The organism is Streptomyces sp. NPDC048436, assembly GCF_043200355.1.
Classification (GTDB): domain Bacteria; phylum Actinomycetota; class Actinomycetes; order Streptomycetales; family Streptomycetaceae; genus Streptomyces.
In genome coordinates, this window is sequence record NZ_JBICXP010000011.1 from 1 (window position 1) to 57,502 (window position 57,502).

The 57,502-nt window shown below is 70.0% G+C and carries 45 protein-coding genes and 1 pseudogene; 21 read left to right on the forward strand and 25 right to left on the reverse strand.

From position 1 onward, the window contains the following. Window positions 1-170: 170 nt before the first annotated feature. Both ACGFX9_RS30395 and ACGFX9_RS30400 read left to right on the forward strand, forming a co-directional pair. Entirely contained in the window at window positions 171-377 is a 207-nt protein-coding gene (locus tag ACGFX9_RS30395; RefSeq protein WP_393479661.1) for a hypothetical protein, read from the forward strand. A gap of 22 nt (window positions 378-399) precedes the next feature. Next, window positions 400-1,593 (forward strand): class I SAM-dependent methyltransferase, encoded by a 1,194-nt coding sequence (locus ACGFX9_RS30400; protein ID WP_393480405.1) that lies wholly within the window; start codon window positions 400-402, stop codon window positions 1,591-1,593. On the opposite strand, the gene ACGFX9_RS30405 is transcribed toward ACGFX9_RS30400, so the two are convergent. Genes ACGFX9_RS30405 through ACGFX9_RS30445 form a run of 9 tightly spaced genes read right to left on the reverse strand, consistent with a single transcriptional unit; the run spans window position 1,566 to window position 12,527 of the window. After that, window positions 1,566-3,041, reverse strand: a complete 1,476-nt coding sequence (locus ACGFX9_RS30405; protein ID WP_393479664.1) for an alpha-amylase family glycosyl hydrolase — start codon at window positions 3,039-3,041, stop codon at window positions 1,566-1,568. The two genes, ACGFX9_RS30400 and ACGFX9_RS30405, sit on opposite strands and share 28 nt — an antisense overlap. A gap of 49 nt (window positions 3,042-3,090) precedes the next feature. Beyond that, window positions 3,091-4,746 carry an alpha-keto acid decarboxylase family protein gene (locus tag ACGFX9_RS30410; protein WP_393479667.1) on the reverse strand — a complete coding sequence of 552 codons (1,656 nt, stop codon included), beginning with the start codon at window positions 4,744-4,746 and terminating at the stop codon, window positions 3,091-3,093. A 40-nt stretch (window positions 4,747-4,786) separates the two neighbouring features. Further along, window positions 4,787-5,614 (reverse strand): MBL fold metallo-hydrolase, encoded by an 828-nt coding sequence (locus ACGFX9_RS30415; protein ID WP_393479670.1) that lies wholly within the window; start codon window positions 5,612-5,614, stop codon window positions 4,787-4,789. Window positions 5,615-5,665: 51 nt separating this feature from the next. Then, entirely contained in the window at window positions 5,666-6,697 is a 1,032-nt protein-coding gene (locus tag ACGFX9_RS30420; protein WP_393479674.1) for a sugar phosphate isomerase/epimerase family protein, read from the reverse strand. A 6-nt stretch (window positions 6,698-6,703) separates the two neighbouring features. Next, a complete protein-coding gene (iolE, locus tag ACGFX9_RS30425) occupies window positions 6,704-7,618 on the reverse strand; it encodes a myo-inosose-2 dehydratase (protein WP_393479679.1) in 915 nt (304 codons plus the stop codon). Beyond that, window positions 7,615-8,127 (reverse strand): hypothetical protein, encoded by a 513-nt coding sequence (locus tag ACGFX9_RS30430; protein ID WP_393479683.1) that lies wholly within the window; start codon window positions 8,125-8,127, stop codon window positions 7,615-7,617. Before ACGFX9_RS30430 ends, iolE begins: the two co-directional genes overlap by 4 nt. Next, on the reverse strand, window positions 8,124-9,182 hold the full coding sequence (locus ACGFX9_RS30435; protein ID WP_393479685.1) for a ferritin-like protein: 1,059 nt from the start codon (window positions 9,180-9,182) through the stop codon (window positions 8,124-8,126). The genes ACGFX9_RS30430 and ACGFX9_RS30435 overlap by 4 nt, the downstream gene beginning before the upstream one ends. Beyond that, window positions 9,179-11,095 carry a GMC family oxidoreductase gene (locus ACGFX9_RS30440; RefSeq protein ID WP_393479688.1) on the reverse strand — a complete coding sequence of 639 codons (1,917 nt, stop codon included), beginning with the start codon at window positions 11,093-11,095 and terminating at the stop codon, window positions 9,179-9,181. Before ACGFX9_RS30440 ends, ACGFX9_RS30435 begins: the two co-directional genes overlap by 4 nt. 7 nt (window positions 11,096-11,102) lie before the next feature. Beyond that, the gene (locus ACGFX9_RS30445; RefSeq protein WP_393479692.1) at window positions 11,103-12,527 is read right to left on the reverse strand and encodes a glycoside hydrolase family 15 protein; all 1,425 of its coding nucleotides are present in this window, start codon (window positions 12,525-12,527) and stop codon (window positions 11,103-11,105) included. Window positions 12,528-13,329: 802 nt separating this feature from the next. On the opposite strand from ACGFX9_RS30445, the gene ACGFX9_RS30450 reads away from it, so the two are divergent. The 5 genes from ACGFX9_RS30450 (at window position 13,330) to ACGFX9_RS30470 (ending at window position 18,377) form a co-directional block, all read left to right on the forward strand. Beyond that, complete coding sequence (locus tag ACGFX9_RS30450; RefSeq protein ID WP_393479694.1) at window positions 13,330-14,040, forward strand: tRNA-dependent cyclodipeptide synthase; 711 nt, start codon at window positions 13,330-13,332, stop codon at window positions 14,038-14,040. Further along, window positions 14,037-15,227, forward strand: coding sequence for a cytochrome P450 (locus ACGFX9_RS30455; protein ID WP_393479697.1), 1,191 nt, complete (start codon window positions 14,037-14,039; stop codon window positions 15,225-15,227). Before ACGFX9_RS30450 ends, ACGFX9_RS30455 begins: the two co-directional genes overlap by 4 nt. A gap of 242 nt (window positions 15,228-15,469) precedes the next feature. Continuing rightward, window positions 15,470-16,120, forward strand: a complete 651-nt coding sequence (locus ACGFX9_RS30460) for a DUF6226 family protein (RefSeq protein ID WP_393479701.1) — start codon at window positions 15,470-15,472, stop codon at window positions 16,118-16,120. Between the two features lie 661 nt (window positions 16,121-16,781). Then, window positions 16,782-17,465, forward strand: coding sequence for a glycoside hydrolase family 11 protein (locus ACGFX9_RS30465; RefSeq protein WP_393479706.1), 684 nt, complete (start codon window positions 16,782-16,784; stop codon window positions 17,463-17,465). A gap of 225 nt (window positions 17,466-17,690) precedes the next feature. Beyond that, complete coding sequence (locus ACGFX9_RS30470; protein ID WP_393480410.1) at window positions 17,691-18,377, forward strand: polysaccharide deacetylase family protein; 687 nt, start codon at window positions 17,691-17,693, stop codon at window positions 18,375-18,377. Between the two features lie 74 nt (window positions 18,378-18,451). Here the strand turns inward: ACGFX9_RS30470 and ACGFX9_RS30475 are convergent, their stop codons facing one another. Next, window positions 18,452-19,378 carry an alpha/beta fold hydrolase gene (locus ACGFX9_RS30475; protein WP_393479709.1) on the reverse strand — a complete coding sequence of 309 codons (927 nt, stop codon included), beginning with the start codon at window positions 19,376-19,378 and terminating at the stop codon, window positions 18,452-18,454. A gap of 316 nt (window positions 19,379-19,694) precedes the next feature. Between ACGFX9_RS30475 and ACGFX9_RS30480 the strand changes: the two genes are divergently transcribed. Then, a complete protein-coding gene (locus tag ACGFX9_RS30480) occupies window positions 19,695-20,285 on the forward strand; it encodes a TetR/AcrR family transcriptional regulator (RefSeq protein WP_393479713.1) in 591 nt (196 codons plus the stop codon). Between the two features lie 68 nt (window positions 20,286-20,353). Here the strand turns inward: ACGFX9_RS30480 and ACGFX9_RS30485 are convergent, their stop codons facing one another. The 4 genes from ACGFX9_RS30485 to ACGFX9_RS30500 are packed head-to-tail and all read right to left on the reverse strand — an operon-like array spanning window position 20,354 to window position 23,310. Then, on the reverse strand, window positions 20,354-21,250 hold the full coding sequence (locus ACGFX9_RS30485; RefSeq protein ID WP_393479717.1) for a M48 family metalloprotease: 897 nt from the start codon (window positions 21,248-21,250) through the stop codon (window positions 20,354-20,356). After that, window positions 21,247-21,630 carry a BlaI/MecI/CopY family transcriptional regulator gene (locus ACGFX9_RS30490; RefSeq protein ID WP_393479720.1) on the reverse strand — a complete coding sequence of 128 codons (384 nt, stop codon included), beginning with the start codon at window positions 21,628-21,630 and terminating at the stop codon, window positions 21,247-21,249. Before ACGFX9_RS30490 ends, ACGFX9_RS30485 begins: the two co-directional genes overlap by 4 nt. A 31-nt stretch (window positions 21,631-21,661) precedes the next feature. Next, window positions 21,662-22,843, reverse strand: coding sequence for a glycosyltransferase family 4 protein (locus ACGFX9_RS30495; RefSeq protein ID WP_393479722.1), 1,182 nt, complete (start codon window positions 22,841-22,843; stop codon window positions 21,662-21,664). Continuing rightward, window positions 22,840-23,310: a hypothetical protein gene (locus tag ACGFX9_RS30500; protein ID WP_393479725.1), complete on the reverse strand. Its 471-nt coding sequence runs from the start codon at window positions 23,308-23,310 to the stop codon at window positions 22,840-22,842. Before ACGFX9_RS30500 ends, ACGFX9_RS30495 begins: the two co-directional genes overlap by 4 nt. A gap of 119 nt (window positions 23,311-23,429) precedes the next feature. Between ACGFX9_RS30500 and ACGFX9_RS30505 the strand changes: the two genes are divergently transcribed. Further along, window positions 23,430-24,953 (forward strand): hypothetical protein, encoded by a 1,524-nt coding sequence (locus ACGFX9_RS30505; protein ID WP_393479728.1) that lies wholly within the window; start codon window positions 23,430-23,432, stop codon window positions 24,951-24,953. Here the strand turns inward: ACGFX9_RS30505 and ACGFX9_RS30510 are convergent. Next, window positions 24,939-26,006: a sodium-dependent transporter gene (locus ACGFX9_RS30510; protein WP_393479732.1), complete on the reverse strand. Its 1,068-nt coding sequence runs from the start codon at window positions 26,004-26,006 to the stop codon at window positions 24,939-24,941. The two genes, ACGFX9_RS30505 and ACGFX9_RS30510, sit on opposite strands and share 15 nt — an antisense overlap. 177 nt (window positions 26,007-26,183) lie before the next feature. Here ACGFX9_RS30510 and ACGFX9_RS30515 point away from each other — a divergent pair, with 177 nt between their 5' ends. Next, window positions 26,184-27,020: a hypothetical protein gene (locus ACGFX9_RS30515; protein WP_393479734.1), complete on the forward strand. Its 837-nt coding sequence runs from the start codon at window positions 26,184-26,186 to the stop codon at window positions 27,018-27,020. 38 nt (window positions 27,021-27,058) lie between these two features. On the opposite strand, the gene ACGFX9_RS30520 is transcribed toward ACGFX9_RS30515, so the two are convergent. From ACGFX9_RS30520 to ACGFX9_RS30540, 5 genes and pseudogenes are all read right to left on the reverse strand, one after another. After that, a complete protein-coding gene (locus ACGFX9_RS30520; protein WP_393479737.1) occupies window positions 27,059-28,411 on the reverse strand; it encodes a sensor histidine kinase in 1,353 nt (450 codons plus the stop codon). Beyond that, window positions 28,408-29,076 carry a response regulator transcription factor gene (locus ACGFX9_RS30525; RefSeq protein WP_393479741.1) on the reverse strand — a complete coding sequence of 223 codons (669 nt, stop codon included), beginning with the start codon at window positions 29,074-29,076 and terminating at the stop codon, window positions 28,408-28,410. The genes ACGFX9_RS30520 and ACGFX9_RS30525 overlap by 4 nt, the downstream gene beginning before the upstream one ends. Then, complete coding sequence (locus ACGFX9_RS30530) at window positions 29,030-29,776, reverse strand: phosphatase PAP2 family protein (RefSeq protein ID WP_393479746.1); 747 nt, start codon at window positions 29,774-29,776, stop codon at window positions 29,030-29,032. Before ACGFX9_RS30530 ends, ACGFX9_RS30525 begins: the two co-directional genes overlap by 47 nt. A 3-nt stretch (window positions 29,777-29,779) precedes the next feature. Continuing rightward, window positions 29,780-30,394, reverse strand: coding sequence for a phosphatase PAP2 family protein (locus tag ACGFX9_RS30535; protein ID WP_393479751.1), 615 nt, complete (start codon window positions 30,392-30,394; stop codon window positions 29,780-29,782). After that, a pseudogene (locus tag ACGFX9_RS30540) lies at window positions 30,391-31,064 on the reverse strand (DedA family protein). Before ACGFX9_RS30540 ends, ACGFX9_RS30535 begins: the two are co-directional and overlap by 4 nt. Window positions 31,065-31,575: 511 nt before the next feature. Between ACGFX9_RS30540 and ACGFX9_RS30545 the strand changes: the two are divergent. From ACGFX9_RS30545 to ACGFX9_RS30560, 4 genes are all read left to right on the forward strand, one after another. After that, window positions 31,576-33,093: a xanthine dehydrogenase small subunit gene (locus tag ACGFX9_RS30545; protein ID WP_393479756.1), complete on the forward strand. Its 1,518-nt coding sequence runs from the start codon at window positions 31,576-31,578 to the stop codon at window positions 33,091-33,093. Next, on the forward strand, window positions 33,090-35,534 hold the full coding sequence (xdhB, locus tag ACGFX9_RS30550; protein WP_393479761.1) for a xanthine dehydrogenase molybdopterin binding subunit: 2,445 nt from the start codon (window positions 33,090-33,092) through the stop codon (window positions 35,532-35,534). The genes ACGFX9_RS30545 and xdhB overlap by 4 nt, the downstream gene beginning before the upstream one ends. Window position 35,535: 1 nt before the next feature. Then, window positions 35,536-36,345, forward strand: coding sequence for a xanthine dehydrogenase accessory protein XdhC (gene xdhC, locus ACGFX9_RS30555; RefSeq protein ID WP_393480414.1), 810 nt, complete (start codon window positions 35,536-35,538; stop codon window positions 36,343-36,345). A 173-nt stretch (window positions 36,346-36,518) separates the two neighbouring features. After that, window positions 36,519-37,454 (forward strand): endo-beta-N-acetylglucosaminidase H, encoded by a 936-nt coding sequence (locus ACGFX9_RS30560; RefSeq protein ID WP_393479766.1) that lies wholly within the window; start codon window positions 36,519-36,521, stop codon window positions 37,452-37,454. 42 nt (window positions 37,455-37,496) lie between these two features. On the opposite strand, the gene ACGFX9_RS30565 is transcribed toward ACGFX9_RS30560, so the two are convergent. From ACGFX9_RS30565 to ACGFX9_RS30575, 3 genes are all read right to left on the reverse strand, one after another. Next, entirely contained in the window at window positions 37,497-38,453 is a 957-nt protein-coding gene (locus ACGFX9_RS30565; protein WP_393479770.1) for an MBL fold metallo-hydrolase, read from the reverse strand. A 53-nt stretch (window positions 38,454-38,506) separates the two neighbouring features. Further along, a complete protein-coding gene (locus ACGFX9_RS30570) occupies window positions 38,507-39,118 on the reverse strand; it encodes an NAD(P)-dependent oxidoreductase (protein ID WP_393480417.1) in 612 nt (203 codons plus the stop codon). A 211-nt stretch (window positions 39,119-39,329) separates the two neighbouring features. After that, a complete protein-coding gene (locus ACGFX9_RS30575) occupies window positions 39,330-40,700 on the reverse strand; it encodes an MFS transporter (RefSeq protein ID WP_393479774.1) in 1,371 nt (456 codons plus the stop codon). 210 nt (window positions 40,701-40,910) lie between these two features. Here ACGFX9_RS30575 and ACGFX9_RS30580 point away from each other — a divergent pair, with 210 nt between their 5' ends. After that, complete coding sequence (locus tag ACGFX9_RS30580; RefSeq protein WP_393479779.1) at window positions 40,911-41,513, forward strand: TetR/AcrR family transcriptional regulator; 603 nt, start codon at window positions 40,911-40,913, stop codon at window positions 41,511-41,513. A gap of 98 nt (window positions 41,514-41,611) precedes the next feature. Here the strand turns inward: ACGFX9_RS30580 and ACGFX9_RS30585 are convergent, their stop codons facing one another. Further along, the gene (locus tag ACGFX9_RS30585; RefSeq protein ID WP_393479784.1) at window positions 41,612-42,619 is read right to left on the reverse strand and encodes a mannose-binding protein; all 1,008 of its coding nucleotides are present in this window, start codon (window positions 42,617-42,619) and stop codon (window positions 41,612-41,614) included. A 521-nt stretch (window positions 42,620-43,140) separates the two neighbouring features. Here ACGFX9_RS30585 and ACGFX9_RS30590 point away from each other — a divergent pair. From ACGFX9_RS30590 to ACGFX9_RS30605, 4 genes are all read left to right on the forward strand, one after another. Beyond that, window positions 43,141-43,788: a type VII secretion system-associated protein gene (locus tag ACGFX9_RS30590; protein WP_393480422.1), complete on the forward strand. Its 648-nt coding sequence runs from the start codon at window positions 43,141-43,143 to the stop codon at window positions 43,786-43,788. After that, window positions 43,785-44,879, forward strand: a complete 1,095-nt coding sequence (locus tag ACGFX9_RS30595; protein WP_393479789.1) for a ricin-type beta-trefoil lectin domain protein — start codon at window positions 43,785-43,787, stop codon at window positions 44,877-44,879. The genes ACGFX9_RS30590 and ACGFX9_RS30595 overlap by 4 nt, the downstream gene beginning before the upstream one ends. A 201-nt stretch (window positions 44,880-45,080) precedes the next feature. Then, window positions 45,081-48,398 (forward strand): right-handed parallel beta-helix repeat-containing protein, encoded by a 3,318-nt coding sequence (locus ACGFX9_RS30600; RefSeq protein WP_393479794.1) that lies wholly within the window; start codon window positions 45,081-45,083, stop codon window positions 48,396-48,398. Then, window positions 48,395-49,621 (forward strand): S8 family serine peptidase, encoded by a 1,227-nt coding sequence (locus ACGFX9_RS30605; RefSeq protein WP_393479800.1) that lies wholly within the window; start codon window positions 48,395-48,397, stop codon window positions 49,619-49,621. Before ACGFX9_RS30600 ends, ACGFX9_RS30605 begins: the two co-directional genes overlap by 4 nt. A 64-nt stretch (window positions 49,622-49,685) precedes the next feature. Here ACGFX9_RS30605 and eccCa read toward each other — a convergent pair whose 3' ends face one another. Further along, entirely contained in the window at window positions 49,686-53,648 is a 3,963-nt protein-coding gene (eccCa, locus tag ACGFX9_RS30610) for a type VII secretion protein EccCa (protein ID WP_393479805.1), read from the reverse strand. 474 nt (window positions 53,649-54,122) lie between these two features. Here eccCa and eccD point away from each other — a divergent pair, with 474 nt between their 5' ends. Both eccD and eccB read left to right on the forward strand, forming a co-directional pair. Next, window positions 54,123-55,529 (forward strand): type VII secretion integral membrane protein EccD, encoded by a 1,407-nt coding sequence (gene eccD / locus ACGFX9_RS30615; protein ID WP_393479808.1) that lies wholly within the window; start codon window positions 54,123-54,125, stop codon window positions 55,527-55,529. Between the two features lie 82 nt (window positions 55,530-55,611). Continuing rightward, window positions 55,612-57,153, forward strand: coding sequence for a type VII secretion protein EccB (eccB, locus tag ACGFX9_RS30620; protein ID WP_393479814.1), 1,542 nt, complete (start codon window positions 55,612-55,614; stop codon window positions 57,151-57,153). Window positions 57,154-57,502 lie beyond the last annotated feature (349 nt).

The window sequence follows — 57,502 nt, forward strand, 5'->3', positions numbered from 1 at the left end:
GGCCCTGTCGCCCGCGAGGCTCTCATGGACGTGGATGGGGGCACCTGTCCTCCCGCCGTCGTCAACGAAATGACCCTGCTCGCGATGGCATCGGCCGCGCCGCTGCTGCTTGAGGCCGGGATCTGGCCCCTGCACCCCTTCGCCGATCCGGACATGATCCGCTTCGGCGAGTGGCCGCCCCGCTCCTGGCCACCCTGCCCGCACAGGTGCGACGCCTACTCGACCAGGGATCTCCCCTCATCGACGCCAAGCTCGTAGACGCCGACGCCCTCACCCAAGCCCTGACGCGCATCGAAGCAGGCGACATCCGCACCACAGACGACCGCCTCGCCGACGTCGTCGCCGCTGACCTCGCCCACCGCGCCGCCCACAACTGAGAGCCTCAACGACGTGTACGTGATGCGCCCCGCCACCGCCCACGACCGCGCCGCCTACGCCGAGCTGATCCGCGCCCGCGCCGCCTGGATGGTGCGCACGGGCAAGGCCGGAGGTGCGGACCTCCTCGAAGAGGATCGGGCCGCACAGATCGCCGCGCAGGCCGGGAACGGCCATACCTCTGTCTGGGCTTTGCTCTCTCCCGAGGCAGACCTCATCGGTTGCACCAGCCTCTACGACCAGACCGCCGAGCCGAGGAGCTCAACCACCTGCCCGTCATCACCGACCCCGCCGGCACCTTCACCTGACTCCCCGGGAGCCGCACGCATGCCCAGCACCGTCACCGAGCATGACGCCGCGTTCAACCGCAAAGCCTGGGACACTCTCGCCACCACCCGCACCGGTCAAGAACCAGTCCTGTACTGGCACTTTCGCGACGCCCCCGGGCCCGGCGTCGAACTCCTAGGACCCCTGGCGGGCGCGACCGTCGCGGAACTGGGGTGCGGCAGCGGCAGCCACCTCGCCCACATCGCCCGGCACGGGGTTGCTCGCGGGATCGGTAACGACGTCTCGCCCGTGCGCCTCCACCAGGCCGTCACTCAGTACGCCACGCACGAACGGCTGGAGTGGTGGCTCGGGGACGCCATCCGCATCACTCCCCACCTACCGCGGTTGGATGCCGCGTTCTCCGTGTTCGGTGGACTCTGGTTCGCCGACCCCCACCAACTCCTGCCCGCCCTCCGCCAACGCCTCAAGCCCAGCGGGCGGCTCGTCTTCTCCTGCATGACCCGAGCCCCCGGCACCCCCGAAGGCCGCCGCCAGATGATCGTCTACACCCCGGCCACCGGCCGCGTCCCCGTTGTGCGATGGATGTACTCGATCCAGGGCTGGCTACGGATCCTGGCCGAACACGGGTACCGCGTAACAGGGCGTCGCGTTCATCGGCGCCCGAGATGGAGCGGCTCTCATGCCTGCACTGGACCAGTTGCCCTTCCTACTCGGTGGGTGCCGTCGGCAGAGAGCCCCAAGAGTGCGCCGTACGCGAGCTGTGCAGGTAGGTCGGCGGCGCCGCTGCCGGATGAATCGGTCGTCATAGCCATTGCGCCGGAGTCGGAGAGCGCACGCACCGGGCCTCTTCGGAGCTTCGCGCGAAAATCCCGCCGCCCCCGCCGCCCCCGGCCCCACGCGGATCACCCCGCCGCGACGGAGAGCAGGTGATTCCCCCATGGCGGCAGGTCCACGTACAGGCCGCTCCCCAGCAGGTCGGCGCCCGAGCGCTCGTAGCGGATGTCGTCGATCAAGCCGGTCAACTCCCATGAACCCGTGCCGAGTTCGGGCCAGTTCAGCGGTATGCGGGCCTGTGCCTGGCGGCCGGAGAGGTTGACCACGGTCAGGAAGCGGCCGGCCGGGCCCGTCGAGCAGGAGGCGATGAGTCCGTCGGCGCTGTCGTTGTCGCTCCAGCCGTGCGCCGCAAGCAACTGCCAGCTGCCGGACCGCATGCCGCTGCCGTGGACGGCGGCGAGGAGCCGCTCGTGGAAGGTGCGGAGCGCCAGGTCCGGGGCCTCGTCGGGACGCCGGTCGAGGAAGACCGGCAGATGCACCCGGCGCCCGGTGAACTGGCCCTCGTGCCACAGGGTCGCGCCGGGCAGGGTGGCGACCAGTACGGCGGCGGCACGTTCCTTGTCGGGTGCGAGGGTGAGGGCGGCACGCGGTTCGTCGTGGTTCTCCAGGAAGCGGACGAGGCGGCGCTGGTAGTCCTCGTCGGCCCCCAGATGGGCGCGGACCGAGGCGGCGCTCTCGTGCAGGATCCGGTCGTAGAGGCGCTTGTCGTAGCAGAAGTCGAACCCCTGCCGCTGGAGGGCCGATTCGAGGTCCCAGTACGCCTCGGCCGCGAAGACCATGCGCGGGTGGGTGCGGTGCACCGCCTCGATGACCTCGGGCCAGAAGTCGGTGTCGGGGACCGGTCCCGCGCGGCTGCCCCAGGTGCGGGTGAAGACGTCGTTCATCAGCAGCATCGCCATGTCGCAGCGGACGCCGTCGCACTGCCGGCCGATCTCGGTGAGGGTGTCGATGGTGGCGCGGCGCAGCTCGGGAGCGAAGGCGTTGAGCTGGACGACGTCGGGCCAGGGCGCGAAGTACGGGTCGCGGCCGCGGGCCAGGACGGCCTTCCCGGTGTCCAGGAAGCCGGCCGGGTCGCGGCGCGCATCCTCGGCGTCGCCTTGTACGAAGTACTCGGGGTGCTCGGTCGCCCAGGGGCTGTCCGGGGCGACGTGGTTGGGCACGTAGTCGAGGAGCAGCCCCACCCCTCGCGCGGCCAGTTCGCTCCGGGCCACGGCAAGGCCCTCAGGACCGCCCAGTGCCTCGTCGACGGTGTAGTTCCGGATGCAGTACGCGGAGCCGGCGATGTCCTGCTCACTGACGCCCGGCAGCGCGCTCTCGAAGGCGGTGCGCAGGGACGGGTCGGCCAGGGCGATGGCGCGCCCCGCCGGGCTGCGCTCCCACACACCCATCAGCCAGACGGCGTCCGTGCCGGGCGGGGTGATCTCGTCCCACAGGTCGGCGGGGACGTCGGCGAGGGTCGCCGTCTTCACGGATTCGCGCAGCCATACACGGGTGTTGACCTCGTACACAACGGGTTGCGCGGGCAGTTCGGGTCGTCCGGTCATCGCCGGTTCCTCTCTCCGGGGCCGGGGCGGAAGCCGCCCGGCCCCCCTGCTACTCGGTCTTCCACAATGCGTTGTCCGGAATGGTCTTGTCGGGCACCCGGACCTGGATGATGGACGGGCTGCCCGCATTCTTCAGAGCGCCCGCCACCGCTTCCTTCAGCTCCCTGTACGTGCCGACCTCCCACCCCTTGCAGCCGAACACCTCGGACAGCCGGCTGTAGTTCCACCGGTGCAGGACGCACGGCTTGTAGAAGGCGGCGTCGGAGTGGAAGACCCCCGCATCGGCGAGCCACTGCTCCACGGCGTACACGCCGTTGTCGATGACGAAGATGATGGGATCGAGGTTGAACCTGGTCTGTGTCGAGAGGCATTGGGCGGTCATCTGGAAGCCGCCGTCGCCCTGGAACACCATCACCCTCTGGTTCGGCTTCTTCGCCAGGCAGATTCCCGTCGCGGCCGGTGCGCTGTAGCCGATCGAGGAGTACGACGACTGGACGATGAAGCTTCCCGCGGCGGGCACGTCGAGCAGCAGGCTCCCGAAGTAGTTCATGCTCGCGTCGGCAGTGATCACGGTGTTCCGGTCGATGTACCGCTGGACGTACTCGTAGAACCCCTGGTACGTGATGATCTCGGAGTCGCTCACGGCGGGCGCGCTGCGGGCGGGGCGCTCCGGGAGTTTCCGGGTCTTGGGAGTGATCTTCTCCGCGAGGATGCCGTCAAGCAGGTGTTCGAGGGCGACGTGGCCGCCGAAGAAGGTGCCGAGCTTGACCGCGTCGAACGAGGCGAAGGCGGTCCTGTCGTAATCCGGTTCCCAGCCGAGGGAGTTGATGTCCGTCAGCCACACGCCGAGGGCGAGGACGAAGTCCGAGGTGGCGGCGAGCTCCAGGACGGTCTCGGACGAGGCCTGGCCGTCGAGCACTCCGGCGAACAGCAGATCGTCCTCGGACAGGACGGCCTTGCTGAGGAGTTCCGTGACGAAGGGGATGTTCAGCTGCTGTATGAGGCGCGATGTCTTGTCCTGCAGCCCGAACCGGTCGACCTCGGGACCCACCCAGACGATCGGGTTCTCGGCGGCTTCGAGCCGGGCGCGGATCCGGTCGACCGACTGCTTCAGGCTGTCCCGGTCCGACAGGGGCCTGGCCGGTTTGAGTGTGCCCCTGGGGGGCTCGCACTCGAGGTCGATCATGTCCTGGAGCAGCTCGATGTAGACCGGTCGGCGTTCGCTGATGCAGGTGGTCAGGGCGTGGTCGATCAGGCCCGGTGCGAGGTCCGGGCTGTCGATGCGGATGCACACGGCCGTGATGTGTTCAAAGCACTGCATGTCCGTTGCGCGGCCGGAGATGAAGTGGTGTGCGCTGAAGCCGGTCTGCTCGAAGACGATGGTCTTCTTGACACTCGGCGTGCCGTTGATGAGTACCAGCGGCACCCTCTCGACATAGGCGCCTGCGACGGCATTGACGGCGCACAGCGCGCCGGCGGAGTAGGTGACGCACAGGGCGCCGATGCCCTTGAGCCGTGCGTAACCGTCCGCCGCATAGCCGGCGTTGACCTCGTTGACCTCCTCGATCAGCTCGACGCCGCTCGGCGCGACGTACCTGTTGAGCCATTCGATGGAGTAGTCGCCCGCGATGGCGAACAGGTGGTCAAGACCCAGCTGGTGGAGCCGGTCTATCAGGTACTGCCCGACGGTGGAGCGCTCTGGCATGGCGTAACTCCTCTGTGATCAGTGGCCAGTACTCGCGTGCTCAGTACTCGCGTGCACCGCCGAACAGCCGGGGCAGGTAGATGTCGAAGATGGCCGGGCACTTGCGCTCCGGATACCGCTGCAGCATGAAGTCCTTGAAGGCGGTGCCGGTGAGGCCGTCGCCGGCGGCCTGCCGGGCGGCCTCCAGGTACTCGACGTTGCGGGCGACCTCGTTCTTGTCGGCGGGCAGGCCGTGGCCCGGCAGGAAGAGCTCGTACTCCGAGACAAGGAGGCCCTGAAGCACCCGGATCCAGCGGCCGAGCTGCGAGGTCAGATACAGATGGGTGCCGCTGTAGAGGAGGTCCTGGGCGAAGTACACGCCCAGCTCCGGAAGTCCGAGGGTGAGGTGGAAGTCGGTCTCGGTGTCCGTCACCCGGTCCAGGACGTAAGCCACCCCGTCGATCGTCTCCTCTCCCGGACTGGCGACCTGCTTGGGGACGACTACGTGCTCCGGGAGGAGGCCGCCGAGCTTCCAGTGGTCGGCAAGGGAGTCCTCCCCGTGTTCATGGATGAAGGTCATGGTCTCGGAGAGGGCATAGACGGTGACGTCACGGAACGCGGCGCCGAGGCCGAGCCAGTGGTCGGGGTGCCGGTGGGAGAGGTAGAGCCGGTCGATCGGTTTGCGCAGGCTGTCCGCGTACGCCCGGAACTGCCGTGCGTACGGGGCGAGGAACTGTCCGTCGATGAGTACGAGGGAGTTCCTGGACTCGATGATGTGCGTCGCGTTCGCGATGTTGCCGTCGCCGAACGAGGAGACGAAGGTGTGCACGCGGACGTCGCCCGCCTGCTTCACGACCATGACGATGGGGTCCGACAGCTGAGCCGGCATCCAGGACCTCCCTGATACGGATACGGGGCGGGGCAGAAGACAGAGACGGGGTTACGCGGCGATCCGCGTGTGCACTTCCTCGAGCGCCGCCCTCGCGACGTCGTACGCGCTGTCCGCGCCCCGCACCGGGTCGTCCTCGCCGGGCCGCCAGAAGCGCCTGCGGGCCATCCGCATGGAGCTGACGAACGGCGGGATCGCGTTGAACACCTCGATCAGATACGGCCCGTGGTACACCGGCTCGATCTGGCTGCGTACGACGTCCCACGGGATCCAGCTGTCTTTCACCGCGCCCCGGTCCGGCGCCGAGATATGGACGTAGTGCAGCCGGTTCTGCCGCACGGCGCGCGCGATGTTGTTCCGGAAGACCGAGGGGCCCTGGCTCTCCATCAGGACCTGCGCGGTGTCGACCGTCACGCCGCCCTGCCGGTGGTCGAGCTTCTCGAGGAAGTCGAGGACCTCCGAGACCATGTTGGGCGGGGGAGTCTCCCAGCTCTTCACGGGCTCGACGGCGAGCTTCACCTCGCGGGCCGCGGCGTACTCGGACAGCTCCTCGAAGACTCCGCGGGCCGCCTGGAAGCGCGGCTTGATCCACTCCTGGAGGGCGTCGCTCCACAGTGGCTCGCCGTCGTCCGTGAGCGGGAAGACGCCGTAGGGGTAGAGGAACGGGCCCGACATGATCGTGTCGCCGCCGCCGCTCAGGGCACGGGTGATGTCGACGCGCGATTTCAGATACGAGAGGGCCTGTGCGCGTTGTTCCGCGTAGGGCGAGGTCGGGTCGAAGGTCCGTGTGGTTCCGACGTTGGTGGTGAACCTGGCCTCCCGCAGGCCCGCCTGGTCGAAGGCCTTGCGCAGGCCGATGTAGCTGTCGAGTTCGAGCTTGTGGTCGACGGTCTCGGGCCGGGCGGCGATGTGTACGTCGAAGCCGGCGTAGCCCATCTCGGTCAGGGCCTTCAGATGGTCGATCAGGGTCTGGGTGTAGCGGGCGTCCTGCGGGCGCAGATCGGCCGTGAACATGAAGAAGCTGAAGTACACGTCACGGTCGAGGCGCGGTGTGAGTCCCCGCGCCAGGGTCACGTCGTTCATCGTTCGTCACCAGCCCAGTACGTCGGCGAGGTAGGAGCGGGCCTTCTTGGCGTACTCGAGCGGGTTCGCCTTGTTGGGGTCCTGCTCGGCCTCCACCACCAGCCAGCCCTCGTACCCGGCGTCGGCCAGTACGCCGAGGATGGGCCGGAAGTCGATCGAGCCGTCGCCGGGCACGGTGAAGACGCCGAGCTCGACGGCCTCCTGGAAGGACAGTCCTTCCTCGCGCACCCGGCTGACGACCTCGGTCCTGATGTCCTTCATGTGGACGTGGCCGATGCGGTCGGCGTGCGCCCTGGCCAGGTCGAGAGGGTCGTCGCCTGCGAAGGCGAGGTGGGCGGTGTCCAGGAGGAGGTGGACCAGGGCGGGGTCCGTGGCGGCCAGGAGCCGGTCGATGTCGGCACGGGTCTGGACGCCGGTGCCCATGTGGTGGTGGTAGCTGAGCCGCATCCCGGCCGAGGTCGCGATCTTGCCGAGCTCGTCAAGGCCCGATGTCAGGGCGTCCCACTGGGCGTTGGTGAACTGCGGACGGTTGGCGAACACGTCGACCGGCAGCAGATGCGACGAGGCGCCGAACTCGGCCACGACCAGCTCGGACCCGCCCAGGGCTTTCAAATGCTCCAGCGTCTCCTCGAAGGCGGCGATCGTCCTGTGCCGCATCTTGGAGATCGTGAAGTACGTACTCGTCCACGGCTCGGAGATCTCCAGGCCGCGCAGGTCGAGGGCGGCCTTCAACTCGGCGGCGTCCGATGGGTACTTGTGGCCGATGCTGCAGCCCTGGAAGCCGGCGAGCGCCATCTCGCTCACCGCCTGTCCGAAGGGGATGCCTGCGTCGATGGTCGGGAAGTCGTCGTTCCACCACAGGGTGCAGCAGACGCCGAGCTTCACTTTGTCCGGACCGAGGCGATCGGTGAGATCCGTCATTTCGTGGCCCCCTTCAGATAGCGGTCCTCGATGCGGGGTGGCTGGGCCCAGGAGCCGTAGCCGGGTGCCTTGGCGCCGGGCGGGTTGGCGCCGATGGCCCGCCAGAGGAGTCCCTCCTGGTAGGAGGCGGCGGTGACCGTGGAGGTCTCGCCCGCCGCACGGGCCCCGTAGCGGTCGGTCCACTCGGGCGGCAGCGCGTACCACGTCCCGGCGAACCAGAGTTTGATCACATTGCGGGCGACCGGGCCGAGCCGGTCGTCGCTGAAGATCCGGTGGCGCAGGGCCCGGTCGAACATGTCACGGTCGAGAGCGGTGCCCTGCTGTCCTCCGGCGTCGCTCCGGGCGGATCGGTGCGCGTCCAGGAGAGCGGCGACGGCCTCGTCACCGCAGGCGGCCCGCACCTTCGCCAGGTATAGGTCGGCCATGCCGGTGCCGAGCAGCGCGGTCTCATCGAAGGCGGTGAGGTCGACCGACAGGGAGAGGAAGTCTTCGAGCGACGGGCCGGTCATGGCGTCACCGCCGGGATCTCGAAGGTGGGTCCCGCGTGCCTGCCGCCGCTGCCCGGCAGCGGGTTGCAGATCAGCCGGTTGAAGCCGTCGCGGAGGCGGAACATGGCACGGACGGCCTCCTCCAACTGCTTGGGCTTCCCGTTGAACGCCTGGGTGAGCAGGGCGAGGAAGCCGCCGTAATCGGCGTTGAACTCCTGTGCCGCGGCGGCGAGTTCAGAGCCCCGCGGGTAGTCGCTGAGCCGGGCGCTCACCTTCACCGGGAACACTTCGTCCCAGTCCACGCTCAGCGGTGCCCCCGACGGCGCGTCGGGCCTGTCGCCCACCTCGTAGTAACGGCCCAGCTGCAGCTGCCGGAACCGGTAGTAGTGGGCCAGCTCCCCGGCCGCGTCATAGATGCCGGTGTCGAGGCCTTCGCCCTGGTCAGCGATGAAGTTCAGTGCCCGGCAGGCCGACTCCAGGTCGGTCACGACGACGACGTCCCCGCCGCCGGAGTAGAAGTGCTCGGAGTTCACCTGGCGTGCCGGGTCTCCGCAGAAGAGCTTCCCCGGCTCGGCGGCCGCCACCTTCTCGAGCCCTTCGATGATCTCCGCGTAGAACTCGCCGATGCTGTAGAAGCGCATCTTCTCGGCGGTCGGGCTGGAGACGAGCTGAGGCCCCCCGCTGTCGGGCAGCGCGAGCAGCCGATCGGCGTCGGGCGCCCGGCGCGGCCGCTCGATCATGCAGAACGTCTCCACCGCCTCCGGCGACAGCGGCCGCAGGTCGACGGTGAAGTCCTCCTCCCCGTCCGGGAGATAGGCCGGATAGGACGGTACGAAGCCGGGGCGGGTCAGATCGGGCTGCCCGCCGACGGCGTTCAGGACGTTGGCGACCAGCGTCAGGTGCAGCATCTCCTCCACCGCGACCACGCGGATGATGTGGGCGGCGTCCGAGTTGGTGGTGGACTTGATGGAGTAGTACGCGGTCAGGTACGGCGGGATCGTCGCGTGCTCCAGCGCCATCGCCGCGTGCAGATACGCGATCAGCTCGTCACGGTTGTCAATGGTCGACGCGGTCACCGGGCCACCTCCTCCTGGGATCGGCGTGGGGCGGCGACGTTGATCGCACCGTTTTCGGAGTCGAGCTGCGTCAGCATGGCGCGGGCGCTGCGCAGGCACAGGGCGGCGACGGTGAGCGTCACGTTGGACGTGCCCACGGTGGGCATGCTGCCCCCGCCGACCAGGTACAGGTTCTTGTGGTCCCAGGACCGCTGGTCCGCGTCGACCACCGATGCCGCCGGGTCGGAGCCCATCACATGGGTGCCCGCCAGGTGGTTTCCGCCTCGGATCTCGTAACCCTCACCGTCGTGGACGGCGTAGCCCCAGAAGGCGGGGTCGTAGGCGGTGTGGTCCTCGGCGCCGAGCCGGGCGAAGATCCGCTTCGACAGCTGCCGGGCGTACGCCACTCCGCGCATCGTGTACTCGGGGATGTCGTAGGTGAGGATCGGCCGCATGTTGCCCAACTGGTCGGTGTAGGCGGGGTCCACGGTGATGCGGTTGCTGGGATTCGCCGGGACCTCGACCATGAACGCCAGCTGCAGTTGACGCGAGACCCGGTCCACCAGGCCCTGGCGCAGCGACTCGCCGTAGCGGCCGCCGGAGTCCACCAGGTCGACCAGGTCACTCATCGGCGCGCCGCGGGCCCAGCCCCAGCCGTCGTTGTGGATGTCGACGCTGAACGCGGCCTGGCGGCGGCGGAACCGGCCGCCGCGCAGATCGGTGATGCCACCGGTGCAGACGGTGCCGCGGAAGGTGCCGGCCACCTCGGGCAACAGGGCCCACGCGAGCAGGTAGGCGTGGTCCATGAAGTTGCGCCCCATCAGGCCGCTGGAACCGCGCAGCCCGGAGGCCAGCATCAGCCGGGGGTTCTCCACCGCGTTGGCGGCCAGGACGAACAGCCGTCCGCGCGCCTTCAGGGTGGTGAAACCGGGGCGGTCGAGGGAGTCGTAGCGGCGGTATTCGATCTCGGTGACCCGGCCGGTCCGCTCGTCGATGTGCACCTTGTGGGCCACGGCCTGGGCGACCAGGTCGACCCGGCCGGTCCGCAGAGCGATGGCGAGGGTCTTGCCTGCGTTGTACTTGGCCTGCACCGGGCAGATGGGCACGCAGTTGTTGTTGCCCTGGCAGCGCTCCCCGACCTCGACCTGGTAGGTGCTGACCGCCCCCTGCGGTACGTAGCCCTTCCCGCCGTCGTAGTCCGGGTTGGGTATCCCGTTACGTCCCTGGGGGAACGGCCGGACACGCAACTCCCGCTGCTCCCCGTCGAGTTCGACCGGCATTCCGTCGACGTCCTTGGCGACCGCCTCGTCCAGGTACGACAGCGGCAGTCCCTTCATGGGGAACACGTAGTCCTTGTCGAAGGTCATCCCGAGGTACGCCTGGTCCGCCACGTCGGCGGAGACGCCGATCTCGCGTTCCGCCTCGTTGTAGTACGGGGCGAGGTCGTCGTATCCGAGCGGCCAGTCCCTCCCCTCGCCGTGCAGCGTGTGCATCCGAAAGTCCTCCGGGAGCATCCGCAGCGTCTTGCCCTCCCAGTGCATGGTGGTGCCGCCGAGGACCCTCGTGTACGTGGTGTCGGTGGCGAAGGGTCCGCTCTGCACGATGTACGAGGAGGCGTCGGGCGTGCCGGGGACGATGCGGCGCGCGTCGGTGCCGCGCGGCATCGGGGCGTTGGCGACGGCCGGGTAGGGGGACTGGTTGTCCTTGTTCGTGGTCGAGTAGAAGCGGTCGAGGTACTTCTCGTACGACCGCAGGGTGAGGTCCTCGGCCGGGCCCGCTTCGAGCAGCAGCACCCTCTTGCCGGCTTCGCTCAGGCGGGAGGCGATGAGGACGCCGGAGATCCCGCCGCCCACGACGACGGCGTCGTAGAGGACCTCGGCCGTCGCCGCGGGGTCGGTGCTGTGCGTCGCCCCGATGGGGAATTTCTCGTACATGGGGCTGTCACACCGCCTCGGCGCGAGCGCGCATGGCGGACAGGTACGCGGCATAGCTCCACGTCAGGTTGCGCACGCTGCGCTCGTAGCCGGTGGCGCTGTCGAACTGCTCGGAGAGCTCCAGGTGGTCGCTGTGGTAGATGACGGCCTGCACCATGTCGTCACCGGTGGACACCAGGGACTCGGCGGCTGCCTGCGGAGTCGTCGACGCGTCGATGTGCGACTGGGCGAAGAAGGGCGCGGACAGCTCGTCCAGCGGGATCGTCCCGGCCGACTTGATCTCCGCGGCCAGCTTGTAGTGCAGTTCGGCGACGTTGCACGTGGACAGGGCCCAGGGGTGGCCGACGAAGTTGGCGTCCGAGGTGTCACCGTCGTAGGTGTCGCCCGGATAGCGGCCGAACAGCGGCCCGATACCGTGCTGTTCGCGGTCCGTCCGGTTGACCGGGTAGAAGGCGGCGCCGCCCTCCTCCCACTGCGCGCGCAGCTGGGCCGCCGTGGCGAGGAGCTTGGTGTCGGTGAACGACACCGCGCCGTAGAGGGCCGCCTGGACGATGTCGATGTTCGGGTCGTAACCGTTGCCGATCGGGTGTTGCGGCGACGGCTGGGCCCCGCCGCCGGGGTCGGCCATCATGCTCACGTACTTGGCGCCGTCCCAGTGGCCCGCGAGGGCCTCGCGCAGCCACTTCATGGCGGGCTTCAGCCCCGTCGGCTTGTTGATGCCGACGATCTTCGTGGCCTGGATCTCCTCGAAGCAGCGAAGCTGGGCGGCGCGGGCGAAGAAGGTGAACCCCTCGTGCTCCTCCCACAGGTTGGTGGTGACCTGCTTGTACACGTCGAGGAGGAAGGCCGTGTTTGAGTTCACCAGGTCGACCGCCCGCTTCTGGGTGCCGATGTCGAGCTGGTCGTAGGCGGCCAGGATGGTGATGGACTGCAGGGCGGGGCCGTCGTTCTGCTCGGTCCACGGGCGCGATTCGCCGTCGAGGCGGAAGCAGGCGTGGCCCTTGGTCGGCCGGGCGTTGGTGTGGCACAGGTCGGCGAACTGCACGTAGTCGTTGAGCGTGTCCACCGTCCCGTCCGGGCCGACGGGCATGCCGGCCCTGGCCACCTCCATGGCCGTGAGGGCCCCGTCGCGCACCCAGTTGAAGACGTAGTCCTGGTCGATGCCGGGGGTCTGGTGCGGGAACGACGGTGCGGCGATGACACAGCCCGGCTTCGAGTCGCGGGAGAAGTCGCCCGGAGCGGTCGGATCGCGGAAGGTGAAGCCGTTACTCGCGATGTTCCGGAGCATGAAGGTCAGCATGATCGGCACGAGCGTCTGCGGGTCGACCGCTCCCGGCGCGAGAGAAGTCTGGACGCTCTCCCGCGGCTGTACAGCTTCGGCCGGCCGGTTCGTACGGGATCGCATGTCGGGCGTGACGGCGGATTCGGACATGACTCAACTCCTGTTGTCTTTCCGTTTTCTTTCCGTTGCCTTTTGAGCGGATCCGGGCAGCGGTCGGCGCGCGCCGGTCAGGCGGAGTGGAATTCTTGGAACAGGGCGTGTCCGTGCACTGTTTCGGTGAAGGGTGCGGGTCGGTGGCAGGCCAGTCGAACCCACATTCGCATCCGCATTAACGAGGAATGCGCGACTCTGCCCCCTTCCTCCGCGCATCCGGAAAGCGTGCGGCATAAATACTCTCCATCCCCATGGGCAGCTCAGAGCTGATTTCGGACGGCTCGAAATGGGCTGAGCGTGAGATGGTCATTCCGCTTCGCGGTACTTCGCTGATGGCGCCCCCCGCCTTTCTTAACGCAAGCTACAGCCAGCGGGAAGGTGTCGCAATAGAGAATCTGTATGTTGTGTACGGGGTTGGGGTTACCGAATGTGACTCGGCATTGCCCAACAATTCCCTGTGGGTGCCCGATAATCGGCCGCTCTATGCGACCTGCGTGTATTCGTGGATCACTCCACCGAATAGATCACGGCGGATGAAGCGCTTCGGGGCTCGACTGACCACCGCACGACCACGGCCACCTGAACATCCGGCGAACGTCCGCTGAACACGCCGCCTCCCGCTCCTGAACCGTAGGGATTGGAGTCGTCCTGGTTTCAACTGCCGTGTCCACGTTGTGAGTTACTTCCCAGTCAGCGTGTCTCCGTGCGCCCGCACCGGCTAGTTTCTGATCACGCGCCGCCACACCCCGCACACACTGTGCGGTCGGGACTAGCGCCGCGTCTGAAGGATGCCGCCGTCTTGACGACGACACAGACAGAGACCTTCACGGTCCGCCCCTACTCGCCGAACTGCAAGGTCATTCACGATGCCGGAGACCACGCGGTGATCGGCATCTCGCCGGGCAACTCGTACTTCACCCACCAGCGGGTGATCGATCTCGCCGAGTGGGGTCTCACGCACTTCGATCAGGTTGATCTGATCTATACCGACCTGCACGTAGTCGACACCTACCTCGCCCAGGGATACTCCCCGGACTCCGCGCAACGAAAGATGATCAAGAATCTTCGCGGTGTCCGCGCCAAGGTCAATGCGGCCGTCGAGACGCTCGACGCCGGCGACCGCCTGCGTGGCCGTCCTATGTCGGCTCTCCTGCCCAGTGACGACTATCGGCGGATCCGCCGGAACCTCGACGATTTGCTGACGATCGATGCGGAGTTCCGCGAAGCGTGCGATGCGCTGATCGGCACGTTCCTGACGTCGAAAGTCCTCAACGGGGCCGAGCCGACCCCGGAGCAGCGCAAAGCGTGCCTCGACTACGTGTGCGCAGAGATTCCCCTGTTCCTCGACACGCCCGCGATCATGCGGGTTCCCTCGAGCCTGAACGTCTACCACCAGGCCTTGCCGTTGGCCGACCTGCTGTACTCCCGCGGCTGCGGCCTGCGGGCATCCCGCAATCAGGGTCACGCAATCGTGCGGGCCATCGACACCATCGAAGGACCGGCCGCGTGACTACTGCCCCGCCCGACATGATCGATTTCCCGTTCTCCGCGAACGGCCTTCATCTGCCCGAACAGATCGCCCTCTTGCGCTCCACGCCGGTCTGCAAGGTCCGTACGATCGCAGGAGACGAAGCGTGGCTCGTGTCCTCCTACGCCCTGTGCAAGGAAGTCCTGGAGGACGAGCGCTATAGCCTCGCCGCGACCTCCGCACCGGGTGTGCCCCGTCAGTACGCCCTGACGATTCCCCCGCACGTCGTGAACAACATGAGCAACATGACCGGCGCGGGCCTGCGCAAAGCCGTCATGAAAGCGATCAACCCCAAGTCTCCGCACCTGCGGACTTGGATGCGCGAACACGCTGCGGTCCTCGTCGACGATCTCCTGGACTACGGGCCACCCGTAGATCTGCGGGACCGGTTCGCCCGCCTGTACGCGGAGAACCTGCATGCCCGGATCCTGGGAATATCGCAAGCCGACGCCGCGATGCTCAGCTCGTCTCTCGACATCGCGTTCATGAACTCCGCGACGTGCCCTATCGGTGCACGGCTCAACTGGGAACGTGACATCGCGTATGTGACGGGCCTGCTGGATGATCCGGAGACGACCGGACTCCTGGGCGCACTCGCCGAGTTGCGCGGCGATCCCGCCTACAGTCATCTCACGGACGAGATGCTTGCCACGGTCGGTGTGACGCTGCTGGGGGCCGGTGTCGTCTCGACCATGGGGGCGTTGTCCATGGTTATTGTGACGCTCCTTCAGAACCCGGAGCTGTGGCAAGAGCTGTGCCGGCGGCCGGAGAAGATTCCCGCCGCCGTGGACGAGCTGCTCCGTGTGAATCTGAGTATCGCGGATGGCCTTCCTCGTCTTGCGACCGCGGATATGCGCTTGGGCGGTGTGGACATCAAGGAAGGCGAGTTGGTGCTTGTCCTGGTGGAAGCGGCGAACAGTGACCCGGCCATGTTCCCCGACCCGCACACCATCGACTTGGGCCGCCCGAACGCGTCCGCGCACCTGTCGTTCGGAAGGGGAGGCCACTACTGCCCGGCGGTACCGCTGGGCAAGGAGTTCATCGCGGTCGCCCTGGATGCCTTGGCTGCCCGCATGCCCGGCCTGCGTCTGGCGGTGCCGGTAGACCAACTGGTGTGGCGCACGGGCTACATGAAGCGTCTGCCCGAACGCCTGCCGGTCGCCTGGTAGGAGCACGAACAACGGCCGCTCCTCCGCTCACGCAGGGGAGCGGCCGTTTCAACTCTCCGGCCCGCTACCGATCGTCGTCGTCGCCCGACCGGGTACACCTGGCCTTGATGTCCTCCCCTCCCCGGAGGGCGGCAAGAGGGTGACCCGCATCAAGTCCTGTGCCTCACCGACGCCACCGCAGCCTGCGAAGCACGCCGCGCGGCCTGCCCGGCGCCCCCGCCCCTGCGCCGTAGGGTGCTGGTATGGATCGAGTTGTGCTTAGCCGGGCTGTCGACGAGGAGTTCACCGTCACCAGCGCGGACTCCCCGTCCTGGGTCGATCCGCATCCCGATGGCCTTGTGCGGGACGAGGAGTACTCGCGGTGCCTCGACCCCGGGAAGTACCGAATCCTCGCTGCTCGCGCGGACGCCTGGGCGCGGGTGCTGACCCGGCTCGGGCTGGCCGAGGCGGAGACGGTTGCCGATCCGGCGGCGATCTGGCTGCGGGAACCCGGCGTGACACTGAGCGGCGCCGTCTGGCTGCGCCCGGTGCGCACTGGCGCCGTCCCTCTCGTCTTCGGGTTCTCTGCCATCGACGAGGTCCCCAGGACAGTCCTTGTGCTGGGGGCGGGTGAGCCTGCTGTGGAACTGGAGAGAATTCCGGACTGTGGCTGCGATGCCTGTGACGACGGCTCCGCGCATCTGCTCGAGGTGGTCGACGACGTCATTGTCGCCGTGGTCACGGGCACGTTCGTGTACGTCGATGCCGGGCAGGGCCGGGAGATCGTCGACACGGGGGACAGCTGGTCGGCGAGCAACTGGGGTACCGCGCTGCCACCGGTCGAGGAGGTGCTCGCCACGGCGCGGGCCGGGCGCTCTCCGTACCGCGTCGTGCGCGGGTCGGCCTGGCGGTAACAGCTCGTGCACGGACAGGGCAGGGGATCAGCACGGGTACGGCGCGTGTGGGTTGAGGAGGGCGGGCGGGGCCTCATGGAGGGGCGGCAGAGGAGGTGTTCGTGCTTCCTCTCGGCGAACTCAGGCGCGCTTATTGGCCCGCGTTGCGCTCCTGATTCCGCAGGTAGGCGTCATGCACAGCAGGGGCGATCAGCCCAGCGCCGAAAGCGATCGGGCCGCCTAGTTGATGCTCCGCTGGGCTGTCGGTGTCGGAGGCGACAGCCGTCCAACTTGGCGCCATCGCAAGCCTGTTGCTTGAGCGGCGAGGGGGGACCTGGGAAGGCGCCCATGAGCTCAACCGCGCCTGGCCGGTGAACCGCTGATGGGCCCGCACGGCCGAGTCCAGTGACGTTCCGAAAAACTTTCGAAAAGCTCATTGAGTTGATACTCCGTCATGCTGGCTGAATCTCTCCCCTCATCGTCAAATCGTCCTTCGTGCAGTCGGGTTGAGCCTGTGATCAGGTTCGATAGCGTGCATCAGAAGGTCGTCGTGAGTCTAAAGTTTCGCTCTCTATGCCGAAACAGTTGACAGTGCTCAGGCCCGCCATCAATCTATCGACGTCGACACGCACCTCAATGGCTGCGCAGCCTCTCGCAGGCCCCACCAGGAGGAAGCATGAACATGAGCGACCGGCCCCCCGCACCCCCCATGAGCCGCCGCACCTTCATCGGCACAGCCGGTGCCCTGGCGCTCGGCGCCTCTGCTCTGACACTGCCGGGTACCGCGTACGCGGACACGACCATCACGACCAACCAGACCGGCACCAACAACGGTTACTACTACTCGTTTTGGACCGACGCCCCCGGTACGGTGTCCATGACTCTGGCCTCCGGTGGCAGCTACAGGACCTCATGGCGCAACACCGGTAACTTCGTGGCCGGCAAGGGCTGGGCCAACGGCTCCCGGAGGACCGTGAACTACGCGGGCACCTTCACCCCGTCCGGCAACGCCTATCTGGCGCTCTACGGTTGGACGTCGAACCCTCTCGTCGAGTACTACATCGTCGACAACTGGGGCACCTACCGGCCCACCGGCACGTACAAGGGATCCGTCACCAGTGACGGCGGCACCTATGACATCTACAAGACGACGCGGTACAACGCCCCTTCCGTCGAGGGCACGCGCACCTTCGACCAGTACTGGAGCGTTCGGCAGTCGAAGCGCACGGGCGGAAGCGTCACCACCGGGAATCACTTCGACGCCTGGAGTCGAGCCGGGATGCCCATGGGCAGCTTCAAGTACTACATGATCATGGCGACCGAGGGCTATCAGAGCAGCGGTAGCTCCAACATCACGGTGTACTGAGCGAGTTGGGCAGCTGCTCTTGGTGATGGTTGCGGCGGTTGCACCGCGAGCCTGCCCCTTGGCCCGGCAGCGCGTGACCGCCGCAATCTCCAGATGCCGCAACAGGCCCACCCGCGTCGGCGTCACCATCCAGCGCAAGAGCAACAGCAACAGGACCCGACCCATGGTCACTGCGCCGTCAGTTGACTGTCTCGCCCGCCCAGGCTGGAGGACCCCCGCATGAGAATGCGCCCACATCGCTCGTCGCGTTCCCTGATAGCCGGGCTGGCCGTCGTCATGACGGCCGGCGCGTGCACCCTCACCGTCAATACCGCTGCCTCGGTGCAGGCTGCTGCCTGCACCGGTTACGTCGGGCTCACCTTCGACGACGGCCCGTCCAGCGGCACATCGGCCCTGCTCGACGTGCTCAAGCGGAACGGGTTGCGGGCCACGATGTTCAACCAGGGGCAGTACGCCGCCGGCCAGCCGTCCCAGGTCCGCGCGCAGGTCGCCGCCGGTATGTGGGTCGGCAACCACAGTTACACCCACCCTCACCTGACCCAGCTCAGCCAGTCACAGATCGACTTGGAGATCTCCCGCACCCAGCAGGCCATTGCCAATGGCGGAGGGGGCGTACCCCGGCTGTTCCGTCCGCCGTACGGTGAGACCAACGCGACGGTGAAATCCATCGCGGCCAAGTACGGCCTGACCCAGGTTATCTGGGACGTCGACTCGCAGGACTGGAACGGCGCCAGTGCCGATGCGATCGTGCAGGCCGCCACACGCCTCACCAATGGCCAGGTCATCCTCATGCACGACTGGCCCGCCAACACACGCGCCGCGATTCCGCGCATCGCGCAGGGGCTTGCGGCTCGTGGCCTGTGTGCCGGCATGATCTCCCCGCAGACCGGCCGCGCAGTGGCTCCGGCCTGAACGTTCCCGCTCTGACCGAAGCAGTTCCCTCCCGTGGTCACACCCGCCTTGGACCCGGGCAGGTCTGAGCGGCGTCAGTCGCAGTCGGCGATGAAGTCGGCTATCGCGGCAGCGACGGCTTCGGGCTGCTCATCGGGGATGAAGTGCCCGGCGCCGGGCACGATGACTCCGGTGGTGTTGTCGGCCCATGGACTGATGGAGGCCGCCATGTCCGGGATGGAGCCGTGGCTGCTGGACATTCCGAGGATGGGCACGGTCAGGTGCCGCCGGTTGAGCGCTTCGTGGTTCTTGTGCGCCGACTCGGCGGCGTCTCGGTAGTAGGCGAGGGAGGCTCGGAGGCCGCCGTCTGCGGCGAGGGCCGCTGCGTAGTGGTCGAGGTCGGCGTCGTCGAATGTGCCGGGAGCGAGGGCCTTCACCTTCAGGAACCAGCCGACGTACTCCCGTTCGCGGCCGGCGAGCAGGGTCTCGGGCAGGTCGGGCACGAGGTGGAACGCGAAATGCCAGGTCTTCCACGCCCGGGCCGGGTCGGTGGGAATCGTTTCCGGGAGGGTGATGCCGGGGATTCCGGCGTCGAGCAGGGCGACCCCGCGCAGTTGGCTTTCGTAGTTGAGGGCGAGGGAGAAGGCGACCCAGGCGCCGATGTCGTGGGCGGCCAGCCAGTAGGCCGGCACTCCGAGAGCGTTGACGGCGGCGTGGACGTGGGCGGCGACCGTGTGGGTGTCGTAGCTGAGCTCCGGGCGCTCGGAGTGGCCCTGGCCCGGCAGGTCGATCGCGATGACGCGGAACCGGTCGGCGAGGCTGGGCATGACCTTGCGCCAGGCCCGCCAGGTTTGCGGGAACCCGGCGAGCAGGACGACAGCCGGGCCGGCCGGCTGGCCGCCTTCGACGGCATGAAGGCGGATGCCGTCTGCATCGACCCAGCGGTGGGTGAATCCGGCCAGGTCGTGCAGGGGCAGGTCGCGGACGGGGTTATTTTCGGAGACGGTCATGGGGTCCTCCATCGGTGTTGGGGTGTCCTGGTCCGGCGGGTTCGCCCGAGGGCCACGCCCGCGGGGGCCATGCAGATGACGAGGGCGGCCGGCGGTGCGATGACCTGAGCCGGCAGTGCGCTGATGAACGGGTCAGAGACGAGAAGAAGCTGTTCCTCAGGTGCCCGCCGGTGTGCTCGCCGCGCTGTGTCACTGGGCGGGGGAAGCCTGGCCATGATCATGTTCGAAGGCTAGCACGTCTTGAACTGGCCAGTTCAAGATAGAATGACGGGCTGCATCCTGAACACCGACGCACCGACGCACCGACACACCAGCAAGGAAGTACCACGTGGCAGGCAAGAAGCAGTTCGACATGGACACGGCACTCGACGCCGCGATGATCCAGTTCTGGCGCGCCGGCTACGCCGACACCTCAGTCGACGACTTGTCCCGGGCAACCGGCCTGAACCGCAGCTCGATCTACTCCTCGCTCGGTGACAAGGACACGCTGTTCCTGCGCTGCCTGGATCGCTACGCCGCGCGCTACGGGGACAAGTACGACACCGCCCTGTCGTGCGCACCCTCCGAGCCCCTTGCAGCGGTCCGCGCGTTCTTCGACGTCACCCTGGAGCGCATCGCCGATCCCGAACTGCCCGATGGATGCCTGATTGCCCAGTCGGCCATGGTGATTCCGGTGCTGAGCCCGGCCGTCGCGGCGTACGCCAGGCAGGCGCTCGGCTTCCAGCGCCTGCGCCTGCGCGCCGCGCTGAAGGCCGGCCGAATGACCGACCAGGACGCCGAGGCCTTCGCTGTACACGTGGCGGCCGTGAACCAGTCTCTCGCCATCATGAGCAGAGCCGGGGCGAGCCCGGCGCAGCTCCTGGCCGTAGTGGACGTGACCGTTGGCGCGCTCTCGCAGGCGTTGCGAGCGCGCAACTAGGCCGCTTTTGCGCGGCCGGACGGCATGACCATCGCAGGCCAGGGCACGGCACGTTGGCCGTCGGAGATTCACCAGGGCAGGGCGCCGGCCAGGAGTTGTACGAGGTCGCTGGTGGCGTCGGCGGCGCCGAGGGTGGCGAACGCGCCGAGAGCGAGCACTGCTGCGGCGATGGTGCGGAGATTCGGCGGTGGTGTTGTCCGCAGGGCGGTGATGCGCCGTGTCACGGTGTGGTCGGTGAAGGCCAAGCGGTCGGCGGGGCGGGTGCTGTGGGCCGTAAGGGCTGCCCGGGCGAGGGCGCGGGCCGTGGTGTTCCGGTCGCCGACGGTGTGTGCGGCGTGTTCGTCCGCCCAGCGTTCTATGAGGAAGGTGACCGTCGTATGCAGCGGCCTCAGCAGGGGGTTGGCCGCGGCGGCGAGGGCGGCGCCCGCCGACAGGAGCGCGTGGTGGTGGGTGAGGTGGGCGCGCTCGTGGGCCAGCAGGACGCGGCGCTCGGCGGGATCAAGGGCGCTGAGCATGGCGGAGCTGGCGAGGATGCGGCCTGGGGTGCCGGGGATGGCGAAGGCTTCGGCGACGGGCGAGTTTATGACGATGAGTTCGGTGCTGGACGGGTGGTCTTCGCGCAGTCGGCGCAGAGCGCGTCGCAGGGTGTGCTGGGCGCGCAGGACCCGGTAGAGGCGGTAGGCGATGAGGGCAAGGGCCAGGACCGCGGCGTAGGCCACGGCCTCGGGGACCGGCTCGGCGATGTGCCGTCCACCTTCGCGGGCCTGTGCCTCCACCGGCGGGGTCTCGGTGATGAGGGTTGCCGACAGCAGGAGCAGTGCCCAGGTGGTGGCGGCCGCGGAGAGGACGGCGGCGAGGGTGAGCGCGCGTGTGGCGGGGGCGGGTGCCAGGCGCCTGCCGATGGCCGGGCTGACCGCGGCGAGCAGCGCGGACAGGACGAGGGGAACGTACACATCGACTCTCATGGGCGGCTCCCGCCGAGGAAGTCGCGCAGTGCGCGCTCCTCGTCCGGGCTGAGTCCGGTGACGAACTGCTGGAGCGCGGCGATGGGGTCCGGGCCGCGGTACAGGGCCTGGTGCATGGCCTCGGCCGTGCTCTCGGCGGCGTTCTTCGCCGGGCGGTAGGCACCTCGGCGGCCATGGGCATCGCGGATGACCAGGCCCTTGTCGTACAGGCGCCGGAGAATGGTGTGCACCGTGTTGTAGGCGAGGCCACCGCTGAGTTCGGTCTGGACCTCGCCGGGAGTCAGGGCTTCCTCCGTGGCCCACAGGGTGGCCAGGACCTCGCTCTCCAGCTCGCCGGGGCTGCGCCGTTCGGGTCTGTCGCGGGGGACCGTGCCTGCCATGGCTTCACCTTACGGCGCGTAGGGTCCGCTGTCAGCGACGGCGGGCATGTGTGCGGCCCGGCTGCGCTGCCAGCTCGGCGATGAGTGATTCCCACTGGGCGCGGATATGGTCCGGCCGGTAGCGCAGGGCGGAGGTGGCTGCCTGCTCGCCCAGCTTCGCCCGCGTCGTGGGGTGTTCGATCAGGAGGGTGATGGCCTTGGTGAGGGCCGCTGTGTCACCGGGGCTGATGAGCAGTCCGTCACCGTCCATGATGATTTCGCGGGGCCCGTGCGGGCAGTCGAAGCTGACCGGCGGGACGCCATGGCTCATGGCCTCGGCCAGCACCATGCCGAAGCCCTCGTGCCGGGATGCCAGGGCGAAGACGGAGGCTTTGGCGAGTTCGGCCTCCAGGTGCGGTGTACTGCCCATGAGATAGACATGGTTGTAGAGGTGCCGCTCGTGGATGAGAACGCGCAGGCGGTCGCGTTCGGGGCCGGAGCCGTAGATCCTCAACTGCCAGTCGGGATGCGCCTCGGCGATGGGTGTGAAGGCTTCGATGAGGGTGTCGAAGCCCTTGGCCTTCACGAGGCGTCCGGCGCCGAGGACGAGAGGCCGGTCGAGGGCGGAGCGCGCGGGAGAGCCGTCCTGGAGCGGGTTGGGGATGCGGGCGATGCGGGGGCTGTCGCCGCCCAGGCGGGCGGTGTAGGCGCGCCGGTCCGCCTCCGTCAGGACGGTCAGCGCGTCGAGCCGCGGATACCAGAGCCCGATCTGCTCGGCCAGGGTCCGCTTGTGGTGGTCGTAGTGCAGGTGTTCCTGACCGATGCGGATGACGGACGCCGGCGTGAAGCGGGCCGAGAGCAGATTGAGTGCGGGGCGGGTGGTGATGAGGACGCCGCCGTCCAGGGAGCGCAGATAGCGGACGAGACGCCGGTCCGTGAGCCGGCTGAAGCAGTTGTACTTCACCTCGGCGGCGGGCACCAGTTCGCTGGGGCGGGCGGCCATCCACGCCTGGATGCGGTGGAGCGGCCATGACGCGTTGGCGGTCGTGTCATCCACGAGGGCCCGCAGCCGTACCTTCCCGTGCAGGGCGAGGACGGGGGCCGCGCGGTGCCGGTGGACGCTGGTGATCTCCACGTCATGTCCGGCCTCGGCGAGCGCGTTCGCCTGGTTGACGACGGTGCGTACGGTGCCGCCGACCGCGTAGGCGTTGAGCAGCAGGAAGCGGATCTTCACTTGGTCTCCCGGTAGCAGCGGATCGAGAGGTTGTCCTTGACCGTGAAGTACGGCTCCATCCAGATGCCTTCGGCGTGCTGTGCCGGATAGACGAAGATTCCCTTCTTGCCTCGGACGTCGTCGAGGTGTTTGCCCAGGCGCAGCCGGTCGCCGCCGCCGTCGGGGGCGAGATGGAGATCCCAGACCCACTCGCGGTCGCCGCCCGGCGTGTCCTCGCGGGGCATGCCGGGGGCGGCCAGGGAACGCAGGGGGATGTGCGCCTCGAAACGGCTGCCGAACCCCTCGGTGGGCAGGCGGAGTTCGGTCTCGCCGCCCCGGGCTTCGAGCACCAGGTCGGCCTGCTCGGCCTCGGCGCCCGCGAGCGTCAGCCGCAGCAGGATCTGCCCGTCGCGCGGCCAGACCTCCGCGACCTCCGCGCGATGAGGGCCGGACGTGTAGGGCACCGCACGCAGGGGTGCTTCACGCATGGCCGCCTCCATTCCGTGTCAATTCGGCTCTCCCGAACAAATCGGCTCTCCCAAACGAACCCTACGGCTTGTAGGGTGAAAGAAACCCTACAGCCTGTGGGGTGAGGGGGCGGGTAATCGTGAGGACTGCATCCACCGGCGCGGTGTTCTCCCGTACGGCACGACACGAAGTGCCCGGCGCGGACTCGGCGGGGGAGGGGAGGGCCTCCAGGGGCGGGCTCGTGTGGGTGGTGAGCGCGTTCGTGGTGGGCCAGCTTCTCCTCGTCGGGCCAGGGCTGGGGCTCGGATGGGACGAGACGGTCTACGTCAGCCAGGTCGGCCCGCGCATTCCGGCCGCGTACTTCAGCGCGCCCCGCGCCCGCGGCGTCTCGCTGCTGGTGGCCCCGGTCGCCTCCTGGTCCTCGTCCACCCCGCTGCTGCGGGTGTATCTGGCGCTGCTGTCCGGGCTCGGCCTGTACCTCGCGCTGCGGGCCTGGCGCGGCCTTCTCCCGGCGCGGGTGCTCGCTCTGGCCGGGCTGCTGTTCGCCTCGCTGTGGGTGACGGTGTTCTACGGCCCGCAGGCGATGCCCAACTACTGGGTCGCCATCGGCGCGTTGGCCACGGTCGGCTGCTTTCTGCGGGCCTGTCGGGACCACCGTGGCCGCGGGGCCGTGTGGGGGATGGCAGGGGGCGCGGCGCTGATGGCGCTGATGCGCCCGACGGACGCGGTCTGGGTGTGCCTGCCGTTGTGCGCCGTATTGGTCTGCGTACCCCGCCTGCGCTCGTGGCGCCTGCTCGCTGTCCTGGTCGCGGGTCTCGGGGCCGGGGCGGCGGAATGGATCGTCGAGGCGTACCTCCACTACGGCGGCCCCATGGCCCGGCTGGCCGCGGCCTCCCGGATCCAGGGCGGTCTCGGCCTGCATCTCGCGGTCGACGACCAGCTGCGCAGTCTGGCCGGGCGACCGCTGTGCCGTCCGTGCGACGGACCCATGCCCGATGTGGCGCTGGTCGCCTGGTGGTTCACGATTCCCGTGCTCGCGGTGATCGCCGTGGTCATCGCGGTCCGTCGGCGGCGGACCGCGATGACGGTGGTGACGCTGGCCTGCGCGGGATCGGCCGCGGTGCCGTACCTGTTCCTCATCGGTTATGCGGCCCCCCGCTTCCTGCTGCCCGCATACGCGCTGCTCGCCGTGCCGGTCGCGGACGTGCTCGGCCGTCTGATGCGGGCGGGTGGCCGCCTGCGGCCTGCGGCCGTCACCCTGGTGGCCCTGGGTCTGGCCGGTCATCTGGCCGTGCAGTACGCGGTGTTGGAGAGCGTGGTGGACCGAGCCGACGCCGCCGACCAGGGCTACGCCAGAGCCGCGACCGAACTGCACCACCTCGGCGTACGGCCGCCGTGCCTGCTCACCGGCCACGAGGCCATCCCCATCGCCTACTACGCCGGATGTGCCTCCGCCCACACGCACGGGCACAACGCCAACACGACCCGCACGGCCATCGTGCGGGCCGAGCGCCGTGCCCCCGTCGCCGCGCTCACCGCGCGCGGGGACCACCCGCCGGCCTACGCCAGGCACTGGCGGGTGTACAGGCTGGGGTCGTTGACGGCGTCCGTCGCCGCACCGTCGCCGCATGCTGACCCTTTCCGAGCCTCAGGACGTGGCTGAGCTGGGGCAGTGCCGAACGCGCGAGCGCACGACCTGGTTCGCGGCCGTCTTCTGCAGCAGCCCGTAGGCGAGCACCGGCAGCAGCAGGTGCGGTTTGTCGGGCAGCGTGGTCGTCAGCAGGACCGCACTCGCGCTGCTGTTGTTCATGCCGCAGGCCAGGGTCAGCGACGACGCGGCCGGGGCGTCAAGGCGCAGGGCGCGCGCCGCGACGCGGCCCACGGCGAAGGACAGCGCGCACACCACGGCGGCCACGATCAGCGCCGCCAGGAGCAGTAGCGGACGCGGGTGGGCCAGGAAGGAGGCCAGGGCGCCGCTGGCGTTGACGTAGGTCAGGACGAGGGAGCCGAGGAGGGCGGTCGGTACGACGCATGCCAGCAGCCGGGCCATCCAGGCGGCGGGCAGGGCGAGACGGCACAGCACACCCGCACCGCACGGCAGCACCACCCCGGTGAGGGCGAAGCCGCCGCTCAGACTCTGCCCGGCCGCGGCGAGGCTGTCCGCGTAGCCACCGCTGAGCAGCGGGGCGAGCGCCTGGACGGTGACCGGGATGGTGAGCGGGCTGAGGAGCGTGGAAGCGAGCACCAGGCCGACCATCGTCGGCTGGTCGCCCTGCCCCTTGCCCGTCCATACGGTGGCGCCGGCCGCGACCGGCATCGCCACGATCAGGATCATCGCGGTGACCAGACCGCTGCCGCCATCGGTGTCGGGCGTGCGCCGCAGCAGGAAAGCCACCAGCGGCACGATCAACAGCGGGGCCGTCACATGCAGGGCGAGACCGGCGAGGAGTGCGCGGGGACGGCGCAGCAGATGGCCGAGGGCCCGCGCGGGGACCTGGAGCCCGGCCGCGTACAGCACGAGGCCGAGGAGTAACGGCGTGGTGTGCAGCGGGAGTTGACCGTACGGCCCGAGCGGGTGTGGGTGGCGCAGCCACAGGCCCGGCCGCGGCAGCAGCGCGGCGAGCAGATAGGCGAGGACGACAGCCCGGCCGAGCCGGCGGCGCAGCCAGCCGGTCGCGCGGTCACCGAAGTCCGAAGGGGCGGGCGGGTCCGTCATGTCGGTGCTCTTCCGTCGTGGGGGCGGCGGGCGGACGGAGCGCCGCTATGACGGGAAGTGCGGGGCAGGGGACACAGGTGCGCATGACAGCCATGGTCCATCGGTCGGTCGCGGCGGGCGCGTGATGCCGCGCGGCAGTCAGGATGCGTTCAGGTTCCCGGTGGCACGGTCGGCCCCATGACATACGAGACGTCCGAGACCGCCGAGGTCTCACCGCCCCCATCGGCCTCCGGGCCCACCGCGCCTGGCCATCGGGCGCGCTGGAACAAGGTCCCCGAAGTCATCGCGTACTTCTGGGTGATCAAGGTCCTGTGCACCACGGTCGGGGAGACCGCGGCCGACCTGCTGAACGAGAACCTGGGCCTGGGGCTGACCAAGGTGTCCCTGCTGATGAGTGTGCTCCTGATGGCCGCACTCGTCCTGCAGTTCCGCACCACGGCCTATCGTCCCGGCGCGTACTGGCTTGCCGTGGCGCTGATCAGCGTCGTCGGCACGCTCATCAGCGACAACCTCACCGACAACATGGGGGTGCCGCTGACCACGAGCACGACGGTGTTCGCGATCGCCCTCGCCGTCGTCTTCGCCGTCTGGTACTGGCGCGAGCGCACCCTGTCCATCCACAGCATCGACACCGTCGGCCGCGAGGCGTACTACTGGCTCGCTGTGCTGTTCACGTTCGCGCTCGGTACGGCCGCGGGTGACCTGTTCGCCGAACGCATGGACCTGGGTTACTGGCTGTCCGCGGTCCTGTTCGCCGTGGCCATCGCCGCCGTCGCGGTGGCCCACTTCGCGCTCGGTCTGAACGTCGTGTGGAGCTTCTGGATCGCCTACGTCCTGACCCGCCCGCTGGGTGCGTCGGCCGGCGACTACCTCTCCCAGCCGGCCGGTGACGGCGGTCTCGGCTTCGGCACCGTGGTCACCAGTGTGCTGTTCCTGACGGTGATCCTCGGCCTGGTCGTGTTCCTGACGGTGACGCGAAAGGACGTCACCGAGGCGGAGCGGCGGACCGCTTGAGCGGATCGAGGTCTGGGCGGCGGCGGCTCGTCCGTGGGTCAGCCGGGCGGCAGGGTGACGACGAACCGCGCTCCGGCGGCGTATCCGGCGTCGTAGGACACGTCCCCTCCGGCGGATCGGGCCAGGCGCCGCGCGAGCGGCAGGCCGAGGCCCGCTCCGCCGTGGCCGTCGTCCGGGTCGGCGCGGCGGCCGGGCGTGAAGAGCTGCCCGGTGAACTGCGTGGGTACACCCGGCCCGTCGTCGGTGACGTCGATGCGGACATGGCCCGGCTCCCGTCCGGTGCGCACCACGACATGGGTGCGGGCGTAACGCACGGCGTTGGCGAGCAGCGGGCTGACGACTCGTTCAAGCAGCGCCGGGGCGACACCGACCTGCTGGGCGGACCCCACTCCTTCGACCGACACCGTCACGGGGCCTGGCGGGTAGGTGAGTTGGGCGAGTCGGCGCAGCGTGTCCAGGGCGTCGGACATACCTGTGGCGGGGGAGGCGGCCTCGTCGCGGGCCTCGTCCAGGAGGGTGTCGCAGATGGTGTGCATGGACTGCGCGGCATCGCAGATCGCCTCGTGCCCGGCACGGATCTGGGCTGTGGAACGCGGGCGGGCCCGCAGCCAGTCGAGCTCGGCGACGATCCGGCTCAGCGGGGTGCGCAGTTCGTGCGAGAGCTCCCCTGTCAGCTGCTGCTCATGGCGCAGCAGCGCGCGGATACGGTCCAGAAGGGAGTCCAACGAGCTTCCGAGACGGGCGAGTTCAGCTGGGTGGGCGGCGTCGGAGAAGCGTTCGCCGGAGGTCACCGCGCTCCACTGGGTGGCCTGTTCGGTCATCGTGTGCACGGGGCGCAGTGCGCGCGCGACGGCCAGACGAGTGACGGCGTACGTACAGCCGAGCATGATCACGTCGAGGGTGAGCGAGCCGAGCAGCAGAGTGTCGGCCGAACTCCGGTAGGGCGACAGGTCCAGGGCTGTGACGACGGTGGCCCGGCCGCCGCTGTGCGCCACGGCGTTGGCGCAGAGGCGGACCGTGCCCGGCGCCGCGGTGACACAGCGGTGCCCGCCGACCGCCGCGAGCTCGGCGGCCACCCGGGTCAAGTGGTGTGCGGGAGCCGGGGGTTGTTCGAGCAGCCGGGCACCGTCGTAGATCCATACGTTCGTGTCGAGGAACTGGTCGTTGGGCGTCTCCAGGACGCGTACGGGTGAGTGGCCGGTGTCGACGGTGGTGGCGACAGCGGCGGCTCGCGTGCGCAGTTCGTCGTCGGCCTGGCGACGGAGGTGTTCGCGGGCCACGGCGTTGAAGGCGATGGTGAGCAGCGTCATCACGAGTGTGGCCGTGGTCAGTGCCACCAGGGAGAGCCGGCCGCGCAGCGTACGGGGGGCCAGGCGGGTTCGGGGGCTCATGACAGGCGATGCCCGATGCCCCGAGCCGTGCCGATCGTCAGGGCGCTGCCCGAGGCGCGCAGCTTGCGGCGCAGTCGGCTCATGTACTGGTCGAGCGTGTTGTCGCTGACCTGCGCGCCTTCGGGCCAGCCCGCACGGAGCAGTTCGCGCCTGGGTACGAGGTCCCCGGACGCCGCCAACAGTGTTGCCAGGAGCCGGAATTCGGTGGGTGTGAGGTCGACAGGGCGGCTGTGCACGGTGCAGCGGTGCCGGACCGGGTCCAGGAGCAGATCGCCGACGCCCTGGGGACCCGCGCCGTCCGGACTGGCGCGGCGGATCGCGGCGCGCAACCGGGCGGCGAGTTCGGCGAGGTGGAACGGCTTGGGGAGGTAGTCGTCGCCGCCCGCGGAGAACCCGGCGAGCCGGTCCGCGAGGCGGTGATGAGCCGTCAGGAATACGACAGGGAACCGGAGTCCGTTCGCGCGCATCGCCTGGCACACGTCCCGCCCGTCCGCGTCGGGCAGTCCCACGTCGAGTACGGCCGCCGCGAGTTCGTCGGTGGAAAGGCGCAGGGCGGTGGCGCCGTCGGGGGCGGACACGGCGTCGAAGTTCTCATCGCGCAGACCGCGCACCAGGACGTCACGCAGAGCGTGGTCGTCCTCCACGATCAGAATCTTGTGGCGCATGTTCCTCCAACGAGCGTGCGGTGGCGCGGGTCGTGCCCGCGACAAGACGATCGGGCAGCCACCAGGCCGCCGCGCACAGACACAGACCCAGCCAGCCCGCGCTCAACAGCCAGCCGCCCACCACATCGGTGAGCCAGTGCACGCCGAGGTAGACGCGGGTCAGGCCGACCAGCGCACCCCAGCAGCCGACCGCCACGACGAGCCCCGCCCGTCCACGCGGGGCACGCGCCAGGAGGGCGATGACGAGGAGCCCGGCGGTCAGGGCCGCCGTCGTCGTGTGACCCGAGGGGAAGGAGAAGTTGGAGGCGTGGGTCCGCCAGTCCAGGTGCGGCGGGCGCTGCCGGTCGACCAGCGCCATCACGCCGTACCGCAGGGCTTGCCCCGAGGCGAGGCAGCCGATGGCGAGAGCGGCGCAGACCAGCCGCTGTCGGACGGTGCGGCCCACGAGGATTCCGGCCGACGCGACGAGCACGTACGGAATGACGCCCGTCCCGGTCGTGGTGAGCCCCCGGGCCACAGCGATGGCGACAGCGGGCCGATGGTCGACGGACCACGACAGCGCCTGGCCGTCCCAGGCGAGCGGATCGCCGTCATGGCCGATCACAGCCATGGTCAGGACACCGAACGCCACCCAGGCGCCGAGACCCACACTCCACGCCAGGTCGGCGACATGACGCCGGCGCGCCAGATCCCCCGCCATGTGTCACACCTCCAACAGGAAGCGCAGCCGCGTCGCGGCCAGTCGCCGGGCCAGTGCGGCAGGCCACCGGTGCACCGCGAGCATCAGCAGCGCGCCGACGACGGCGCCCACCAGCAGCCCCGCCGCCGCGTCGTGCGGATAGTGCGCGCCGACCCAGACCCGGGACGCCGCCATCGCGCACGCCGCCACGACCGCGAGTACCCCTAGGCGGCGTGAGACGAACAGCAGCGCCATCGCCGCCGCGGCCGCGATCGCCGCGTGATTGCTGGGGAAGGACCAGTCACCCGGAGCCGGGCACGCCTCCAAGGTGGCGACATGCAGGCTCTGGCACGGCCGGTCCTCGCGAACCAGCATCTTCAGTACGTCGTTCAACGCGTACGCCGCGACGACCACCACCGGCACCGCGAGCGCCGCGACCGCCGCCGTGGCGCTCGCCCGGCGCGCCCGCCACCAGGCCACGACCATCAGCACGGCGAACACCATGAGCCCGTACGTCGACCAGGCGGACACGGCCCCGTCGAGCCACCCGGGCGCGTGGTCGGCCAGGCGCGTCACGTCACGGTAGGCGGAACTGTCGATCGCCGATCCGTCGAAGGCGAGTGTCGTACGAGGCATCATCCGCGGGCCTCCTTCGCCTTGGCGGCCCGGCGGGAGCGCAGCAGCTCGGTGGCGAGCGGGGCCAGCGAGGCCACGACGATCACCGCGACCAGGGGCAGCAGATACCGGTCCACGTTCGGGATGGAGGAGCCGAGCGCGTACCCGGCAAGAGTCAGGCCCAGGCTCCACACGAGACCGCCCACCACCTGCCACAGCGTGAACGTCCGCGCGTTCACGCCCAGCGCCCCGGCCAGCGGATTGAGCACCGTGCGCACCACCGGCACGAACCGTGCCAGGACGATCGCCTTGGCGTGCCCGTACCGCTCCAGGAGTTCCTCGGCGCGCTGCGCCCCCTCTTTCAGCCGCACGGACTTACCGCGGGCGAGGAGCGCGCCGCCCGCGCGGCGCCCCAGCACATACCCGCACTGCGCGCCCGCGAGCGCGCCGACGGCCGCGGCGACGAGCAGCGGCCCCAGGGAGAGATGAACACCGTGCCCCGAGCCGCCCGTGCACAACAGCCCCGCAGTGAACAGCGGGAGTCGCCGGGCAGGAAGAAGCCGATCAGCAGACCCGTCTCGGCGAACATCACCACGCCGACGCCCAGCACGCCGAACGCGGCCAGGAGCGAGTGGGCGTCCAGCACGTTCACGGCGAGCTGTGACGACAGAGGCAGAGCAAGGGATGTGGTCATGGGCGGGAGCCCTTCGCCTCGGCGACGGAGCGGATGCCCGGGCGGGGGCAGCCGGCTCGCGACAGCTGGTGACTACTGTTCTGTAGACGGTCTACTGCACTGTAGACGATGAGCGGGTGGTGTTGTGGGGGTGAGCGGCGCCGCCGACCTCTTGACCCCGGTGGTTCCAGCCATTAGTTTGCGGTGGCCATCGACCTGTCACTAGCGAAAGGGGGCGACCCGGCGGATGAACACCAGCTCTGATCTTGGTCGCCTCGCCCAGCGCACCGTCTGGGTTCCGGGTCGGATCGCGCACGGCGCCTGAGTACGCCCTACCGATGTGCCCTTCCGCAGCACATTCGTGTCTGCCGTCCACGGCACCTTCCGGGTAGTCCATCACCTCTTTCCGGCACGTCACTGCCGCGTGCTGTCTTGTGCCGCTCTCTCACGTGGCGCGTCTGAACACAGAAAGCTGCCTGAAATTGGCGAACATGATGAATCAACTGATCGCGCACCGAAACGAAGGCCTGTCATGACAGCGGCGTGGATCATCGTCAACGGGAAAGAAACACCGATCTCACCGGCTGCGCCCCACACCACAGCGCTGGACTTCCTGCGCGAGCGCGGTCTCACCGGCGCCAAGGAGGGATGCGCCGAGGGTGAATGCGGTGCCTGTTCGGTCCTCGTGGCCCGTCCCGGGGTGAACAAGCCGACCGACTGGGTGGCGGTCAACGCCTGCTTGGTCCCGGCCGCGGCTCTCGACGGTCAGGAGGTCGTCACCTCCGAAGGTCTCGCCACCGTCGGCGAACCCGGCACGCCGCGCACGCTGCACCCGGTGCAGGAGGAGATGGCGGTCCGTGGCGGCTCCCAATGCGGTTACTGCACACCGGGATTCATCTGCAGCATGGCCGCTGAGTACTACCGGCCCGGCCGCTGCGCTCACGCGGACTCAGCAAATTCAGCGGACTCAGCGAACTCGGCGGACTCAGCCGAAGGCGCAGATGCGACCGACCGCACCGACGCCGAGCACGGTCCGAACGGGTTCGATCTTCACGCGCTGAGCGGAAACCTGTGCCGCTGCACCGGCTATCGCCCGATTCGCGATGCCGCGTTCGCCGTCGGTACGCCCACCGACGAGGACCTGCTGGCACAGCGTCGTGAGCAGTCCCCGCCCCCACCGGTCGCCACCGAATACACGCGCGACGACAGGGCGTTCCTGCGGCCGAGCACCCTGGAAGAAGTACTGCGACTGCTGCGCGACCGGCCCGACGCCATGGTGGTCGCCGGGTCCACCGACTGGGGCGTGGAGGTCAACATTCGCTCCCGCCGGGCGGATTGCGTGGTCGCCATCGACCGCCTTCCCGAACTTCGGGCGCTGCGCGTCGAATCCGACCACATCGAGATCGGCGCGGCGCTGACACTCACCGAGATCGAGCGCCGCCTCGACGGCCGCGTCCCGTTGCTGGGGGAGCTGTTCCCGCAGTTCGCATCCCGGCTCATCCGCAACAGCGCGACCCTCGGCGGCAATCTCGGGACCGGCTCTCCCATCGGTGACAGCCCACCGGCGCTGCTCGCCCTGGAGGCGTCGGTGGTGCTCGCCGACGCCGACGGCGAGCGCGAAGTCCCGCTGGCGGACTACTTCACCGGATACCGGCAGAGCGTGCGCCGTCCCGGTGAGCTGATCCGCGCGGTGCGCTTTCCTCTGCCGCAGGCACCGGTCGTGGGCTTCCACAAGATCGCCAAGCGGCGTTTCGACGACATCTCCAGCGTCGCGGTCGCTTTCGCGCTCGACATCGAGGACGGACTCGTACGCAAGGCGCGCGTCGGCCTGGGAGGCGTGGCCGCCACTCCGATCCGCTCCCTCGCCACCGAGGCGGCCCTGGAGGGCGAGCCGTGGGTGGCGGAGACCGTCGAGGCCGCGGCCCGGGTACTGCGGGCAGAGGGCACACCGATGAACGATCACCGTGCCAGCGCCGCTTACCGCTCCGCGATGCTCGGCCAGAGCCTGCTGAAGCTGTACGCGCAAACCACCGAGGGTGTGTCGTCATGAGCCATCTGTCCGAGCTCCCCGAGAAGCCCGTTGTCGGCGTATCGATGCCGCACGAGAGTGCTGTCCTGCATGTCACCGGCAGCGCGCTCTACACCGACGACCTGGTGCATCGCACCAAGGACGTGCTGCACGCCTACCCGGTCCAGGTCATGAAGGCCCATGGCAGGATCACCGCGCTGCGCACCGAGCCCGCACTCGAAGTGCCGGGCGTGGTCCGCGTGCTGACCGTCGCCGACGTGCCCGGCGTCAACGATGCCGGAATGAAGCACGACGAACCGCTCTTCCCCGACGTGGTCATGTTCCATGGTCACGCCGTCGCCTGGGTGCTCGCCGAGACGCTGGAGGCGGCTCGGCTGGGTGCGGCGGCAGTCGAGGTGGAGCTCGACGAACAGCCGTCCCTGATCACGCTGCAGGACGCGATCGCGGCCGACAGTTTCCACGGTGCTCGGCCCATGATGCTGGCCGGCGACGTCGAGGCCGGCTTCGCCGACTCCGCGCATGTGTTCACCGGCGAGTTCCAGTTCGCGGATCAGGAACATTTCTACCTGGAGACGCACGCGGCGCTGGCCCACATCGACGAGGCCGGGCAGGTCTTCGTCCAGAGCAGCACCCAGCATCCTTCGGAGACCCAGGAAATCGTCGCGCACGTGCTCGGTCTGCACAGCCACGAGGTGACCGTGCAGTGTCTGCGGATGGGTGGCGGCTTCGGCGGCAAGGAGATGCAGCCCCACGGGTTCGCGGCCATCGCCGCACTCGGCGCCAAGCTGACCGGCCGGCCGGTTCGGCTGCGGCTCAACCGGACGCAGGATCTGACCATGTCCGGCAAGCGCCACGGCTTCCACGCCCAGTGGAAGATCGGCTTCGACGCCGAGGGCCGCATCCAGGCCTTGGACGCCACCTTGACCGCCGACGGGGGCTGGAGCCTGGACCTGTCCGAGCCGGTGGTGGCTCGTGCGCTGTGCCACATCGACAACACCTACTGGATTCCCAACGCGCGCGTCGACGGCCGCATCGCCAAGACCAACAAGGCTTCCAACACCGCCTTCCGAGGTTTCGGCGGACCGCAGGGAATGCTGGTGATCGAGGACATCATGGGCCGGTGCGCGCCACTGCTCGGCCTGGATCCGACGGAGCTGCGGGAGCGCAACTTCTACCGGCCGGGTCAGTCGACGCCGTACGGACAGCCGGTCGTTCAGCCCGAACGGATCTCCGCCGTCTGGCAACAGGTCAAGCACACCGGCGACATCGCCGCTCGCAGGGGTGAGATCGCCGCCTTCAACGCAGCGCACCCCCACACCAAGCGGGCACTCGCGATCACCGGCGTGAAGTTCGGAATCTCGTTCAACCTCACCGCCTTCAACCAGGGCGGCGCGCTGGTGCTGATCTACAAGGACGGCTCGGTCCTGATCAACCACGGTGGCACCGAGATGGGACAGGGCCTGCACACCAAGATGCTGCAGGTGGCCGCGACCTCGCTGGGTATCCCGCTGCACAAGGTGCGCCTCGCGCCCACGCGAACGGACAAGGTCCCCAACACCTCTGCCACGGCGGCGAGTTCGGGAGCAGATCTGAACGGCGCGGCGGTGAAGGACGCCTGCCTGCAACTGCGCGAGCGGCTGTCGCAGGTGGCCGCCACCCAACTGGGTACGAGCGCCGCGGATGTGCGCATCGTCGAGGGGACAGTTCGCGCCCTCGGCAGCGACAAGGAACTGGCCTGGGACGACCTGGTGCGCACCGCATACTTCCAGCGGGTTCAGCTGTCGGCGGCCGGTTTCTACCGCACCGAGGGTCTGCACTGGGACGCGAAGTCCTTCAGCGGCTCGCCGTTCAAGTACTTCGCGATCGGCGCCGCCGCGGCCGAGGTGGAGGTGGACGGCTTCACCGGCGCGTACCGCATCCGACGCGTGGACATCGTGCACGATGTCGGCGACAGCCTGTCCCCGCTGATCGACATCGGTCAGGTCGAGGGTGGGTTCGTGCAGGGCGCCGGGTGGCTGACGCTCGAGGACCTGCGCTGGGACGCCGGTGACGGGCCGGGCCGCGGCCGACTGCTTACCCAGGCCGCGAGCACCTACAAGCTGCCGAGCTTCTCGGAGATGCCCGAGGAGTTCAACGTGGCGCTTCTTGAGAACGCCACTGAAGAGGGCGCGGTGTATGGGTCCAAGGCGGTGGGCGAGCCCCCGCTGATGCTGGCGTTCTGTGTGCGAGAAGCCTTGCGGCAGGCCGCCGCCGCGTTCGGGCCGAGCGGGGTCAGTGTCGAGTTGGCCTCGCCCGCGACACCGGAAGCGGTGTACTGGGCGATCGAGGCCGCCCGCCAGGACGACGGTTCCCGCGACGGGCTCGCCCACGACGGCTCCGGCATCGACGGTGACTCCGGCAACGACGGCCATGCAGCCGACGGCGAAATCCGGATGGACGCGACAACGTTGAGCGGTGCCTGACATGACGTGGATCGCCGCGGTCGCACGGTTGCGGGCACGCCGGGAGTCCGGCGTGCTGGTGACCGTCGCGTCCGTGCGCGGACACGCCCCGCGCGAAGCCGGTGCGAAGCTCGTGGTGGGGGAGACCGAGGCGTGGGGCTCGATCGGTGGCGGCAATGTCGAGGCCGTCGCGATCGACCGGGCCCGGGAGATGATCGCCGCGTCAAAGCCCGAGCCCGAGCTGATCGATTTCGCCCTGAACGACAAGGTGACCAACCGGCATGGCGTGCAGTGCTGCGGCGGCACGGTCTCGGTGCTGCTCGAACCGCTGTCGGTGGCACGGGCGGTGGCGATTTTCGGCGTAGGCCACGTCGGGCTTGAACTGGCACGCATCCTGGCACGTCAGGACCTGGACCTCCACCTGATCGACACCCGGTCCGACATCCTCACCGAGGAGCGGCTCCACGTGCTGGCGGACGCGGTGGGGCAGGTGCACGTGCATCACACTCCGCTGTTGCCCGAGGAGGTACTCGCGGACTTGCCGCAGGGCACCCATGTCCTGATCATGACCCATGATCATGCCGAGGACGCCGCTCTCTGCGACGCCGCCTTGCGCACTTCCCGTCTCGGCTCCATCGGGCTGATCGGGTCGGCGGCCAAGTGGGTGCGATTCCGCAACCGCCTGGCCACCGAGGGCGGTCACGACGAGGCCACCATCGACCGGATCAAGACGCCGATCGGCCTCGCGGACATCACCGGCAAGGAGCCCGCGACCATCGCTGTGAGCGTCGCCGCGGATCTGCTGCGCACTTTCGAGACCGAGGGGGCCTGACTGCGCCAACTCCCTTGCCCAAGCGCCGGATTGCGGCGCTCGGTGCGTGGGAGTTGTGAAGAATCCGCGCATGATCCTGGGGATTCGGTCGCGGGGGCGGAAAGATCGGGGGGCTCACTCGGCGCTTTCGAACAGGTCGGGCGTCGAACCCTGCGATGGGAGACCGATCAACGATGTTCACTCTGATACGGAGCAGAGCGCGGACAGCCGCGCTGGCGCTCTCGGCCGTCGCCGCCTTTGCCATCGGCACGACTGCCACGACCGGAGCGGAAGCGGCCCCCGCTCCGGCCCCCGCTCCCGCTCACGCGAAACAGGGGCCGACCTCGGTGGCGTACGTCGAGGTGAACAACAACAGCATGCTCAACGTCGGCAAGTACACCCTCGCCAACGGTGGCGGCAACGTCTTCGACGTCGCCGTGATCTTCGCGGCGAACATCAACTACGACACGGGCAAGAAGGCGGCGTATCTGCACTTCAACGAGAACGTGCAGCGCGTCCTTGACAACGCTGTCACGGAGATACGGCCGTTGCAGCGGAAGGGCATCAAGGTCGTCCTCTCGGTGCTCGGAAACCACCAAGGCGCTGGTTTCGCCAACTTCCCGTCCCAGCAAGCCGCGTCGGCGTTCGCGAAACAACTGTCGGACACCGTCACCAAATACGGCCTGGACGGCGTCGACTTCGACGACGAGTACGCCGAGTACGGCAACAACGGCACCGGCCAGCCCAACGCCGGTTCGTTCGTGCACTTGGTGACGGCGCTGCGCGCGAACATGCCGGACAAGATCATCAGCCTCTACAACATCGGCCCGGCCGCGTCGCGTCTCTCCTACGGCGGCGTCGACGTCTCGTCCAAGTTCGACTACGCCTGGAACCCGTACTACGGCACCTGGCAGGTCCCCGGCATCGCACTGCCCAAGTCGAAGCTGTCGCCGGCCGCCGTCGAGATCGGCCGGACCTCGCAGAGCACGGCCGCCAACCTCGCCCGCCGCACCGTCAGCGGGGGGTACGGCGTCTATCTGACGTACAACCTCGACGGCACCGATCGCAGCGCCGATGTCTCCGCGTTCACCAGGGAGTTGTACGGGAGTGGCGCCGTCTATACGCCGTAGGGCCACCGCACGCCCCCGGCGCTCCGTTGCTTGCCGCGTCCCCTAGCCGTGACCCGGGCGGGCCGCACTCTCGACAACGATGTCGGGGGCGTCGTCCCAAGGGCGCCAGTGGCCGGCGTCGTCGACGGTTCCGAGTTGCTGGTCGGCGAAGTGCACGCCGAAGCCGAAGACGCCGTCCTGGGCCAGGAATCGCACGAGTCGGCGGCGTGATGCCTCGGCCTGGGCCCGGTCGTGGTCGAGGACGACTTCCCAGTCGGGGTGCTGGATCTGGACGGGTGAGTGCATGGCGTCGCCGAAGGCGACGATCCGTCGGCCGTCGCCGGTGTCGAGGACCCATGCCGTGTGCCCGGGGGTGTGCCCCGGCAGCGCCCAGGCACGCACACCCTCGGCGATCTCCGTTCCGTCGGTGACGGCTGTGGTCCGTTCGCTCTGTCCGGCGAGCCGCGGGCCGTCGGCGGGGTCCAGGCCCGGCAGTTCTCCCGCCCCGACGATCCAGCGCGCGTTGGGGAACAGGCTGCGCGGATCGTCGACGGCGTCCGGCCGAGCCCATCCGGTGTGGTCGTCGTGCAGGTGGGTGAAGGCGACCGTCTCCAGCGTGGCGGGGTCGACGCCCAGGCGTTCCAGGTGATCGGGAAGGGTCTGCACGTGCTCGAAGCCGTGTTGGAAGTGCTCGGGGTCCTCGCCCGAGATGCGGCCGTGGCCGGCGTCGAGGAGCAGGCGCGTGCCGCCACGCTCGACGAGCAGCGCGCCGCACCCCATGGCCAGGTGGCCCGCGTCCGTCATGTGGGGACGGTGCGCCGTCCAGTCGTCTTCGGCGGAAGCGGGGTAGACCCGGCCCGGGATCATGTGGACACCGGCGTCCGGGACGTAGGTGATGGTGAGGTCGCCCAGAGTCCGTGTCCACAGGCCCGGCATCCGGCCCCCTGAATCGTCGGCGCAAGCATGCCGCGGGTGGGGGACGACGGTCTGCTCCGTGGTGGTCGTGTCCGTGCTGGTCATGGTGGGTTCCCTTCCCTGTACGTCTGTCGGGGTGGTGGTGGGGCGTGGTCCGCTCACGGTGTGAGCACGCGGACCGGGTCGCCGGAGGCGTAGGCGAGGATGTCGCCGAGTGCGTCGCGGTAGAAGATCTCGTAGGTGCCGGCGGTGACGTAGCCCAGGTGTGGGGTCAGGACGGTCCGCGGAGCGCTGTGCCACGGCGAGTCGGTCGGCAGTGGTTCGGTGAGGTGGACGTCCAGGGCGGCTCCGCCCAACGTTCCGGCGTGCAACGCGGCCAGCAGCGCCGGCTCGTCGACGACGGGCGCACGGGAGGTGTTGATCAGCAGCGCGTCCGGCCGCATGAGGGCGAGTTCGTCGGCGCCGATGAGGCCGATGAGGCCGATGGTGCGTGGCGAGAGTCTGACGTGGAGCGTCACCACGTCCGAGGTGGTCAGCAGTTCCCGCTTGCTGACGGAGGTGACACCCAGCACTTGCGCGTGCTCGGGATCGAGGTGGGCACTCCAGGCGACGACGTCCATGCCGAAGGCGACTCCGACCTGGGCCACGCGACTTCCCACACCGCCGAGGCCGACGACGCCCAGGCGGGCACCGCGCAGATCACGGCCCACGGTCCGTTGCCAGGCGCCTGCACGGAGGTCGCGGTCCTCGGCGGGGAGCGAGCGGGTCAGGGCGTGCGGCCGCCGCCGTGTCGATGGCCGCGTTGACCGGGCCCGTCGTCACCAGCAGGCGCAGGTTCGGCAGAGTGCGGCGATGACCTCCGCGGGACCGCCCAAGTGCTCGGAGAATTACGTGAGGTGGGCGCCTTCGGGCAGGGTGTCCCAGTCGGCGTAACGGTGTGCCGCGTGCTGGTGGTCGTCCAGGATCGCCACTCGGCGGATCTCAGGCATGAGCGGTTCCCTTGGCGTGTGCGTGTGCGTGTGCGTGAGCGTGTGCTTGTACGTGGTCCGCCTGGTCGTGGTCGTGGGCCGCGTCGGCGACGGACGTACGGGCCTCTTGGGCGTTTTCGTCCAGCGACTGGTCGGCGAGCGGTTCTGCCGGGCTCGGGCGGAGAAGTTCCAGGGACCAGATCGCGACGCCGATCAGGGCGATCACCGCGCCGAGCGCGGAGACTCCCGCCCAGCCCACGAGCGGGTACAGCGCGGCCGTCAGGGCGGATGAGACGGTACTTCCGGCGAACGCCGAGACCATGAGCGCTGTGGTGACCCGGCTGCGGGCATGCGGGATGCGGCGGTAGAGCACGCTCTGGTGGCTGATCAACAGCGCCTGCTGGGCCAGGTTGAGCGTCACGATGCCGACCATCAGCGCGCTGAGTCCGAGCGCCCCTCCCTGCCCGGCGAAGGCGAGTACGCCCCAACTGCCCGTCAGCACGATCAGCCCGCCGGTGGTCACTTGGCGGCCACGACCGCGGTCCGCCAGCCTGCCGGCCACCGACGCCGCGGCGGCCCCGATGACTCCGACCAGCCCGAACAGTCCGATGAGCGCAGGACCGTACTCGTAGGCGGGACCGGCCAGCAGGAATGACGAGGCGGTCCACAGGACCGTGAAGCCACCCATGCCGACCGCGGCCAGACCCATGCGCCTGCGCAGCAGCGACTCGGTGCGCACCAGCGTCACCACCGAGTGCAGCAACCGGGGGTAGGACGTCGTCGCGGTCGGCGGTACGGGAGGCAGAACCAGGCGCAGGGTGATCGCCAGTACCACCATGACGAACGCCGCGAAGACGAACACCAGCCGCCAGTCCCCGAATTCGGCCAGCGCCCCGGCAACGGTCCGCGCGAGCATGATGCCGATGAGCAGGCCGCTCATGACCGTGCCGACCACCGCGCCGCGTTCATGGTCGGCGGCCAACGAGGCGGCCATCGGCACCACGATCTGCGCCACGGCGGAGGTCACCCCGACCAGCGCGACCGAGGCGTACAGCGCACCCAGCGAAGGGGACGCCGCCACGCCGAGGAGGGCGACGGCGCTGAGAGCAAGCAACCCGCTCACCAGTCGGCGGCGTTCGAGTACGTCACCCAGGGGCACCAGCAGTGCCAGCGAGAGCGCGTAGCCGATCTGTGAGGCGGTGACGATCAGACCGCCGGCCCCTTCGGAGACCCCTAGCGCCTTGGAGAGCACGGGCAGCAACGGCTGCGCGTAGTAGATGTTCGCGACTGCGGCGCCGCACGTCACCGCCAGCAGAAGCACCATCGAGCGGCTCAGCGGGGAGTGGACGGCGGCGCCGTTCTCGCTGAATTCTGGATCGTTCATGCCGGAATACTTGTCCTGGCCGGGCGGCCCGGTCAAGCGATTACGGAACGATTGATCCATAAGTGACGAGGGTCACGCGCGAACCACCGGAGGCCGCTGATGCCCGGAGTTCGGGGCGGCTTGGCGTTTTGTGGAGCAGTTGGTCCAATATGGAAGACCGGGGAGTGTTCCCCGCAGGAGAACGCTCGTTTCGTCATGCAGGAGGTTCATGTGCCGTCCGCAGGCCGTCCCCGCACCTTCGACATGGAGGCGGTACTGGAGGCCGCGATGCTGCTGTTCTGGGAGCAGGGCTACGAAGCGACCTCGCTGGCACAGCTGCGAGCGGCCACCGGGCTGTCCTCCGCGAGCCTGTACGGCGCCTTCGGCTCGAAAGAAGGGCTGTTCAAGCAAGCCGTCGGGCACTACATGAAGGGGCCGGGCGGCGCCGTCGACGTCATCGAGGACGCGACGATCAGCCCGCGAGAGGCCGTGGCCGGCCTGCTGCACGGCTCGATCGACATGCAGGCCGACCTGTCCCACCCCTCCGGCTGTCTCATCGCCCTGTCCGGCACGATGCGGGCGCCAGGGGAGGAGCACGCCGGAGTGCGCGAGACCGTCGCGGCGCGGCGAGAAGCGGACCGGACGCGCATCAGGGCCTGCGTGGAGCGGGGCGTCGCCGCGGGTGAACTCGATACGGACGCCGACATCGACGGCGTGACGGCCATGGTCCACAGCTTTCTCCTGGGCCTCTCCACGCAGCTGCGCGACGGGGTGGCCGCAGCGACCCTGCACGCGGCGGTCGACGTACTGCTCGGCAACTGGAAGCGCGGCTAGTGGAGTTGGCCGTCGATGAGGGACTCAGCCGAGTCCGTGGATTCACCGGGAGCGGTCCGAACACCCCTGAGAAGGCGTGGCAGCGCTCCGTATTCGTGTCAGGTCGACCAGACGACCCGGCCGTTGTGCACGATGACCACCTTGGCATCGGCCCGGAGGACCAGTTGGGCACCCTCGTGGCCGTGGCTTCGTGAAGCCCAGATGGGGCGGTCGTCGGCGTTGTGGATGACGAGGTTGCCGTCCTTCTGGAAGATCGCCCGGTGGTTGTCACCGAAGGTCATGGACGCCCAGATGGGCTTGCCCTTCTCGTTGTAGACGACGAGATTGCCGTCGGTCTGCATGACCATGCGGACACGGTTGGTGGTCCACGCCTGCTTGACCTCCAGGACACTGGGCGCCGAAACGGTCTCGGTACTCCAATCCGGCTTCGGGGCTTTCTTGGGCTTGGGCTTGGGCTTGGAGGCGGGCTTCTTCTCGGGCGAGCTGCTCGCGCTGCGCTCCGGTGCGGGCGCCACGGTTCCGGGGGCGGCGGCCTTCGGGGCCTCGATCTTCTTCGGCTTCTTCTTGTGCGGGGACGAACTGGGCTTCTTGGCCTTGTAGTCGCCGAGGCCGGCCGGGTCGGGGCTCGGGTTGAGGACCGTGCCGGAGTCTCCCGCGGCCAGCTCCTTGCCGGTGCCCGGTGGCTCGTCGTCCTTCGCGCTGCCGACCAGCAGCAGCGGTATCGCGATCAGGGCGGCGCCGACGATCGCGGCAGCCGCCAGCACCGGCTTGCGGGGGCGTCCGCTGTCGACGCCGGTGCCTGTCTTGACGCCGGGTGGCGCCGTTTTGGCGGCCGCCGCCACGGCGGCGCGTTCCTCGGGCGTCTCGGTGGTCTCGGCCGGAGCGACCTCGGTCTCCTCGGCCGGGGTGGCGCCGGTCTCCGCCTCGGGGGCTGCGGCAGGGCTCGGTGTCTCCTTGTCCGGTGTGGCGGAGGGCGCCCTTTCATCTGGTGTGGCGGAGGTCGCCTTCTCGTCCGGTGCGGAGGGCGTATCAGGCGGTCCGGCCTCTCCTGCGCGGGGGGCGGCCGTCTCCGCGTTCGCGCCGGGGACGTGGTGCTGGGGGGACATGCGGTACTCCTCCTCGGTGGCGGAGCTTTCGGTGTGGGCACGGCACCGCGCGGCGGCAGGGCCGGCCGGCGCGCCGCGGATGTCGGGCGGGGTCGCGTCGAAGTGAGCCGGTTCGGCACGGTCGTTGACGCCGATCACCGTGTGGTCGGTCGTGGTGGCGGTCGCGGGCCGGTCCGACGCCTTCCGGGCTGCGAGGTCTTCCCGTACGGCCGTGGCCTGGACGTCCGGCCGGACCGCACTGCACGTCGGCGAGGGCCCAACTTAGCCCGTCACAAGGTCGACAGCCGCTCCTCGCCCCACAACGGCCCTCTCCCTTTGTCCCCCTGCGTCTCACTGCTCCCGGTAAATTCCCCACCCGGGCACCAAACGGGCACGCAAAACCCTGAAACGGACCTCTCGCCGCCCCCTACGGGAAAGGCACGTGTGGCATTCTGTTTGCGTCCCGACCTTGATCAAAGTCGGCGTGCGCGCCTATTGTCCGGCGCCCAAGGATTCGTACGGACCGAAGAGTTCAGGTGAAGATGCGGCCCGGAGAACGGCAAGAGGGCAGCCGTGATGCCCCGCCCGTGGTGTCCGGTGAATCCGGCGTCACCCCCGAGATACCCGAGGCCGTAAGGGCCGCTGCCCGCCAGGCGCCGGGACACTGGATCGGCGTGGTCGACCCGGAGTGGACCGAGGAGCGGACACCGCCGGAGTGGGCAGTACTGGGGGAGTGGCGGTCGGACGAGGGCGGGGGCGTGGGGGACTACCGCGCCAACCCGGCGTACCGTCCCTCGGCCCGGATGCTCGGCTGGCCGGAGCCCACCGACCCGGTGGACGCGGCGGCGCAGCGGGCCGCCACCGGCTACGGCTCGGTGGACGAGGCGCTCGCGGCGCTCGCCGAGGTGGAGATCACGGTGGTGCGCGGGCCGGACGGCGGGCCGCTCATGGCCGCCGGGCGGGACGGTGAGCCGGTGGTGCTGTCGTTCACCTCACCGGCACACGAGTTCATGTCCATGGCACTTCGTCATGACACGGTCCTGGCACGGGAGTTGGCCCGTTCACTGAGCGGTTCGGGCGCCCTGCTGATGGTCAACGCCGGGGCCGTGGCCCCCCTGCTCGTCCCGGCGGACCGTCTTCTCGACACAGCCCCTGAACTCCAGCTCGACATCGCAGGGAGGACCTCGTGACGCGTTCGGCCCAGCCGACCCCCAACACCCAGGGGGCTGAGACCGGTTCCGACGGCGAGGAGACGGCCGCGGCGGCCACCGTCGCCAAGAGCGAGTCTGAGCCGAAACCCGAGCCGAAGAGTGAGCCCGCCGCGCCTAAGAGCGAGCCCGAACCCGAGCCGAAGGCAGAGCCCGAGTCCGGTGCAGGGCCCGAAGCCGAGGGCGACCCCGGTGCCGCCGCGGCGGCCAAGAGCCGACTGCCCGCGCTTGTACGGACCGTGACCGCGACCGCGATCGACCGGCCGCAGCAGCGGACCGGGCCGGTGGGGCGGCCGGGAAGAGCGGTACTCGCCGGGGCCGCGGTCGCGGGGGCGCTACTCATCTCGGTGCCGTTGCTGACGCTCGGCGGGGACGACGACAAGGGCGGCAAGGCGCCGACGGCTGCGGGAACCGTCCTGGGCGGCGATAGGCAGGAGGCACCGGGCGAGTTCGCGCAGACCGAGCCCGACACCGGTTCCAAGGACGACGAGAAGGAGTCCGGCAAGCCGGAGAAGCAGAAGAAGCCGCAGAAGGAAGCCGCCTCGTCCGCCCCGGCGAAGGACGACGGCGAGAAGGACAAGCCGAAGGACGACGGCAAGAAGGCCCAGTCGCGGAAGCAGGGCAGCGAGAAGAAGTCCGGCGCGCAGAAGGACAAGCCCGCGCAGGCCGGGACTCCTGCCGTGACTCTCGGCCCCCCTGTCTCCCTGCGCAGTCACCTCTCGGGCCGCTGCATCGACGTACCGGGCAGCAACTTCACCGACGGCAAGCAGCTCCAGATGTGGGACTGCAACAACGCCGATGCGCAGAAGTTCCAGTTCGCCTCCGACGGCACCGTCCGCATCAAGGGCCTGTGCATGGACGTGGCCAACGCGAACTTCAACGACCGCTCCGCCATCCAGATCGCCCGGTGCAACGGCAACGACGCCCAGAAGTTCGCGCTGAACCCCAGCCACGATCTGGTCAACACCGTGGTCGGCAAGTGCGTCGACATCAACGGCAGCAACCGGAACAACCGGGCCCCTCTCGAACTGTGGGGCTGCACAGGCGCGGACAACCAGAAGTGGAGCGTCTGACCGGACGCCCCGAACCGGACGCCCCGAACCGGACGCCCGAACCGGACGCCTCGAACCGGACGCCCCGGACCGGGAGCAGATCAATCCCGATGCCCGGCCGTTCCCGCGGGCGAGGCATGATGGCACCGTCGGCTCGCCGACACGCGCCCCCGACGAGGGGGCGTCCCGCTGTAGACGCCGCCATGGCAAGGAGGTTGGTGCGTGTCGCGCCAGGTACTGACGGTCGGTCCGGGGAGCCAGGACCGCTACCGGACGATCGGTGAGGCACTCGTGGCCGCCCGGACCGGCGCGCTCATCAGCGTCCGGCCCGGGACGTACGCGGAGAACCTCGTGATCCACACCCGGGTCACCCTCACCGCCGCCGAGGGGCGGGGCACCGTGGAGATCCGGCCGCGCTCGGGCAGCGTGCTCGCGCTGCGCGCCGACGCCGTGATGCTCTCCGAGCTGACCCTGCGGGGCGGCGACGCCGAGCTGCCGGCCGTGGACGTGCGGCGCGGACAGGCCGCGCTCGACGGCTGCGAGGTCGTCGGCGCCGCCTGGACCGCGATGCTGGCCGGGGGCACCGGCTCCCTCGCGCTGCGCGACTGCCGGGTGAGCAACCCGCAGGGCGCGGGAGTCGTCGTCACCTCGACCACGCCCACCACCGTGGAGTCCTGCGACTTCGAGCACCTGGGCACCAGCGGCCTGGTCCTCGCGGAGGAGGGCGACGCGCGCGTCCGTGGCTGCACGGTGCGCGGCGCTCGCGGCAACGGCCTGCTCGCCAACGGCGAGGCCCGCGGCACCGTCGAGGACTGCGACTTCTCCTCCACCGACAAACCCTCCATCGCCCTGGAACAGAACTGCTCCCTCACGGTGGTCCGCACCGTGGTGCACGACACCAGCACCGGCGTGCACCTGAGCAGTACGGGACGTACGACGCTGGAGGACGTCCGTGTCACCGGCGCGTCAGGGAACGGGATAGCGCTGGCCGGGGGCACCGACCCGGTGCTGCGCCGCTGCCGGGTCTCGCGCACCCGTGGGCACGGCGTGCTGGTCACCGACCGGGCGCGCGGCACCTTCGAGGACTGCTGGGTGGACGGCGCGCAGGGCGCGGCCCTGCGGGTCGCGGGGGGCGCGTCCCCGGCGCTGACCGGCCTCACGGTTCGGGACTGCGACGGGACCGGGCTGCTCCTGGAAGAGGACTCGGCGCCCGAGCTCGACCGCCTGGAAGTGATAGGCGGCTCGCCGGCGATCGCGGTGCGCGGCGGCGCCAACCCCCTGTTGCGCAGGGCCCGTCTGGTGGAGCCCTCCGGTGACGGCATCGCGGCCACCAAGGACGCCCGTGGCCGCGCCGAGGACTGCGAGATCGTCCGGCCGAAGGGCGCGGGCGTGCGCGTGGCCTCCGGCAGCACCCTCTACCTGGCCGGGGGCGGGGTCTCCGACGCGGCCACCGGCGGCCTGGTCGTGGAGGACGGCGGCAGTGTCACCGTCCGCGACTTCCGCGTGGAGATATCCGGTGAGGAAGGGGTGGTCGTCGCCGCGGGCGGCGAGCTGACCGCCAACCGCACCACGGTCCACGCCCCGAAGAGCCATGGATTCCTGCTCCGTGAGGGCGCGCTCGCCTCGCTCAGCGGCTGCGAGGTCTCCGGTGGTGAGCAGGACGGCTTCCGTGTGGAGTCCACCGCGCCGGTCTCCCTGGTCAACTGCCTCGCCCGGGAGAACGCCGGCGGCGGTCTGGTGCAGACCGCGCCCGGCGATCGGCTCGCCGTGGAGGGCCTGAACAGCGTCGCCAACGGCAAGCGGGACGCCTGGGGCACCGGCAGCGCCGAGAACACCGACCCGGCAGGCTCCGGCTCCGGGGACGCACCCCCGCCGGACCGTGCGGACGGCCCGCTCGGCGCCCTCAACGCGCTGATCGGCCTGGAGAACGTCAAGCAGCAGGTGGGCACCCTGGTCAACCTGACCCAGCTCGCCCAGCGACGCGAGCAACTCGGCATGTCCGCCCCGCCGATGAGCCGGCACCTGATCTTCGCCGGGCCGCCCGGCACCGGCAAGACGACCGTCGCCCGCCTCTACGGGGCGATCCTGGCCGAACTGGGCTCGCTGCGCAGCGGGCACCTGGTGGAGGTCTCCCGCGCCGACCTGGTGGCGCAGGTCGTCGGAGGCACCGCGATCAAGACCACCGAGACCTTCCAGCGGGCGCTCGGCGGCGTGCTGTTCGTCGACGAGGCGTACACGCTCACCTCGGACAGCAACAACGGCGGCGCCGACTTCGGCCGCGAGGCGGTGGACACGCTGCTGAAGCTGATGGAGGACCACCGCGACGACGTGGTGGTGGTCGCGGCCGGTTACTCCCGCGAGATGGACTCCTTCCTCGGTTCCAACCCGGGACTGGCATCCCGCTTCTCACGGACCGTCGAGTTCGAGAACTACTCGGTGCCCGAACTGGTCGCGATCATGGAGAACATGTGCGCCCAGCACCAGTACGAGTTGGGCGAGGGCACCGCAGACGCGCTGGCAGCGCACTTCGAGGCGATCCCGCGGGACGCGGGCTTCGGCAACGGCCGTGCCGCGCGCGGGGTGTTCGAGGAGATGGTGGACAGACAGGCGGTCCGGCTCGCCACCCAGCAGCAGGTCGGCGAGAGCGACCTGCGGCTGCTGCTGCCCGAGGATGTTTCCACCACCGCCGCCGCTAAGGGCGCCGCGACCGCCGCCCCGGCCGACGATCCGCTGACCCGCCTCGGCGACATGGTGGGCCTTGCCGAGGTGAAGCGCGACGTCGCGGACCTGGTCAACCTCATCACCACAGCCCGCCACCGTGCCGCCGCCGGCCTTCCGGTGCCCTCGCTCAGCAACCACCTGGTCTTCACCGGCCCGCCCGGCACCGGCAAGACCACCGTCGCCCGTCTCTACGGCGAGATCCTGACCCAGCTCGGCATCCTCGACCGGGGCCAGCTGATCGAGGCGGCCCGCGCCGACCTGGTCGGCCGCTACATCGGCCACACCGCCCAGCTCACCCGCGAGGTCTTCGAACGGGCCCGCGGCGGCGTGCTGTTCATCGACGAGGCCTACACCCTCACCCCGCGCGGCGGCGGCGCCGACTTCGGCCAGGAGGCGGTGGACACGCTGCTGAAGCTGATGGAGGACCACCGCGACGAGGTGGTCGTCATCGTCGCCGGCTACACCGACGAGATGGAGCGCTTCCTCTCCTCCAACCCGGGCCTCTCCTCCCGCTTCCCGCGCCGGATCGGCTTCGCCGACTACTCGTCCGAGGAGCTGGTCACCATCGTGCGCGCCCAGTCCGCGGGCATGGGCTACGAGTGCGGTCCCGGCACCGGCCCGCTGCTCAGGGAGTACTTCGACTCGCTGCCCCGGGACCGTTCCTTCGGCAACGCCCGGCTGGCCCGCCAGGTGGTCGAGTCGATGGTCACGCGTCAGGCGAGGCGGATCAGTTCGCTGGCCGCGCCCACTCTTGACGACCTGCGCATCCTCGTCGCCGACGATGTCGTGGCCGCGGCTCCGAAGGCGACCCCCCGATGAGGCCGCCCGCCCGCGGGGCCACCCGACTGCTGTCCGGCGCCGGTCTCGCCGCCGCCCTGCTGCTGCCCGTGGCCGACCCGACCCAGGCGGCACCCTTCTCCCGGCCGACGACGGCCGACGGAAAGAAGGGCCAGGAACTGCCCGGTATGCCCTCCGTGCTCGACCCGGAGGACGAGAACACGGCCTGCACGCCCGCCTCCGGCGAGGAGGCGAAGAAGCAGGACTGGTCGCGTCAGCGCCTCGATCTGGACCGGCTGCACGGGTACAGCACCGGCGCGGGCGTGACCGTCGCCCTGATCAGCACCGGTGTCGCCCCCGGCGCCGCCGGGCTCAAGGGCAGGGTCACCGCCGAAGGCGCGGCCGGCGACGACTGCGTAGGCCACGGCACCTTCCTGGCCGGGCTCGTCGCCGGAAACGGCGGGGAGAACCCACGCCTGGCCGGGGTGGCCCCGGGCGCGAAGATCCTGGCCCTGCGCGGCACCGGTCGACGGGGACAGGCCAGTGCCGACCTGGTCGTACAGGCGCTGCGTGAGGCGACCGAGGCCCGGGCCGGAGTCATCGCGGTGGCGGTGGCCCTGCCGCGCCGTGACGCGGAGGTGACCCGCGCGGTCGCCGACGCCCGCCGTGCGGGCGCCGTGGTGATTGCCGCGGCCACCCCGGACCCGCCCCTGCGCGGCACCGAGGAGGCCACGTCCCGCACCTACTGGCCTGCCGGTGAACCCGGTGTCGTCTCGGTCGCCGACATGCTCCCCGGCGGCGTCCGCCCGGACGGCTCCCTGCCCACCAGCGGCATCGACCTGGTGGCTCCCGGCGCAGGCGTGGTCTCCGTCGGCCCGCGCGGCGGCGGCCACTATCTCGGCGCCGGCGCCTCGGTGGCCGCCGCCCAGGCAGCCGGGGCCGCAGCGGTGGCCCGCGCCACCCACCCCGGCGAATCGCCCAAGGCCATCGAGCGCCGCCTGACCGCCACCGCCTACCCCGCGGACATCCCTCAGTTGGATGCCTATGCCGCCGCCACGACGGTCCTCGGCGACCTGGGCGCCGCCACCGGCGCCAGGCGCGCCGCCGAACCCGTGACCGTCCGTGACACCTCGGCCGCCGACCGCGCGACCGGCCGCGCCACCCTCTTCGTGCTGCTCGGCTCCGCCGCCGTCCTCGCCGTCCTCTGGGGCGCCTTCGCGCTTCCCAGGGCCCGCAGAAGAGGGTGGCGTCCGGCCGAGGGCTGAGCCGGACGGGCAGCGGGGGCCACCTGTGGTGACCCCCGCTGTCTCGCCCGTACCGCGCGTCGGTTCAGCCGCCCTGCCCCTCGTACCCCTCCACCAGCGCCGTCTGCATCAGACGCTCCCGGCGCCGGGCGATGTGGATGGCCCGGCCCGGCGGAAGGTTGCGTGGTTTGGCGTTGCCGAAGAGGCGGCCTTCGGTGGGCGGGCAGGACAGCAGGACCGCAGGGTTGTTGGCCTCGTCGAGACGGCGCAGCAGAGCGTCACTGAGACCGCGTCCCGCGCCCATGGCACTGCGGGCGACGACGAGGTGGAGGCCCGTCTCGAAGCCCAGGGTCAGATGCTCGAAGAGAGGCTCGAAGGGACTCTGGAAGGAGTTGCCGGAGACCATGTCGTAGTCGTCGACCAGGATGAAGAGACGAGGCCCTGTCCACCAGTCGCACTGACGCATGCGGCCGGGTGCGATGTCGGCGCCGGGGACGCGGGTCTTCATCGCGCGGGCCGCGCCCTCGACGGTCTCCTTGAGGTTGTCCAGGGAGATCACGTGCCCGATGCGGTACTCCTCAGGAACGGTGTCCACCAGAGTGCGGCGGAAGTCCACCGCGATGATCTTCGCCTCGCTGGGCGCGTAGCGGGTGGTGATGCCCTGGGTGACGCGGCGCAGCAGGTTCGTCTTGCCGCTCTCGGTGTCGCCGACCACGATCAGGTGCGGGGTCCGGCTGAAGTCGTGCCAGACCGGTTCCAGGGCGTCCTGGTCGATGCCGAGCGGGAGGCGCATGCCGCCGCCCTCGGTGGCTTCGGGCGCGGGGAGTTCGGCGAGCGGAAGCCGGTGCGGCAGCATCCGTACCTGCGGGGCGGGCGCTCCCGACCAGTGCCGGGAGATCTCGGCGACCAGATGGGCGACGCCGTCGCCGAGATCCTCCAGGGAGCCGCTCCCGTCGATGCGGGGCAGGCCCGCGAGGAAGTGCATCTTGCTGTCGGCGGTGATGCCGCGGCCGCCGGTGCGCGGCACCGAGCGGGCCTTGCGGGTGTCGATCTCGGAGTCCATCGGATCACCCATCCGCAGTTCGAGGCGAGTGGCGGCCTGGTCACGGACCTGGGCCGAAAGCTCCACCCAGCGGGTGGTGGTGATGATCAGGTGGATGCCGTAGTTGAGGCCACGGGCGGCGAGTTCGTTGAACTTCGGTATCAGATCGTCGTAGTCCTGACGGACCGTGGACCAGCCGTCGATCACCATGAACACGTCGCCGAAGGGCTCGTCGGGGAACTCGCCCGCGGCTCGGCGCCGGCGGTAGGACTGCATCGAGTCGAGGGTGTGGTCGACGAAGAACTGCTCACGGCGGGCGAGCAGCGTCATCACCTCGGCGACGGCCCGGTGCACCCGCTCCGGATTGAGCCGCGCCGCGACACCGCCGACGTGCGGAAGACCGGCGAGCTGCGAGAGCCCGCCGCCGCCGAAGTCGAGGCAGTAGAACTGGATCTCGGCGGGGGTGTGAGTGAGGGCGAGAGCGCCGATCAGCGTACGGGCGAGGGTGGACTTGCCGCTCTGCGAACCGCCCGCGATGGCGACATGGCCGCCCGCCCCGGACAGGTCCACGATCAGCGGGTCGCGGCGCTGATCGAAGGGCTTGTCCACCAGGCCGACCGGGACCCGTAGCCTGCCGGTGCCCGACCAGCCGTCAGCGGTGAGGCCGCGCCCGGTGACGGGGGCGACGCCGGGCAGCAGGGCGTCCAGCGGCGACGGTTCGTCCAGCGGCGGCAGCCACACCTGGTGGGCGGCGGGGCCTGAGTCGCGCAGCCTGTCGAGAGCCACGTCGAGCAGGGTCTCATCGGCGCCGTTCTCCTCGGCCTGCGGCTCCGGTTCGGGCGCGGCCTCCAGGGTGCGCGGCACCACCCAGCCGCTGGTCCACGGCACCACCTGACTGGCCACCCGGGCCTGTACCACCGCGCCGGTGCGGCGCTGGTAGGTGCCGGAGGAGTAGGCGGCGCGGAGCCGGGTCAGGGCCTCCACGCCGGACTTCAGGAAGCCGCTGCCGGGCTGAGCGGGCAGCTGGTAGGCGTCCGGCACTCCGAGGACGCCCCGGCTCTCCATGGCGGAGAAGGTGCGCAGACCGACGCGGTACGAGAGATGGCTCTCCAACTGGTGCATGCGCCCCTCGTCCAGGCGCTGTGACGCGAGCAGCAGGTGCACGCCCAGGGAACGGCCGAGGCGGCCGATCATCACGAACAGGTCCATGAACTCCCGGTGCGCGGAGAGGAGCTCACTGAACTCGTCGACCACCACGAACAGACTGGGCAGCGGGGCGAGATCGGCTCCGGCGGCGCGGGCCCGCTCGTACTCCAGGGCGGAGGTGTAGTTGCCCGCGGAGCGCAGCAGCTCCTGCCGGCGCATGAGTTCGCCGTGCAGGGCGTCCTGCATGCGTTCCACCAGAGCGACCTCGTCGGCGAGGTTGGTGATGACGGCGGAGGTGTGGGGGAGCTCCTCAAGGCCGAGGAACGTGGCGCCACCCTTGAAGTCGACGAGGATGAAGTTGAGGGTTTCGGAGGAGTTGGTCAGGGCGAGGCCCAGGACGAGCGTACGCAGGAGTTCGCTCTTGCCGGAGCCGGTGGCGCCGATGAGCATGCCGTGCGGGCCCATGCCTCCCTGCGCGGACTCCTTGATGTCGAGTTCCACCGGACGGCCGTCCACACCGACCGCGATCGGCACCCGCAGCCGGGCGGAGCCGGTGTTGCGGTCGAAGAGGGTCTGCGGGTCGTGCCGGTGCAGGTCGGGGATGCCGAGCAGGGTGGTCAACTCGACGTCGCTGTCCAGTGGTTGCGCGATGTCGCTGCCCAGGCTGATCCGGCGGCTGGTGAGCAGCCGGGCCAGTGACTCGGCGCCGTGCGGGCCGAGCCGGTCGGGCCTGCCGAGCGGCACGGAGCGCTCCTTGCGGCTGCGGTCGGTGCGTACCAGGCTCACCTGGTCGGGTCCGGCGGTCAGCCGCAGCGTGTTGCGGCCGGGGCGCCAGCGCAGCGCTCCGGAGACATCGAGGACCAGGGCGTTGCGGTAGCCGTGCCCCTCCCAGCGGTGCCCTTCGGGGACGGTGACGCCGTCCAGGACGACGATGGTGTACGGCTCCTCACGGCCGGGGCGTGCGTCCGGGTCGAAGCCGGGGCGCTCGGCGAACTCCGCGCCGAGCAAATCGTCCAGCTCGGTGAGGTCGGCGGTGATCCGGCGGACCTGCCCTGCGCCGTCCTCCTCGTACGGGTGCAGCGTGTGCGGCAGCCACTTGGCCCACTCCCAGTCGGGCCGCCGCTCGTCGCTGACGCAGAAGGCGATCCACAGCTCCTCGGGCGCGTGGAACACGGCGAGTTGGCCGAGCATGGCGCGGACCAGGGCGCGTACGGCTTCGGTGGCGGCTTCGTCGTCAGGGGTCTCTTCCGCGCGCAGCAGGACCCGGGCGGAGGAGCGCAGGTAGAGGCCGAGAGGCTGCTCGGGGATCGTGGAGTAGGCGCGGATGAAGCGGCGCAGGGCGTGCGCGCAGAGGGGTTCGAGGTCCTCCACCGGGCGGGTGGATACGGGATTCAGGGCGAGCGCGAGCTGCTGTTCGCCGACCGCGAGGCGGATCTCCCCGAAGTCCTCGTCGGCCGGGCGGCGTTCCCACAGCCGTGACGTGCGGGCCAGTGAGCGCAGCGAGGCGGGCTCCGGGTGGCGCCAGGCGAGGGCCCGCTGCTGCTCCACGATGGTGGTCCGCACCCGCTTGCGGGTCTGCGCCAAGTAGCGGAGGTAGTCGCGGCGTTCGCCCTTCAGGCGCTGCTTGCGCTCGCTGGAGCGGCGCATCAGCTGGCCAAGGAGCATGGCACCGGCGGAGAGCGCCATGACGCCCATCGCCAGATACATGAAGACGCCGTTCCCGCCGCCGGGACGCAGGAACATCAGCATCATCGACACCGACATGAGCGCCATCGGCAAATAAGTCCATATAGCCGAGGTGTCCGGAACGGTCTCGGCGAGGACCGGCGGCTCCTGAAGGGTCAATTGCCCTTCGGGCATCTCAGGTCCGCGTCTGCGGGCCGGCCGGCGAAACAGCACCACACTCAAGGAACAGAACCTCCGATTTCACGGGCTTTTCGGCCCGCAGCGAATACCGGGGCACTCGGCGGCGGGAAAGACCGCACCGCGCTCATTCTCCGGGTCCCGCGTGACGTGGTGAACGCCGGGTGAATGCTTCGGGTGGATAGCGGGGGTCGGACAACTCCCCTGATGGACAACTCTCTTCCGGGCAATGGGTCCGGTCCGCAGCACGACCCGGTGGGCGTAGGCAGTAGTCTGCATTCACGGAACGCGACCTGTCCACGCGGGGAGGTGTTCGCGGGTCGCGCGGACGTAATTACCCTGCCCGGCACCCTCGTTCCTGGCCGCGCGGGTCTTCCGTACTATTCGCACGTCCCCACTCCCGGGCAAGTCGCCCCGACTCCCGGGGAAGTCCTCCTGACAAAGCCCCCACGGAAGACGAGAGTTCAGCTGATGACCGACACTGCGGTGGCCGAACTGTGCCGCCTGACCGTACGTGCGCCGAGCGTGTCCGTCGATCTGGCCGTCCCCGCCGATGTGCCGGTCGCCGATCTCCTGCCCACGCTCCTTCGCTACGTCGGCGAGGAGGGCGAGGAGGCCGGGCTCGACCACGCGGGCTGGGTGCTCCAGCGGCTCGGTGACCTCCCGCTCGACGAGGAGGCCACCCTGGCCCGCGCCGGGCTCACCGACGGCGACGTGCTCTACCTGCGCCCGCACACCGAGGCGTTGCCCGAGGCGCGGCTCGACGACCTGGTGGACGGGATAGCCGACACCGCGGGCCGGCGGTTGCACACGTGGCATCCCGGGGCGGCCCGCGGGCTCCTGGTGGGTACCGCGGCGGCGACCGTGGTGGCCGCCCTCCTGCTGGTGATATGGCCCGGCGTGACCGACTCCGGCTCCCTCAGGGCCCTCTGCGCCGCCATGGCCGGGCTGCTGCTGCTCGCGGGCGCCGGCTCGGCCAGCCGCGCGGTCGGCGACCGCCTCTCGGCGACCGCGCTGGGCCTGCTGGTCGCGCCGTGCCTGGCCCTGGCCGGCTGGCTGCTGCCCGGCGGCGAGCTGAGCGGCCCGGACGCGGCGCGGATCGCGGGGGCGCGCCTGCTCGCCGCGGGCGCGGCCGGTGCGGGTGGCGCGGTCCTCGCGCTCGCCGCCACCGCGGTCGGCGCCCCGGCCCTCCTGGCCACCGCGCTGGTCTCGGTGGCGACCGCGATCGCCGGATCCCTGGTGGGCTACTCCGGCCTGGGCGCCTCGGCCGCGGTGGCACTGGTGGCGGGGGTGGTCACGCTCGCCGCCGGAGCGGTGGCACCCTTCGCCTTCAAGCTGGCCGGCCTGCGGCTGCCCGCGCTGCCGTCCACCGCCGGCCAGCTCCAGGAGGGCATCGAGCCCTATGCGGGCGACGAGGTCGCCGCGCGCACCGAGTTGGCCGGACGCTGGGTCACCGCGCTCTTCGCCGCCACAGGCGCCATCGCCGCGGCGGCCCTGGTCGTACTCACCCAGAGCCCGAGCCTGCCCGAGGTGCTGACCACCCTCGTACTGAGCCTGCTGCTGCTCCTGCACTGCCGCGGCCTTGTCCACATCGGGCAGCGGCTGACTCTGGCCATCCCCGGCGTCTGGGGGCTGCTGCTGCTCGCCCGCGCCTGGGCGGTCGACAGCGATGGCGACGGCCGCTTGGTGGTGTTCGCGGTGCTGTTCGCCGCCGCCGCCGGCCTCGTGGTCGCCGCCTGGACCGTGCCCGGCCGCCGGGTGCTGCCCTACTGGGGCCGTGCGGCGGAGCTCACGCACACCCTCTTCGCCGTGGCGCTGCTGCCGCTCAGTCTCTGGGTGGCAGGGCTGTTCGGCTGGCTGCGCGGCCTGTTCGGCTGAGCACGCCCGCACAACCCGCGTACCGGCATACCCACGCACCCGCACACCACCGGGTCCCGGAGAAGGAGTCGTAAGACAGGCCGTGCAGTCCAAACGAGACCAGGTACACGCCCACAGTTTCATGATGGGCAGGCTCAGTTCGGGCCTGCTGACGGCCGATCCGGACGCCCCGGAGAGCCCCCTCGGGCGCACCACCCGCGGGGTGGTCTTCGGCGTCCTTGTGACCGTCCTGATCGGCGCGATCGCCGTCGTATACGGCCTGCTGCGCCCGGGCGGGAACGACAGCTGGCGCGACGGCAAGCACCTGGTGGTCAACAGCGACACCGGCGCCCGCTATCTGTGGACCGACACCGACGGCGTCCTGCACCCGGTGCGCAACTACGCGTCGGCGCGGCTGATCGGGGGCTCCGACCTGGCGGCCGTCGACGTCCGCACCGCCTCGTTGGAGGACGTTCCGGTGGGCAACCCGGTCGGCATCCCCGGCGCTCCGGACACCGTGCCCGGGCCCGGCCAACTCGACGCCGGTGCCTGGCACATGTGCGTCACAGGGCCGGGCGGGGCGCTCCCCGACACCTCCGGCGCCGCGGCGGACACCGGGGTGGGCAAGCCCGGGGCCACCAGCGTGGTGGCCGGCGCTCCGCTGGACTCCCGTGACGTCGGGAGCGACCGCGGTGTGCTGGTACGCGGCCCGGACGGCACCGAGTACCTGGTGTGGCGGGGCAGCAGGCTGGCCCTCGACCGCGCGTCCGACGCCCGTAACGCGCTCGGTTACGGCTCCCAGCAGCCGATGCCGGTCTCGGCGGCCTTTCTCGACGCGCTGGCACCCGGCCCCGCCCTGAGCCCGCCAGAGGTGCCGGACCGCGGCGAGGAGGGTCCCGAACTCGGGGGCGAGGCCAGCCGGATCGGCCAGCTCTTCAAGGTCAGCGTGCCCGGCGGGGGCAGCACGTACTACCTGCTGCGCAAGGACGGCACAGTGCCGCTGACCCGGCTCGGCGCCGCTCTGGTCCTCGGCGACCCGGCCACCCAGAAGGACGCCTACCAGGGGAAGTCGCCCGAGGTGCGCACGGTCGGTGCGGCCGTACTGCGCGAGCACCGGGCGAAGAAGCCGGGCGCCGCCGCGTCCGCGGAGCTGCCGGACGCGCCGCCGGCCCCGCAGTCCGCGGCGCGCGGCACCGCGCTCTGCGCACAGGTGGACGGCGGCGACGGCGGCGCCCGGATCCGGTCGGTGCTTGTCCCGCTGACCCGGCTCGCTCCGGTCGCGGTGTCGGACGGCACCGCCCAGCCGCTGAGCCCGGCCTGCGTCCCCACCGACGCCACGGTCGTACGACCCGGACACGGCGCCTTGGTACGGGCCCTGCACGCGAGCGGCGCCGCGCACGCCGGGACCACCTATCTGGTCGCGGAGAACGGTGTGAAGTACCGCGTCTCGGCCAAGGACTCGCTGAAAGCACTCGGGTACGAGGCCGCGGACATCGGCTCGGTCCCGGCACCGCTCCTTGCGGCTCTCCCGACCGGTGCGGACCTCGACCCGGCCGCGGCGTCCGGCGCCGCCAAGCCCAAGGTGACGGCTCCGGCGTGCGCGGCCGCCGGCGCGCACAAGTCGAGTACCGCGCCCCGCAGTTGACACAACATACGTATTCGGGCAAGGCGTACATAGCGCGCCTAAGAAAAGGAAGGGGATGATCGCGGGGAAAAGCAGCGCCGAATCCTGCCCGGGAGGTGTGAATTCGGCGAGGACAGCGGCGTCTGCACGACGCCGCGCGACTCCCGTATACGCGCGCGAAGCTCAGAAAAAGCTCAGATGTTCAGGCCCCCCCTTGCCGGTGCAATTCCATGGGCGCGGCCTGAAATGGAGCTTTCTCGCTGCCCGTTCGGACTCTTCGCATGCCCGCCTTCCGCCCGTTTCGCGAGCCGCTCGCCCGACGGTCCACATCGCGCTTCCCCAGCCGGTCCGGCGTATGTCTTCATCTCGC

Bases quoted from the DNA above. Each gene is read 5' to 3' on its own strand.
- ACGFX9_RS30430 (WP_393479683.1), bottom strand. From the start codon at position 8,127: ATGACCGGCCCGTCGCTCGAAGACTTCCTCTCCCTGTCGGTCGACCTC.
- ACGFX9_RS30465 (WP_393479706.1), top strand. From the start codon at position 16,782: ATGAGCGACCGGCCCCCCGCACCCCCCATGAGCCGCCGCACCTTCATC.
- eccD (WP_393479808.1), top strand. From the start codon at position 54,123: ATGACCGACACTGCGGTGGCCGAACTGTGCCGCCTGACCGTACGTGCG.
- iolE (WP_393479679.1), bottom strand. From the start codon at position 7,618: ATGACGGATCTCACCGATCGCCTCGGTCCGGACAAAGTGAAGCTCGGC.
- ACGFX9_RS30470 (WP_393480410.1), top strand. From the start codon at position 17,691: ATGCGCCCACATCGCTCGTCGCGTTCCCTGATAGCCGGGCTGGCCGTC.
- xdhC (WP_393480414.1), top strand. From the start codon at position 35,536: ATGACGTGGATCGCCGCGGTCGCACGGTTGCGGGCACGCCGGGAGTCC.
- ACGFX9_RS30585 (WP_393479784.1), bottom strand. From the start codon at position 42,619: ATGTCCCCCCAGCACCACGTCCCCGGCGCGAACGCGGAGACGGCCGCC.
- ACGFX9_RS30535 (WP_393479751.1), bottom strand. From the start codon at position 30,394: ATGATGCCTCGTACGACACTCGCCTTCGACGGATCGGCGATCGACAGT.
- ACGFX9_RS30440 (WP_393479688.1), bottom strand. From the start codon at position 11,095: ATGTACGAGAAATTCCCCATCGGGGCGACGCACAGCACCGACCCCGCG.
- ACGFX9_RS30565 (WP_393479770.1), bottom strand. From the start codon at position 38,453: ATGACCAGCACGGACACGACCACCACGGAGCAGACCGTCGTCCCCCAC.
- ACGFX9_RS30545 (WP_393479756.1), top strand. From the start codon at position 31,576: ATGACAGCGGCGTGGATCATCGTCAACGGGAAAGAAACACCGATCTCA.
- ACGFX9_RS30490 (WP_393479720.1), bottom strand. From the start codon at position 21,630: ATGGCAGGCACGGTCCCCCGCGACAGACCCGAACGGCGCAGCCCCGGC.
- ACGFX9_RS30530 (WP_393479746.1), bottom strand. From the start codon at position 29,776: ATGGCGGGGGATCTGGCGCGCCGGCGTCATGTCGCCGACCTGGCGTGG.
- ACGFX9_RS30475 (WP_393479709.1), bottom strand. From the start codon at position 19,378: ATGGAGGACCCCATGACCGTCTCCGAAAATAACCCCGTCCGCGACCTG.
- ACGFX9_RS30405 (WP_393479664.1), bottom strand. From the start codon at position 3,041: ATGACCGGACGACCCGAACTGCCCGCGCAACCCGTTGTGTACGAGGTC.
- ACGFX9_RS30500 (WP_393479725.1), bottom strand. From the start codon at position 23,310: ATGCGTGAAGCACCCCTGCGTGCGGTGCCCTACACGTCCGGCCCTCAT.
- ACGFX9_RS30515 (WP_393479734.1), top strand. From the start codon at position 26,184: ATGACATACGAGACGTCCGAGACCGCCGAGGTCTCACCGCCCCCATCG.
- ACGFX9_RS30575 (WP_393479774.1), bottom strand. From the start codon at position 40,700: ATGAACGATCCAGAATTCAGCGAGAACGGCGCCGCCGTCCACTCCCCG.
- ACGFX9_RS30415 (WP_393479670.1), bottom strand. From the start codon at position 5,614: ATGCCGGCTCAGCTGTCGGACCCCATCGTCATGGTCGTGAAGCAGGCG.
- ACGFX9_RS30605 (WP_393479800.1), top strand. From the start codon at position 48,395: ATGAGGCCGCCCGCCCGCGGGGCCACCCGACTGCTGTCCGGCGCCGGT.
- ACGFX9_RS30590 (WP_393480422.1), top strand. From the start codon at position 43,141: ATGCGGCCCGGAGAACGGCAAGAGGGCAGCCGTGATGCCCCGCCCGTG.
- ACGFX9_RS30525 (WP_393479741.1), bottom strand. From the start codon at position 29,076: ATGCGCCACAAGATTCTGATCGTGGAGGACGACCACGCTCTGCGTGAC.
- ACGFX9_RS30410 (WP_393479667.1), bottom strand. From the start codon at position 4,746: ATGCCAGAGCGCTCCACCGTCGGGCAGTACCTGATAGACCGGCTCCAC.
- ACGFX9_RS30400 (WP_393480405.1), top strand. From the start codon at position 400: ATGCGCCCCGCCACCGCCCACGACCGCGCCGCCTACGCCGAGCTGATC.
- eccCa (WP_393479805.1), bottom strand. From the start codon at position 53,648: ATGCCCGAAGGGCAATTGACCCTTCAGGAGCCGCCGGTCCTCGCCGAG.
- ACGFX9_RS30485 (WP_393479717.1), bottom strand. From the start codon at position 21,250: ATGAGAGTCGATGTGTACGTTCCCCTCGTCCTGTCCGCGCTGCTCGCC.
- ACGFX9_RS30510 (WP_393479732.1), bottom strand. From the start codon at position 26,006: ATGACGGACCCGCCCGCCCCTTCGGACTTCGGTGACCGCGCGACCGGC.
- ACGFX9_RS30560 (WP_393479766.1), top strand. From the start codon at position 36,519: ATGTTCACTCTGATACGGAGCAGAGCGCGGACAGCCGCGCTGGCGCTC.
- ACGFX9_RS30460 (WP_393479701.1), top strand. From the start codon at position 15,470: ATGGATCGAGTTGTGCTTAGCCGGGCTGTCGACGAGGAGTTCACCGTC.
- ACGFX9_RS30420 (WP_393479674.1), bottom strand. From the start codon at position 6,697: ATGAACGACGTGACCCTGGCGCGGGGACTCACACCGCGCCTCGACCGT.
- ACGFX9_RS30520 (WP_393479737.1), bottom strand. From the start codon at position 28,411: ATGAGCCCCCGAACCCGCCTGGCCCCCCGTACGCTGCGCGGCCGGCTC.
- xdhB (WP_393479761.1), top strand. From the start codon at position 33,090: ATGAGCCATCTGTCCGAGCTCCCCGAGAAGCCCGTTGTCGGCGTATCG.
- ACGFX9_RS30445 (WP_393479692.1), bottom strand. From the start codon at position 12,527: ATGTCCGAATCCGCCGTCACGCCCGACATGCGATCCCGTACGAACCGG.